Annotated in this window: 39 protein-coding genes; 15 read left to right on the plus strand and 24 right to left on the minus strand. The window is 69.3% G+C overall.

Translation table 11 applies throughout. From position 1 onward, the window contains the following. The 3 genes from K206_RS0106370 to K206_RS0106380 all read left to right on the plus strand — a co-directional run. Window positions 1–486, plus strand: a 486-nt coding sequence (locus K206_RS0106370) for a hypothetical protein (protein WP_020201577.1), incomplete at its 5' end; no start/stop codon positions are given. A gap of 34 nt (window positions 487–520) precedes the next feature. Next, on the plus strand, window positions 521–811 hold the full coding sequence (locus K206_RS0106375) for a DUF4936 family protein (protein ID WP_020201578.1): 291 nt from the start codon (window positions 521–523) through the stop codon (window positions 809–811). Between the two features lie 90 nt (window positions 812–901). Then, window positions 902–1,735: an NRDE family protein gene (locus tag K206_RS0106380; RefSeq protein ID WP_020201579.1), complete on the plus strand. Its 834-nt coding sequence runs from the start codon at window positions 902–904 to the stop codon at window positions 1,733–1,735. Between the two features lie 60 nt (window positions 1,736–1,795). Here K206_RS0106380 and K206_RS0106385 read toward each other — a convergent pair whose 3' ends face one another. After that, on the minus strand, window positions 1,796–2,278 hold the full coding sequence (locus K206_RS0106385) for a hypothetical protein (protein ID WP_020201580.1): 483 nt from the start codon (window positions 2,276–2,278) through the stop codon (window positions 1,796–1,798). Window positions 2,279–2,496: 218 nt separating this feature from the next. Then, the gene (locus K206_RS0106390) at window positions 2,497–2,922 is read right to left on the minus strand and encodes a GNAT family N-acetyltransferase (RefSeq protein ID WP_020201581.1); all 426 of its coding nucleotides are present in this window, start codon (window positions 2,920–2,922) and stop codon (window positions 2,497–2,499) included. 262 nt (window positions 2,923–3,184) lie between these two features. Between K206_RS0106390 and K206_RS0106395 the strand changes: the two genes are divergently transcribed. The 6 genes from K206_RS0106395 to denD all read left to right on the plus strand — a co-directional run bounded on the left by K206_RS0106395 (window position 3,185) and on the right by denD (window position 8,789). Next, on the plus strand, window positions 3,185–3,922 hold the full coding sequence (locus tag K206_RS0106395) for a FadR/GntR family transcriptional regulator (RefSeq protein ID WP_029043299.1): 738 nt from the start codon (window positions 3,185–3,187) through the stop codon (window positions 3,920–3,922). 26 nt (window positions 3,923–3,948) lie between these two features. Beyond that, window positions 3,949–4,845: an L-threonate dehydrogenase gene (gene ltnD, locus K206_RS0106400; protein WP_020201583.1), complete on the plus strand. Its 897-nt coding sequence runs from the start codon at window positions 3,949–3,951 to the stop codon at window positions 4,843–4,845. Window positions 4,846–4,855: 10 nt separating this feature from the next. Further along, the gene (gene otnK / locus K206_RS0106405) at window positions 4,856–6,157 is read left to right on the plus strand and encodes a 3-oxo-tetronate kinase (protein WP_020201584.1); all 1,302 of its coding nucleotides are present in this window, start codon (window positions 4,856–4,858) and stop codon (window positions 6,155–6,157) included. Next, complete coding sequence (locus K206_RS0106410) at window positions 6,154–6,792, plus strand: aldolase (protein WP_020201585.1); 639 nt, start codon at window positions 6,154–6,156, stop codon at window positions 6,790–6,792. The genes otnK and K206_RS0106410 overlap by 4 nt, the downstream gene beginning before the upstream one ends. 141 nt (window positions 6,793–6,933) lie before the next feature. Beyond that, complete coding sequence (otnI, locus tag K206_RS0106415; RefSeq protein ID WP_020201586.1) at window positions 6,934–7,716, plus strand: 2-oxo-tetronate isomerase; 783 nt, start codon at window positions 6,934–6,936, stop codon at window positions 7,714–7,716. Window positions 7,717–7,766: 50 nt separating this feature from the next. Then, window positions 7,767–8,789 (plus strand): D-erythronate dehydrogenase, encoded by a 1,023-nt coding sequence (gene denD, locus K206_RS0106420; RefSeq protein ID WP_020201587.1) that lies wholly within the window; start codon window positions 7,767–7,769, stop codon window positions 8,787–8,789. Here the strand turns inward: denD and K206_RS0106425 are convergent. The 3 genes from K206_RS0106425 to K206_RS0106435 form a co-directional block, all read right to left on the minus strand. After that, window positions 8,762–9,199 (minus strand): YbgC/FadM family acyl-CoA thioesterase, encoded by a 438-nt coding sequence (locus K206_RS0106425; RefSeq protein ID WP_020201588.1) that lies wholly within the window; start codon window positions 9,197–9,199, stop codon window positions 8,762–8,764. The genes denD and K206_RS0106425 overlap by 28 nt on opposite strands. Window positions 9,200–9,312: 113 nt before the next feature. Further along, window positions 9,313–10,299, minus strand: a complete 987-nt coding sequence (locus tag K206_RS0106430) for a tripartite tricarboxylate transporter substrate binding protein (RefSeq protein WP_020201589.1) — start codon at window positions 10,297–10,299, stop codon at window positions 9,313–9,315. 138 nt (window positions 10,300–10,437) lie between these two features. Further along, on the minus strand, window positions 10,438–11,493 hold the full coding sequence (locus K206_RS0106435) for an alpha/beta hydrolase (RefSeq protein WP_020201590.1): 1,056 nt from the start codon (window positions 11,491–11,493) through the stop codon (window positions 10,438–10,440). A 262-nt stretch (window positions 11,494–11,755) separates the two neighbouring features. Between K206_RS0106435 and K206_RS0106440 the strand changes: the two genes are divergently transcribed. Both K206_RS0106440 and K206_RS0106445 read left to right on the plus strand, forming a co-directional pair. Continuing rightward, a complete protein-coding gene (locus K206_RS0106440) occupies window positions 11,756–12,904 on the plus strand; it encodes an iron-containing alcohol dehydrogenase (RefSeq protein ID WP_020201591.1) in 1,149 nt (382 codons plus the stop codon). Between the two features lie 110 nt (window positions 12,905–13,014). Further along, on the plus strand, window positions 13,015–13,536 hold the full coding sequence (locus K206_RS0106445) for an O-acetyl-ADP-ribose deacetylase (protein WP_029043301.1): 522 nt from the start codon (window positions 13,015–13,017) through the stop codon (window positions 13,534–13,536). A 56-nt stretch (window positions 13,537–13,592) separates the two neighbouring features. Here K206_RS0106445 and K206_RS0106450 read toward each other — a convergent pair whose 3' ends face one another. The 12 genes from K206_RS0106450 to K206_RS0106515 form a co-directional block, all read right to left on the minus strand. Next, window positions 13,593–14,576 (minus strand): phytanoyl-CoA dioxygenase family protein, encoded by a 984-nt coding sequence (locus K206_RS0106450; protein WP_020201593.1) that lies wholly within the window; start codon window positions 14,574–14,576, stop codon window positions 13,593–13,595. A gap of 169 nt (window positions 14,577–14,745) precedes the next feature. Further along, window positions 14,746–15,474: an aspartate/glutamate racemase family protein gene (locus tag K206_RS0106455; RefSeq protein WP_020201594.1), complete on the minus strand. Its 729-nt coding sequence runs from the start codon at window positions 15,472–15,474 to the stop codon at window positions 14,746–14,748. 151 nt (window positions 15,475–15,625) lie between these two features. Next, a complete protein-coding gene (locus K206_RS0106465; protein ID WP_020201596.1) occupies window positions 15,626–16,546 on the minus strand; it encodes an alpha/beta fold hydrolase in 921 nt (306 codons plus the stop codon). Window positions 16,547–16,632: 86 nt separating this feature from the next. Next, window positions 16,633–17,535: an SDR family oxidoreductase gene (locus tag K206_RS0106470; RefSeq protein ID WP_020201597.1), complete on the minus strand. Its 903-nt coding sequence runs from the start codon at window positions 17,533–17,535 to the stop codon at window positions 16,633–16,635. A 110-nt stretch (window positions 17,536–17,645) separates the two neighbouring features. After that, on the minus strand, window positions 17,646–18,500 hold the full coding sequence (locus tag K206_RS0106475) for a class II aldolase/adducin family protein (protein ID WP_020201598.1): 855 nt from the start codon (window positions 18,498–18,500) through the stop codon (window positions 17,646–17,648). 47 nt (window positions 18,501–18,547) lie between these two features. Then, window positions 18,548–19,558 (minus strand): NADP-dependent oxidoreductase, encoded by a 1,011-nt coding sequence (locus tag K206_RS0106480; protein WP_020201599.1) that lies wholly within the window; start codon window positions 19,556–19,558, stop codon window positions 18,548–18,550. A gap of 285 nt (window positions 19,559–19,843) precedes the next feature. Then, window positions 19,844–20,287: a PaaI family thioesterase gene (locus tag K206_RS0106485; RefSeq protein WP_020201600.1), complete on the minus strand. Its 444-nt coding sequence runs from the start codon at window positions 20,285–20,287 to the stop codon at window positions 19,844–19,846. A gap of 92 nt (window positions 20,288–20,379) precedes the next feature. Further along, on the minus strand, window positions 20,380–21,162 hold the full coding sequence (locus tag K206_RS0106490) for an SDR family oxidoreductase (protein ID WP_020201601.1): 783 nt from the start codon (window positions 21,160–21,162) through the stop codon (window positions 20,380–20,382). Between the two features lie 86 nt (window positions 21,163–21,248). Then, window positions 21,249–23,096: an acyl-CoA dehydrogenase gene (locus K206_RS0106495; RefSeq protein WP_020201602.1), complete on the minus strand. Its 1,848-nt coding sequence runs from the start codon at window positions 23,094–23,096 to the stop codon at window positions 21,249–21,251. Window positions 23,097–23,338: 242 nt separating this feature from the next. Further along, complete coding sequence (locus K206_RS0106505) at window positions 23,339–24,517, minus strand: acetyl-CoA C-acyltransferase (RefSeq protein WP_020201604.1); 1,179 nt, start codon at window positions 24,515–24,517, stop codon at window positions 23,339–23,341. 73 nt (window positions 24,518–24,590) lie between these two features. Continuing rightward, on the minus strand, window positions 24,591–25,235 hold the full coding sequence (gene pncA, locus K206_RS0106510) for a bifunctional nicotinamidase/pyrazinamidase (protein WP_020201605.1): 645 nt from the start codon (window positions 25,233–25,235) through the stop codon (window positions 24,591–24,593). A gap of 54 nt (window positions 25,236–25,289) precedes the next feature. Next, window positions 25,290–27,371 (minus strand): 3-hydroxyacyl-CoA dehydrogenase NAD-binding domain-containing protein, encoded by a 2,082-nt coding sequence (locus K206_RS0106515; protein WP_020201606.1) that lies wholly within the window; start codon window positions 27,369–27,371, stop codon window positions 25,290–25,292. Between the two features lie 572 nt (window positions 27,372–27,943). On the opposite strand from K206_RS0106515, the gene K206_RS0106520 reads away from it, so the two are divergent. After that, window positions 27,944–29,317 (plus strand): esterase-like activity of phytase family protein, encoded by a 1,374-nt coding sequence (locus K206_RS0106520; protein ID WP_020201607.1) that lies wholly within the window; start codon window positions 27,944–27,946, stop codon window positions 29,315–29,317. Window positions 29,318–29,400: 83 nt separating this feature from the next. Here the strand turns inward: K206_RS0106520 and K206_RS0106525 are convergent, their stop codons facing one another. The 7 genes from K206_RS0106525 to K206_RS0106560 all read right to left on the minus strand — a co-directional run bounded on the left by K206_RS0106525 (window position 29,401) and on the right by K206_RS0106560 (window position 37,206). Next, entirely contained in the window at window positions 29,401–29,835 is a 435-nt protein-coding gene (locus K206_RS0106525; protein WP_020201608.1) for a T6SS amidase immunity protein Tai4 family protein, read from the minus strand. Between the two features lie 442 nt (window positions 29,836–30,277). Next, window positions 30,278–30,991: an ABC transporter ATP-binding protein gene (locus K206_RS0106535; protein ID WP_020201610.1), complete on the minus strand. Its 714-nt coding sequence runs from the start codon at window positions 30,989–30,991 to the stop codon at window positions 30,278–30,280. Beyond that, the gene (locus K206_RS0106540) at window positions 30,991–31,764 is read right to left on the minus strand and encodes an ABC transporter ATP-binding protein (protein ID WP_020201611.1); all 774 of its coding nucleotides are present in this window, start codon (window positions 31,762–31,764) and stop codon (window positions 30,991–30,993) included. Before K206_RS0106540 ends, K206_RS0106535 begins: the two co-directional genes overlap by 1 nt. Further along, on the minus strand, window positions 31,761–33,074 hold the full coding sequence (locus tag K206_RS0106545) for a branched-chain amino acid ABC transporter permease (protein WP_029043303.1): 1,314 nt from the start codon (window positions 33,072–33,074) through the stop codon (window positions 31,761–31,763). The genes K206_RS0106540 and K206_RS0106545 overlap by 4 nt, the downstream gene beginning before the upstream one ends. Before the next feature lie 4 nt (window positions 33,075–33,078). Then, window positions 33,079–34,026, minus strand: a complete 948-nt coding sequence (locus K206_RS0106550; protein ID WP_020201613.1) for a branched-chain amino acid ABC transporter permease — start codon at window positions 34,024–34,026, stop codon at window positions 33,079–33,081. 184 nt (window positions 34,027–34,210) lie between these two features. Continuing rightward, a complete protein-coding gene (locus K206_RS0106555) occupies window positions 34,211–35,455 on the minus strand; it encodes a branched-chain amino acid ABC transporter substrate-binding protein (RefSeq protein ID WP_020201614.1) in 1,245 nt (414 codons plus the stop codon). Window positions 35,456–35,577: 122 nt separating this feature from the next. Beyond that, the gene (locus K206_RS0106560; protein ID WP_029043304.1) at window positions 35,578–37,206 is read right to left on the minus strand and encodes a 3-(methylthio)propionyl-CoA ligase; all 1,629 of its coding nucleotides are present in this window, start codon (window positions 37,204–37,206) and stop codon (window positions 35,578–35,580) included. A 399-nt stretch (window positions 37,207–37,605) separates the two neighbouring features. Between K206_RS0106560 and K206_RS0106565 the strand changes: the two genes are divergently transcribed. From K206_RS0106565 to K206_RS0106575, 3 genes are all read left to right on the plus strand, one after another. Continuing rightward, entirely contained in the window at window positions 37,606–39,186 is a 1,581-nt protein-coding gene (locus tag K206_RS0106565; protein WP_020201616.1) for a YdiU family protein, read from the plus strand. A gap of 169 nt (window positions 39,187–39,355) precedes the next feature. Then, the gene (gene msrB, locus K206_RS0106570; protein ID WP_020201617.1) at window positions 39,356–39,817 is read left to right on the plus strand and encodes a peptide-methionine (R)-S-oxide reductase MsrB; all 462 of its coding nucleotides are present in this window, start codon (window positions 39,356–39,358) and stop codon (window positions 39,815–39,817) included. A gap of 70 nt (window positions 39,818–39,887) precedes the next feature. After that, a complete protein-coding gene (locus K206_RS0106575) occupies window positions 39,888–40,427 on the plus strand; it encodes a septation protein A (RefSeq protein ID WP_020201618.1) in 540 nt (179 codons plus the stop codon). Window positions 40,428–40,468: the final 41 nt, after the last annotated feature.

Consider the following 40,468-nt stretch of genomic DNA (forward strand, 5'->3'; position numbering starts at 1 on the left):
GAGCAGGCCGCGGACCGGCAGGCCGCGCTGGCGGCCACGCTGGCGCCGGCCGACAGCGCCGTGTGGGACTGGCTGGAAGTGCGCTCCGGCGTGCCGCGCATCGCCGCGGCCACGCAGGAACAGTTCGTGCCGCAGATGATCAACCTGGAGCTGGTCGGCGGCGTGAGCTTCCGCAAGGGCTGCTACCCGGGCCAGGAAATCGTCGCGCGCAGCCAGTACCGCGGCACGCTCAAGCGCCGCATGTGGCTGATCCACGGCGAGGGCGAAGCGCCGGCCGCCGCCACCGAGATCTTCCGCCCCGAGGACCCCGCGCAGCCGTGCGGCATGGTGGTCAACGCCGCCGCCGCGCCGCAGGGCGGCTGGGACGGCCTGGCCGAACTGAAGATCGACGCCGCCGTCGGCGCGCTGCACCTGGGCAGCGCCACCGGCAGCCCGGTGCGCCCGGGCGAGCTGCCCTACGCGGTGCCGGTCGGCGAGGCCGCCTGAGCGCCGGCGCGCCGCAAGACACAGGCAGGACCATATGAGCGATCACCTCTACGTCTATTTCCGCGTGCCGGAAACCCTGGCCGAAGAGGCGTTGCCGCACTGGCACCGCTGGATGGAGACCGTTGCCGAAGCGGGCGGAATTGGTGGTACGCTCTTACGCAGGCCGGAGACGCGCAACGGCATGCAGACCTGGATGGAAGCCTACGCCGACGTGCCGCCCGCCTTCGACATCCTGCTCGACGGGCTGTGGCGGCAAAGCGGCCTGCAGCGTTTCCTCGGCGGCGAGCGCCAGAGCGAGCGCTTCGTCGACCTGGACCAGCTTTGAGCCCCCCTCTGAACCGGCCTCGCGGCACCAGGCCGCGAACGGACAGGCAGTGAACGAAGTGAATGCAGCAAATGCAGTAAAGGAAGCACTATGTGCCTGATTCTGGTCGCCTGGCAGTCTCACCCTGACTACGCCCTGGTGGTGGCCGGCAACCGCGACGAGTTCTACGCCCGCCCCGCGGCGCCGGTGCACTGGTGGGAAGACGCCCCGCAGGTGCTGGCCGGCCGCGACATGGCGGAAGTGATCGGCGAGCCGGGCACCTGGATGGGCCTGGCCGGCGACGGCCGCTTCGCCGCCCTGACCAATTACCGCGCGCCGTCCGAGAAGCGCACCGATGCCCGCTCGCGCGGCGAACTGGTGGCCGGCTTCCTGCGCGGCGACAGCGACCCGCACGCCTACCTGGCCGGGCTGGCGCCGCGCGCCGGCGTCTACAACGGCTTCAACCTGCTGACCTGCGACCTGCGCGAGCTGTGGTGGTACAGCAACCGCGGCAGCCGCGGCGCGGCGGCGCAGCCGCAGCGGCTCAAGGCCGGCCTGTACGGCTTGTCCAACGCCCTGCTCGACACGCCCTGGCCCAAGGTGGTCAGCCGCGTCGGCGCGCTGGCCGAGACGCTGGCGGCCGACACCGGCCAGACCGGCGCCAGCGCCGAACCCTACTTCGACCTGCTGGCCGACACGCGCCAGGCGCTGGACTTCGAGCTGCCCCGCACCGGCGTCACGCCCGAATGGGAACGGCTGCTCTCGTCCGCCTTCATCCGCTCGCCCAGCTACGGCACGCGCGCCAGCACCGTGCTGCGGGTACGCCACGACGGCCGCTTCGAGCTGAGCGAGCGCAGCTTCGATGCCAACGGCCGCACCGGCGAAGTCTCCTACCGCGGCCGCCTGCGCGTGTCGCGCGACGCCGGGCAGGTGCCCGCGCCCTGAGACCCTGAGACCCTGAGACCCTGAGCCCGGGGCGCCGCGCCGGCGCCCGCTTCCTTCCGTTCAGTATTGCCGCGCCTGCAGCCCCCAGGGCTGCAGCGCCGCGCCGAGCGCGCGGATCGCGGCCGGGTCGTTGCGCACGGCCAGCAGCCAGGCGGGATCGCCGCGCCCGAGTTCCAGCAACTGCATGCCGTGCGGCGCCAGTTCGCGGTTGAGGTGCGCCAGGTAGAGCGCCGCGGGCTCCATGTCGAAATCATCGTCGTCGCCGCCGAGCGGGATGCCGTCCTCGTCGTAGAGGCCGTCCACCTCGAGGCTGGACACGCGCGCCGCGCGCAGCACGGCCAGCCCCGCCACGGCGCCGGCGCCGTGCGTGCTGAATTCGCGCCAGTCCACCGCCACCAGGCAATTCCCGGCCAGCCAGGGCACGAGCCAGGCCGGCAGCAGCGCGGCCCCGGCCGGCGGATCACCGGCCGGCGCGGCGGCGGGGTCGATGGCGGGGATGGCGTCGGCAAGCGCCCGGAGCAGGCGGGAACGGTTCTCTGGCATGGTGTGAAGCGCGGTCAGGGGCCGCCGCAAGGTCGGGAATGACGCGGCGGAAAAAAGAAGACGGCGATGATACCGCTTCCTCGGGCCGCTTCCGCCAACCGCGGCGGCAGCGCGCGCGAAGCTGCCCGGTTCCATGCCGACGACCGAGCGGCACGGCTGCTGGCCAGGCCGCTGTTCGCGCGCGCGTAGCGCCGCCGCTCAGTGTTGCTCAGTGCCGCTCAGCGCAGCGACTTGCGCATCTCCACGTGCGGAATGCCGACTTCCTCGAACGGCTCGCCGACCGGCGCGAAGCCCACGCGCGCATAAAACGGCGCCGCATGGCTCTGCGCGCTCAGCACCAGCTCGGCATAACCAAGCTCGGCCGCCTTGTCCATCAGCGCCGCCAGCACCCTGGCGCCCACGCCGGTGCCGCGCGCCCGCTTGAGCACCGCCATGCGCCCGATATGGCCGTCGGGCAGCAGGCGGCCGGTGGCCAGCGCGGTGCCGTCCTCGGCCAGCGCCAGCGCGTGCCAGCTCGGCTCGTCCCATTCGTCCCACTCCATCTCCACCGGCACGCCCTGCTCCTCGACGAAGACGGCGTAACGGATGGCGCGCGCGGTTTCGCGCGCTTCGGACCAGGGGACGAGGCGGATGGAGATGGTCATGATGTGTCGTGAGCAGTGCAGGAAAAAGGCGCCCCGGAGAAAGCCCGGCGGGGCGGTCGCCATGATACCGCCGGGAGGGGGCGGCGGCATGGCGGGCGGCCCTGACCGGGACGGAAGAGACGGCGGGTCGGTCGGGCGCGCCGGGAAATTTCCCCAGCCATCCGCTGGCCGTCAATCTCTGGCGGCTCCGGGTAATCCCCGATCACCATCCTCGCCACAAAATTTGTATGATGACCATATCACCAAACCACTTGGCCCCTCCGTGTTCCAGAAAGTCCCCGCCCGCGCGCTGACCGATACCGTCGCAGAACAATTGCTGGAGAAGATCAACGACGGCGCCTTCGCCCGCGGCGACAAGCTGCCGACCGAGGCGGTGCTGTCGGAGGAATTCGGCGTGAGCCGCACCGTGATCCGCGAGGCCATCGCGCGGCTGCGGCATGAGGGGGTGGTGGAATCGCGCCAGGGCAGCGGCGTGTTCGTCACCGAGCAGGCCGGCATCCGGCCGCTGCGTATCGACTACACCGATACGGCCACGCTGGAATCGGTGCTGCAGATCGTCGAGCTGCGCCGCGCGATCGAGGCCGAGGTGGCGGCGCAGGCCGCGCGTTGCCGCACCGACGCGAGCATGGCGGCGATCGACGCGGCGCTGGCGCGCATCGACGCGGAGGAAGCCGCGGGCGGCGACGGCGTGGCGGCCGACGTGGCCTTTCACCGGGCCATTGCCGGGGCCACCGGCAACCCGTATTTCCTCAAGACGCTGGCGTTCCTGAGCCAGTACCTGGAAACCGCCACGCGCGTGACGCGGACCAACGAGGCGCGCCGCGCGGATTTCTCGCGGCAGGTACGCGAGGAGCACCAGTCCATCGTCGCGGCGATCCGCGCCGGCGACGCGCTGGCCGCGCGCAACGCGGCGCAGACGCATATGTACAACGCGGCGCGGCGCCTGTCGCAGGGCAGCCAGCCCGGTCCCGACGAGACCGCGCGCGGGCCGTCCAACTGATCCCGCCTTTTTTCGCAGGAGTTTCCATGAGTCAATCGATCGGCGTCATCGGCCTTGGCGCGATGGGCAACGGCGTCGCGCGCAGCCTGCTGCGCGCCGGCTTCAAGGTGCATGCCTGCGACCTGCGTGCCGAGGTACTGCAACGCTTTGCCGACGCGGGCGGCACGCCCTGCGCCAGCCCGGCCGAGCTGGGCCGGCTGTGCGACGTGGTGGTGACGCTGGTGGTCAACGCCGCGCAGACCGAGGCCGTGCTGTTCGGCGCGGATGGCGCGGCCGCCGCGATGCGGCCCGGCACGCTGGTGATCGCCAGCGCCACGGTGCCGCCCAGCTTTGCCGAGGCGCTGGGCCAGCGCCTCGCCGGGCACGGCATCCTGCTGCTGGACGCGCCGGTATCCGGCGGCGCGGCGCGCGCGGCCAGCGGCGAGATGACCATGATGACTTCCGGCCCGGCCGAGGCCTACGCGCTGGCCGAGGACGTGCTGGCGGCGATGGCGGGCAAGGTCTACCGGCTGGGCGACGCGCATGGCGCGGGCTCCAAGGTCAAGATCATCAACCAGTTGCTGGCCGGCGTGCATATCGCCGCGGCGGCCGAGGCGATGGCGCTGGGCCTGCGCGAAGGCGTGGACGCCGCAGCGCTGTACGAGGTCATCACCCACAGCGCGGGCAACTCGTGGATGTTCGAGAACCGCGTGCCGCATATCCTGGCCGGCGACTACACGCCGCTGTCCGCGGTGGACATCTTCGTCAAGGATCTCGGGCTGGTGCTCGATACCGCGCGTGCCAGCAAGTTCCCGCTGCCGCTGTCGGCCGCGGCGCACCAGATGTTCATGATGGCGTCGAGCGCCGGGCATGGCGGGGAGGACGACTCCGCCGTGATCAAGATATTCCCCGGCATCGGCCTGCCGCAACGCAAGTCGGAGTAAAAACAGCAAGATGACCGTATCCGTCCAATCCCCGCGCGCCCTGCTCGGCTGCATCGCAGACGATTCCACCGGCGCCACCGATCTCGCCAACACGCTGGTGCGCAACGGCATGCGCACCGTGCAGACCATCGGCGTGCCCGCCGGCGCCGCGCTGCCCGGCGTGGAACAGGCCGACGCGCTGGTGGTGGCGCTGAAGTCGCGCACCATTCCCGCCGCCGACGCCATCGCGCAATCGCTCGACGCGCTGCGCTGGCTGCAGGCGCAGGGCTGCCGCCAGTTCTTCTTCAAGTACTGCTCCACCTTCGACTCCACCGACGCGGGCAATATCGGCCCGGTGGCGGAGGCGCTGCTGGCGGCGCTCGGCAGCGATTTCACCATCGCCTGCCCGGCCTTCCCCGAGAACGGCCGCACCATCTTCCGCGGCCACCTGTTCGTGGGCGACGCGCTGCTCAGCGAGTCGGGCATGGAGAACCACCCGCTCACGCCGATGCACGATGCCAACCTGGTGCGCGTATTGCAGCGCCAGAGCAAGGGCAAAGTGGGCCTGCTGCGCCACGACACGGTGGCGCGCGGCAGCGTCGCCGTGCAGCACGCCATCGGCGCCCTGCGCGGCGACGGCGTGCGCATGGCCATCGCCGATGCGGTCAGCGATGCCGACCTGCACACGCTGGGCGAGGCCTGTGCCGCGCTGCCGCTGCTGACCGGCGGCTCCGGCCTGGCGCTGGGCCTGCCGGCCAACTTCCGCCGCGCCGGCCTGCTGCCCGAGCGCGCCGACGCGGACAACGTGGCGCCCGTGACCGGCCCGGCGCTGGTGCTGGCCGGCAGCGCGTCGAAGGCGACCAACGCCCAGGTCGCGCAGTGGCTGGCGAACCAGCGCCCCGCCCTGCGCCTCGATCCGCTGGCGCTGGCCGAAGGCGCGCCGCTGGTCGAGCAGGCGCTGACGCTGATCGCCGCGCACGCCGAGCCGGTGCTGGTCTACGCCACCACCTCGCCCGAGCAGGTCAAGGCCGCGCAGGCGGCGCTGGGCGTGGAGCGGGCCGGCCATCTGGTCGAGCAGGCGCTGGCCGACATCGCCGCGGCGGCGAAGGCGCGCGGCACGCGCCGCTTCGTGGTGGCCGGCGGCGAGACCTCCGGCGCGGTGGTGCAGGCGCTCGGCGTGCAGGCGCTGCGCATCGGCGCGCAGATCGCGCCGGGCGTGCCGGCCACCGTCACGCTGGAGGCGCAGCCGCTGGCGCTGGCGCTCAAGTCCGGCAACTTCGGCGGCCCGGATTTCTTCGACGAGGCGCTGCGCCGCCTGGGAGGCGAGGCATGAGCCGCGAAGCGACCCTGCGCGAGGAGATCTGCCGCATCGGCGCCAGCCTCTACCAGCGCGGCTATACCGTGGGCAGCGCCGGCAACATCAGCGCGCGGCTCGACGACGGCTGGCTGATCACGCCGACCGACGCCTGCCTCGGCATGCTGGACCCGGCGGCCATCGCCAAGGTGGACGGCGCCGGCGCGTGGGTGGCGGGCGACAAGCCGTCCAAGACGCTGACCCTGCACCGCGCCATCTACGACAACAACCCGCAGGCGCACGGCGTGATCCACACGCATTCCACCCACCTGGTGGCGCTGAGCCTGGCGGGCGCGTGGCGCCCCGACGACGTGCTGCCGCCGATCACGCCCTACTACGTGATGAAGGTCGGGCACATCCCGCTGATTCCCTACCACCGCCCCGGCGATCCCGCCGTGGCCGCGCGCGTGGCCGGGCTGGCCGCCGAGGTGCGCGGCGTGCTGCTGGCGCGCCTGGGGCCGGTGGTGTGGGAGTCCACCGTCTCGCGCGCCGCGTTCGCGCTGGAGGAACTGGAAGAGACCGCCCGGCTCTGGCTGATGCCCGGGAACAAGCCCGAGCCGCTCGACGAACACGCGCTGGCGGAACTGCGCGACACCTTCAAGGCGCGCTGGTAGCCCGCGCCGGCCGCCTCGCGTTCCGGCGGGCAGGCCGGCGCGCTTTGTGGCACCGTATGCGCTGCGCCGCCCGGCGCCCCCCGCGCGCGCGCGGCCGGGCACGGCGGCCCGGCCACAACCGCATCTTTCCTGGAGCACCGCATGCCGCGCTTTGCCGCCAATCTCTCGATGATGTACACCGAGCACGCCTTCCTGGACCGCTTCGCCGCCGCCGCGGCCGACGGCTTCAAGGCGGTGGAATTCCTGTTCCCCTACGAGCATCCCGCCGCCGAGATCCGCGCGCGCCTCGACGCCAGCGGCCTCGCGCAGGCGCTGTTCAACGCGCCGCCCGGCGACTGGCGCGCCGGCGAGCGCGGCATGGCCGCGCTGCCCGGGCGCGAGGCCGAGTTCCGCGACACGATCGCGCGCGCGCTGGAATACGCCGCGGTGATCGGCAACGACCGCATCCACGTGATGGCCGGCATGGTGCCGGCCGGCGCCGACCGCGCGCGCCACCGCGCCTGCTACCTGGAAAACCTGGCCCATGCCGCGCGCGCGGCCGCCGCGCAGGGCGTGACCGTGCTGATCGAGCCGATCAACGGCCGCGACATGCCGGGCTATTTCCTCAACCGCCAGGACGACGGCCAGGCCATCTGCAAGGAGGTCGGCGCGGCCAACCTCAAGGTGCAGTTCGACTGCTACCACTGCCAGATCGTGGAGGGCGACCTCGCCGTCAAGCTCAAGCGCGACATGGCCGGCATCGGCCACATCCAGATCGCCGGCGTGCCCGAGCGGCACGAGCCTGACCTGGGCGAACTCAACTATCCCTACCTGTTCGACGTGATCGACGGCCTCGGCTACGACGGCTGGATCGGCTGCGAATACCGCCCGCGCGCCGGCACCACGGCCGGGCTGGGCTGGGTCAGGCCGTATCTCGAGGGCTGATTCCCGGCACAACGCATGCCGCCGCCGGGCGGCGCTGACGGAGGACAACGATGCACGTACTGATTACCGGCGGCGCCGGCTTTCTCGGCCTGCGGCTCGCCCGCCTGCTGCTCGCGCGCGGCACCCTCGACATCGGCGGCCAGCCGGTCGCCATCGAAGGCCTGACGCTGCTCGACGTGGCGGCCCCGCCGCCGCTCGGCGACGCGCGCGTGCGCGTGGTCACCGGCGACCTGTCCGATCCCGCCGTGCTGGCGCGGGCCATCGACGCGCGCACCGGCGCCGTGTTCCATCTCGCGGCCGTGGTGAGCGGCCAGGCCGAGGCGGACTTCGCGCTCGGCATGCGCGTCAACCTCGACGCGGCGCGCGCGCTGCTGGAAACCTGCCGCGCGCTCGGCCACCGGCCGCGCGTGGTGTTCACCAGTTCGGTGGCGGTGTACGGCGGCACCCTGCCCGCGCTGGTGCAGGACGACACCGCGCTCAACCCGCAGTCGTCCTACGGCGCGCAGAAGGCCATCGGCGAGCTGCTGCTGTCCGACTACAGCCGGCGCGGCTTCGTCGACGGGCGCGTGCTGCGCCTGCCCACCATCAGCGTGCGCCCGGGCAAGCCCAACGCGGCGGCCTCGTCGTTCGCCAGCGGCATCATCCGCGAGCCGCTCGCCGGCGAGGCGGCCAACTGCCCGGTGGCGCCGGACACGCCGCTGTGGCTGCTGTCGCCGCGCGGCGCCATCGCGGCGCTGGTGCGCGGCATGGAGCTCGACGGCGAGGCCTTCGGCGAGCGCCGCGCGGTCAACCTGCCGGGGCTGTCGGTCACGCCGCGGCAGATGGTGGCGGCGCTGCGCGAGGTGGCCGGCGATTTCGTCGCCGACCGCGTCACCTGGGAGCGCGACGCGCGCATCGAGAACATCGTCGGCACGTGGCCGGCGGCGTGGAACACGCAGCGCGCGCTGGCGCTGGGCTTCGCCGGCGACGACGGCTTCGAGGCCGTGATCCGCGGCTATATCGAGGACGCCGGGATCGCGCCGTGGAAAAGGCGTGGCACGCCGGATCAGCCCTCCGGCGTCACCACCTCGTAGGCCAGGATCTTCTCGCGCACCGCGCCCGGCACGGGCGTCGACTTGCGGCTCTCGGGACCGGCGCACACGTAGACGATCTCGCCGGTGATCAGGTGCTCGTCGCCGCGGTACATCTCCACGCGGAACAGCATGCTGGAGCGCCCCATGCGGGCGATCCGGCCGCGGATGTCCAGCACGTCGTCGAAGCGCGCCGAGGCGTGATACTCCAGCGTGGACTTGACCACGAAGATGTCCACGCCATGCGCGTGCAGCACGTCCTCGGGATAGCGGATGCCCACCGCGCGCCAGTATTCGGTCACGCAGATGTCGCAATAGGTCAGGTAGTGCGCGTTGAAGACGATCGACTGCGGATCGACCTCGGCCCAGCGCACGCGCAGCGGCATGCTGTGGCGGAATTGTTCCTTGGCCATGAAAAAAAAGCTCCTGCTGAATGGAAAAACGGCGCCGGCCCTGGCGGGACCGGCGCCGCGCGCATGTCCGCGGCGAGTGCGGCGGATGCGGCGGGCCGAAGCCCGCCCGCGCCTCACTGCGGCTTGTTCAGGCCCAGCTTGTCGATGATGGCCTTTTCCTTCTTCACCGTGTCGGCGGCGAAGTGGGCGTATTGCTCGCTGCTCATGTAGTACGGCTCCATGTCGAACTTGGCGAGCGACTCGCGGTAGTTCGGCATTTCCATCGCTTTCTTGAAGGCATCATGCAGCTTCTTGACGATCTTCGGGTCGGTGCCCTTGGGCGCCACGATGCCAAACGGCGAAGTCTGCACGATGCCGTAGCCGAGTTCCTTGAGCGTGGGCACGTTGGGGAAGCGCGCCGAGCGCTTCTCGCCCCAGGTCGACAGCAGGCGCAGCTTGCCGGACTCCACGTAGGGCGCCCACGCCGGCGTGTCGGCCACCGACATCACGTGGCCGCCCAGCAGCGCCTGCATCGATTCCGAGTTGCCCTTGTACGGGATATGCGAGAACTGCACGTTCTGCTTCATGGCCAGCTCTTCCATCGTCAGGTGCAGCGTGGTCATCGAACCCGGCGAGCCGTAGGTCAGCTTGCCCGGGTTGGCGCGCGCGTAGGCCATGTAGTCCTGCATGGTCTTGATCGGCGAATCCACCGGCACCACCAGGCCGAACGAATAGCCGGCCAGGTTGATCACGTAGCTCAGGTCCTTGACCGGGTCCCAGTTGATCTTGGTGGTGTACGGCAGGCGGTAGACCGGCATGGCCACCTGCGCCAGCGTGTAGCCATCGGGCTGGGTCGACTGCATCAGCTGGGCCGGCAGCACGCCGCCCGCGCCGGGCTTGTTCTCGATGATGACGGGCTGGCCGAGGATCTTGGAGGCGTTTTCCGCCAGCACGCGGAACGGCAGGTCGGTCGAGCCGCCCGCGGTATAGCCGATGATGAGGCGCACCGGCCGCTGCGGGAAATTGTCCGCCTGCGCCTGGACCGGCGCGCTGGCCAGGCCGAGGGTTGCCACGGTAGCGGCGAACACGCCCGCTTGGGCGAGGAATTGGCGGCGTTGCATGAGTCTGTGTCTCCTGTTTCTACTGTTGCTACGACTACCGCCGCGGGCGGAACGCCCGCGGCGCATTGGGATAAAGCCATGAATCGGTGGTTCTGCGACCGCTTCGATCCGGCTGCCGGTGTCGGCCGGCGGCCGCGCTCAACCGCTGCCGAAGGCGGCGCGCAAGGCGGCGACGGCGTCCGCGTGGGCGGCCGCCACGGCCGGGACGAAACGCCCCAGCTTGAAGAAATCGTGGATCATGCCGGGGTAGTCGGCCAGCGCGGCGGGCACGCCGGCGGCGCGCAGCTTGGCCGCGTAGGCCACGCCCTCGTCGTGCAGCGGGTCGTAGCCGGCCACGGCGATCCAGGCCGGGCAGCAGCCGCGCACGTCGGCGCCGTGGCCACCGCCGTCGAGCGGGGCGAAGCGCCAGTCGTCGCGGCTGGCCTCGCTGTCGAGGTACTGCGAGAAAAACCACTGGATCATCGGCGCGGTCAGCAGGTAGCCCTCGGCCAGCGCGCGGTGCGAAGGCGTGTCCTGGCGCGCGCAGGTGCCGGGGTAGATCAGCATCTGCAGCACCGGCGCCAGCCCCGCGTCGCGCGCGTGCACGGCGCAGGCGGCGGCGAGCGTGCCGCCCGCGCTGTCGCCGCCGAGCGCGATGCGGGCCGGGTCCGCGCCGAGGTGGGCGGCCTCGTGGAAGATCCACTGCATGACGTCGAACGCATCGTTGGCGGCGTAGGGAAACTGCCATACCGGCCCGAGCCGGTAGTCCACCGACAGCACCATGCAGTCGCCCCGCGCGCACAGCAGGCGGCACAGCGGGTCGTGCGAATTGACGCTGCCCACGGTGAAGCCGCCGCCGTGGAAGTACAGCAGCAGCGGCAGCGGCTCGACCCAGCTTGCCGCGCGCGGCGCGTACAGGCGCAGCGGGATCTCGTAGCCGTCGCGCGCCGCCACCGTCAGGTTTTCCACGCTGTGCACCGGCGTCGGCGCGATGTCCATGATGGGCGCGCTCTTCTCGTAGGCGGTCTTGGCGTCGATCGGGTCGAGCTCGTGGATGCCGGGCCGCTTGACGCGCCGGATCAGGTCCAGCAGCGCCGCCACCTGCGGATCGAGCGCGGCCGCGGGCATGCCGGGCGTGCCGCGCGTGTGGGGGATGCCGGACGCGGCGGGAGCGGACTGGGCGAACCCCTGGGGCGAGGCGGGAACGGCGGTCATGGGCGGTCGATGCGGGCTGGGTGAATCTCCGGCGGGGCCGGATTTCCGGCGGCACGGAAACGGTGGCGCGGAAGCGGTGGCGCGGAAGCGGCGCGCAGCCGGAATTCAAATTGTGAACGGTCGTTCGATTTTAGTATGATTCCGGATGTTTCGGCAGCAACACAATGGAAATTTACCGCGGGACTGGCCAGGGTGGCCGCTTTTGCGCGATCATCGGTCATCGCCGGATAAATAAAACACCGCACGGACGGAGACAACCCAGATGGCCTTCATCTACTACCTGACGCATATCCATCTCGACTTCGGCGCCATCGGCCAGCTGCCGGCGGAGTGCGCGCGCATCGGCATCCGCCGCCCGCTGCTGGTGACCGACAAGGGCGTGGTCGCCGCCGGCGTGGCGCGGCAGGCCATCGACGCGCTCGCCGGCCTGCCGCACGCGGTCTTCGACGAGACCCCGTCCAACCCCACCGAGGCGATGGTCAAGAAGGCCGCCGCGCTGTACCGCGAGAGCGGCTGCGACGGGCTGGTGGCGGTCGGCGGCGGCTCCTCCATCGACCTCGCCAAGGGCATCGCCATCCTCGCCACGCACCCGGGCGAGCTGACCACCTACGCCACCATCGAAGGCGGCAGCGCGAAGATCACCGAGCGCGCCGCGCCGCTGATCGCCGTGCCCACCACCGCCGGCACCGGCAGCGAGGTGGCGCGCGGCGCCATCATCATCCTCGAGGACGGCCGCAAGCTCGGCTTCCATTCGTGGCACCTGCTGCCCCGCTCCGCCATCTGCGACCCCGGCCTCACGCTCGGCCTGCCCGCGGGGCTGACCGCCGCCACCGGCATGGACGCCATCGCGCATTGCGTGGAGACGTTCCTGGCGCCGGCCTTCAACCCGCCCGCCGACGGCATCGCGCTGGACGGCCTGGAGCGCGGCTGGAAGCATATCGAGCGCGCCACCCGCGACGGCCAGGACCGCGACGCGCGCCTGAACATGATGAGCGCCTCCATGCAGGGCGCGATGGCGTTCCAGAAGGGCCTGGGCTGCGTGCATTCGCTGTCGCATCCGCTCGGCGGCCTGAAGATCGACGGCAAGACCGGCCTGCACCACGGCACGCTCAACGCGGTGGTGATGCCCGCGGTGCTGCGCTTCAACGCCGACGCGCCAAGCGTGGTGCGCGAGGACCGCTACGCGCGCCTGCGCCGCGCGATGGGCCTGCCCGAAGGCGCCGACGTGGCGCAGGCGGTGCACGACATGACCGCGCGCCTGGGCCTGCCCACCGGCCTGCGGCAGATGGGCGTGACCGAGGACATGTTCGACAAGGTGATCGCCGGCGCGCTGGTGGACCACTGCCACAAGACCAACCCGAAGGAGGCCAGCGCGGCGGACTACCGGCGTATGCTGGAGCAATCCATGTAAGTACGGCGGCGGGCCGGCGAGAGCAAGGCAATGCGTGGCGCGGGACCGCCGAGAAGATCCGGTTTCATCCAGGCTCATCCAGCTTCATCCCACCAGCACGGAGAGACGTCATGACAGGGGAACACCTGCAGGTCTTGCACGGAGATATCACCCGCATGGAAGTTGACGCCATCGTCAACGCGGCCAACAGCGGCCTGCTCGGCGGCGGCGGCGTCGACGGCGCCATCCACGGCGCCGGCGGGCCCGCCATCATGGCCGCCTGCCGCGGCATCCGCGAGACCCGCGGCGGCTGCCCGACCGGACAGGCGGTCATCACCACCGGCGGCCTGCTGCCCGCGCCCTACGTGATCCACGCGGTCGGCCCGGTCTGGGAAGGCGGCAGCCACAACGAAGACGCGCTGCTCGCCAGCGCCTACCAGGCCAGCGTGGCGCTGGCCGCGCAGCACAAGCTGCGCACCATCGCCTTTCCCAACATCAGCACCGGCATCTACGGCTTTCCGCGCGAGCGCGCCGTCGACATCGCCATCGACGCGGTGCGCCAGGCCCTGGCCGCGGCGCCCAGCATCGAGCAGGTCAGCTTCGTCTGCTTCGACGAGGAGAACTACCAGCTGTACCGGCAGCGCCTGAGCTGAACGCGGGCGGCCACGGCGCCTTCGCGGCAGCCGGCCGCGACAGCGCCGCGCCTGCGCTATCTCACCAGCGCCTTGATCGCCAGCTTCTTGGTCATCTGGAACATGACCGGGAAGCGCGTCTCCACGCCCAGCACGACGCGGCTGCCGAGGCTGTCCATGTCCTTGGGGCAATGGAACTGCATGCCGTCGAACTGCTTGAGGTTCAGCGGCTTGATGCGCGACTGGAACTGCAGGAAGCGGTGCGACTGCGGGATGTAGTGCGCGGTCAGCGAGTTGCGCGAGAACTGCGGGCGCGTGGTGCGCAGGCTGCCGTGGATGGTCATCGAGTGCCAGAACAGCACGTCGCCCTTGCGCAGCGCGGGCGCCTCGAAGCGCAGCCCGTTCTCGGCGATCACCTTGCGGATCAGCCCCTTGTACTTGTCGTGGTTGAAGGCCACGTCGAAGTCCTTGCCGTTGCGCACCATGTCGAGCCGGTGGCTGCCCGGCACCACGAAGAAGCGCCCGGCGCCCGCGTCGATGTCCTCCAGCGCGTACCAGCTGCCGGCCATGCTGCCGATGCGCTCGCTGTCGAGGTAGTAGCTGTCCTGGTGCGGCCAGGTCTCCGAGTTGCCCTCGAAGTACATGCTCTGCACCAGCTTGACCTCCTCGTCGAGCAGCGCCCGCCCGATCTTGCGGATCGGGTCGCTGGCGAAGACCCTGACCGCCAGCGACTTCAGCGGCGCGAAATCGAGCTGGCCGAGCGACTGGAGGTTGAGGATCGGGTTCATCACGAAGCCGAACTCGTTGATCCGGTTCTTCTCGGGATTGGCCGTGGCCTGCCGGTAGATGTAGCCCGGATACGGCTTCACGGTCCGGGCGAACGCATTGCGTATGGCGTCGCAGGTGGCCGGCTCGACCACGCCGCGGATCACCGTGTAGCCGTTCTCGTCGTAGTAGCGCCGGGCCTGGGCCAGCTGGGCCAGCGTGAAATAGCTGGCGCCCTCTTCGGCACTTTCTGGAATCGTGATCTCCGTCCCGACGGGACTGATGATGGTATGCATACCTTCCCCCGGCCTGTGTGCTTTCCGTGCCGTTCAGCATGGCGCGAGGCCGGCGCCATGCCAAGCCGGATTCGCCGCGAAGGCCGACGGCGGCTATAAGCCGTCCGGAGGAGATGGCATCGGCCAGAGGAATGAACCACGGGTGGCGCCGCGCGCCGGGGGATCCGCGCTATGGCGTGGCGGCCGCGGCACTCGCCGCGAGCGCCCCTTCCAGCGCCCGGCTTACCGCGGCCTGCGCGTGCAGCGCGGTGGTGTCGAAGACCGGCAGCGGCACGTCGTCCTGCCCGATCAGCAGCGCGATTTCGGTGCAGCCCAGGATCACGCCGCCCGCGCCCTGTGCCCGCAGGTCGTCGACCACGCGCCGGTATGCGTCGCGCGAGTCGTCGCGCACGATGCCGTGGCACAGCTCGTCGTAGATCACGCGATGCACCAGCGCGCGCGCCTCGGGCCCGGGCACCAGCGCTTCGATGCCGTGCCGGTCCAGCATGCGGCCGCGGTAGAAATCCTGCTCCATCGTGAAGGCGGTGCCGAGCAGGCCCACGCGCGCGATGCCGGCCGCGCGCAGCGCCTGCGCGGTGGGATCGACGATGTGGAGGAACGGGATGTCGAGCGCCGCCTCGATGGCGGGCGCCACGCGGTGCATGGTGTTGGTGCACAGCACGACGAAATCCGCACCGGCGGCCTGCACCTGCAGCGCGGCCTCGCGCATGCTTTCGGCAAGCTCGTCCCAGCGCCCGGCATGCTGGAGTGCCTTGACCTGCTCGAAGCTGACCGTGACCATCACGCTGCGCGCGTTGTGGTGGCCGCCGAGCCGCCGCTTCATGTCCTGGTTGATGAGCCGGTAGTACTCGGCCGAGGATTCCCAGCTCATGCCGCCGATCAGTCCGATGGTCTTCATTCCGTGCCTTCCCCGCGCGCGCCGGCGCTGTGCGAACCGGCGCCACTGTAGCAGGCGCCGCCGCCGCGGCCCATGCACAGTCGCGCGCGCGCCGACCGGGCCAGCGCCGCCGCGCCGGCCGGCATGCGGCCGGTGCGCGCCACCGCGGCGGTCAGGGCAAGGCGCTGCGGATCAACAGGTTGATGCGCTCGGGCTGCTCGTGCACCACCCAGTGCGTGCCGTCGGGAATGCGCTCGAGGCGCATCTCGGGCACGAACCGGTCGAGCCCGTCCAGCAGGCTCCTGGGCAGCGCGGTGTCGCGCTCGCCCCAGATCACCAGCGTGGGCACGCGCACCGTGAAGGCGGCCGGGTCCAGCCTGGAGATGTCGGGCGGCGTCTCGCCGGGGCCGGGCGGGTGCATGGGCGAGGCGCGGTAGTAGTTCACGCCGCCGGTCAGCGGATGCGAGCCGCGGGCCCCGGGCTGCGACCACGCCGCGTGGTATTTCTCGCGCGTCTCCCCGCCGAACCACGGCGCCGGCTGCCCGTCCGGCCCGTGGAGGAAGCGCTCCAGCCTGGCGAAGCCGTCCGCCGCCAGCGCCTCCTCGGCGCCGGGCTGGCGCAGCCAGTTCATGTAGGCCGAGGCCTTCTGCTGCTCGGGGCTGCCGAGCAGCGCCTTGGCGAACACATAGGGATGCGGCGAATTGATGATGACCAGGCGCTCGACCAGTTGCGGGAACTGGATCGCGAGGTTCCAGCAGATCGCCCCGCCCCAGTCGTGCGCCACCACCACGCAGCGCGAATACCCGAGCGCGTTGACCAGCTGCACCAGGTCCTCGACGATATGGCGCGGCCGGTAGGCCTCGACTTCGGCCGGCTTGCTCGACAGGTTGAAGCCGCGCAGGTCCGGCGCCACCGCGAAGTGCGTCTTGCCGAATTCGGCGAGCTGCGCTTCCCACTCGTACCAGAACTCCGGAAAGCCGTGCACGAACAGCACCAGCGGCCTGCCCCGCTCGCCCGCGCTGGCGTAGTGCAGGCGCGTGCCGTTGGGCAAGGTGGCGTACTGCAGGTGACGGATGACTGCAGCCTTGGACATGGTTTCTCCTCCCTTGCCGCGATGAGTTTGTCTGCGTCGGGCACGCGGCAGCGTGGGGTAACGCACGAACCGTGCCCGCGCGCCGCCTATCCGCGCAGCGCCGCCACCAGCCCGGCGCGCACCTCGGGCTTGTCCGCGAACGGGTCGCCGGGGTTGCGCTGGCCGATGATGTCCCCGAAACGCTGCCGCACCGGATCGAGCTGCTGCGGATGCGAATAGATGTAGAAGCCGTTGTCGCGGATCGCGTCGAAGGTGATCTGCGCGACCTCGGCGGCCGTGACCTTGCCCGAGCTGACCGCCTTGTCCGACATCGCCTGCGACACCAGTTGCGAGCGCGTGAGCGGCCCCTCGTTGGCGAGCTCCGCGGGCCGGTTGCGGCCCGACCTGGTGATGCCGGTCGGCACGAAATACGGGCACAGCACCGAGCAGCGCACCTGCTCGCTGACCAGGCTCAGGTCCTGGTACAGCGACTCGGACAGCGCCACCACCGCGTGCTTGGACACGTTGTACACGCCCATCGCCGGCGGGCTCAGCAGGCCGGCCATCGAAGCCGTGTTGACGATGTGGCCTTCGAACGACGGGTCCTTCCGCGCCGCGGCCAGCATCAGCGGCGTGAAGATGCGCACGCCGTGGATGACGCCGTGGAGATTGACGCCGAGCACCCATTCCCAGTCGCGCTCGGTGTTCTCCCACAGCAGGCCGCCGGCGCCCACGCCGGCGTTGTTGAACAGCAGGTTGACCTGGCCGAAGGTGGCGATGGCGGCATCGGCCAGCGCCTGCACCTGCTCGGCCCGGGACACGTCCACGCGCACGCCGATCGCCGGCACGCCCTGCGCCTTGAACTCGGCCACGGTGGCGTCCAGCGCGTCTTCCTGCACGTCGGCCAGCACCAGCTTCATGCCGAGGCCGGCGCCGATCCTGGCGAACTCCTTGCCGAAGCCGGACGCGCCGCCCGTGATCACCGCCACCTTGCCCTGGAATTGCTTCATGTCGTCTGCCTCTCGTCCTGTGTCGTCGCGATGTCGCCGCAATGTCGTCGTTATGTCGTCGTTATGTCGTAGCCATGTCGTTCCGGCGGCCCTGCCGTGGCCGGATGCCGTCAGTCCAGCAGGTCGGGCTGTTCCTTGACGATGCGCGCGTACAGCGGCTGGAACTGGAACCAGCCCGCCTGCGCGGTGCCGACGATCGAGTACGCCTGGCGCGCCGCGGCATCCGAGATCATCTTCAGCGGCGCGTTGGTGCGCGCCGCGGCGGCCTCGGCCAGCAGCTGCACCTGGCACGAGCGCTCCATCGTGATGAACCACCACGCGGCCTCGTCCACCGTCTTGCCCACGGTCAGCAGGCCGTGGTTCTGCAGAATGGCCGCCTTGTTGCCGCCGAGCGCGTTGGCGATGCGCTGGCCTTCGTCGAGCTCCACCACCACGCCACCGAAGTCGTCGTAGACCGCGTGGTCGTTGTAGAACGCGCACACGTCCTGCGTGAGCGGGTCGAGCGGGCGGCCCAGCGTGGACCACGCGCGCCCGTGCGTGCTGTGCGAGTGCGCGGCGGCCACGGCGTCCGTGCGGGTCTGGTGCACGCGCGAGTGGATGGCGAAGGCCGCGGCGTTGACCGGGTGGGCGCCCTCCACCACGTCGCCGTGGTGGTCGCAGCGGATCAGGTTGGAGACCTTGACCTGGCTGAAATGCACGCCGAACGGATTGACCCAGAACGTATCGGGAAACTCGGGATCGCGCGCGGTGATGTGGCCCGCCACGCCCTCGTCGAAGCCGAACTTCGAGAACAGGCGAAACGCCGCCGCGAGGCGCTGCTTGCGGTGCAGGCGCTCCGCGGCCGGCGTGTCGAACTGCGGCGGGCGCGGCAACATGCGGTACCGCGCCTTGACCTCCTCGGAGAGGCCGGCGGCGATGTCGTCGGGGTTGTCCTGCGGCTTGGTGTGGTCTGCCGGTGCGTTCATGGGGAGTCTCCTTTCTTATGTGGTTGGCTGGCCGCGCCCTGGCGCGCCTACACCAGCTTGACGAGCTGCTTGCCGAAATTCCTGCCCTTGAGCAGGCCCATGAAGGCTTCGGGCGCGCTGGCCAGGCCCTGCGCGATGCTCTCGCGGAACTTGAGCTTGCCCTGCGCCACCGCCGCGCCCAGTTCCTGCAGCGCCTGCGGCCACAGTTCCATGTGCTCGGACACGATGAAGCCTTCCACGGTCAGGCGCGACACCAGGATCAGTTGCGGGTTCTTCAGCGGCATCGGCTGGCCGTCGTAGCCGGCGATCATGCCGCACACGGCGATGCGGCCGAAGGCGTTCATGCGCGCCAGCACGGTGTCGAGGATCTCGCCGCCGACGTTCTCGAAATAGCCGTCCACGCCGTCGGGCGTGGCTTCCTTGAGCATGGCATAGAGTTCCTTGCCGTCGCGCGCGGCCTTGTAGTCGATGCAGGCGTCGAAGCCCAGCTCGCCGGTCACGTAGTCGCACTTGTCCTTGCCGCCGGCAAAGCCCACCACGCGGCAGCCCTTGAGCTTGGCGAGCTGGCCCACCACGCTGCCGACCGCGCCCGACGCCGCGCTGACCGCCACGGTCTGGCCGGCCTTGGGCGCGATGATCTTGTTCAGGCCGTACCAGGCCGTCACGCCGGGCATGCCGACCGAGCCGAGATAGGCCGACAGCGGGATGCGCGTGGTGTCGACCTTCTGGATGCCGGCGCCGTCGCTCACGCCGAGCTCCTGCCAGCCGAACATGCCCACCACCTTGTCGCCCACGGCGTATTTCGCGTTCTTCGAGGCGATCACCTCGCCCACCGTGCCGCCGATCATCACCTGGTCCAGCGGCTGCGGCGCGGCGTAGGACTTGCTGTCGTTCATGCGCCCGCGCATGTACGGGTCGAGCGACAGGTAGTGGTTGCGGACCAGCACCTGGCCGTCCGCCAGCTCCGGCACCGGCACTTCCTCGAGGCGGAAATTGCCGGGCGTGACCGCGCCGGCGGGACGCGAGGCCAGCACGATGCGCTTGAAGGTATTCGACATGATGGTTTCCTTGCAGTGAAACGGGCGATGGCGGATGCGCGCCGCCCTTCGTTGTCGGTGGAACGCGCCGGCGGCGCGGCTTGTTTCAACAGGGCGGGCGCGCGGTGCGGCCGGCGCGCGCGGCGAGTGCAGCAGGCGCGGTCGGTCTCAGGCGCCGCGCGGCGGCGGCGGTCCGTTCAGGCTGCATCTTGTCTCCGTTCTCTGTTGTCTTTATCGGTGCTGCATGCCGGCGTTTGCCGCCGGTCTGGGTATCGTTTGCCTGCTCCCCCTTCTGGCGCGCCGGCCTCAGCCGTCGGCGCCGGTGTCGGCGGCGGCGCTGCTGGCGCGCTGCGGCGGCACGCGCCTGACGTACTTGAACGTGCCCGAGCCGCGCGACACGGTCTTGCCGTCGCCGTCGACGATCTCCGCCTCGCAGAACGCCATCGTGCTGGTGCGGTGCACGCACTGGCCGCGCGCGATCAGCCTGCCGCGGCCCGGCGCCATGAAGGCGGTCTTCATCTCGATCGTCACCACGCCGCGGCCGTCGCCGTCGGCCGCGCGCCCGGCAATCGCCATCGCCACGTCGAGCAGCGTCATCAGCACGCCGCCGTGGGCCATGTCCCAACTGTTCTGGTGGCGCTCCTCGAGCGCCAGTTCGATCTCGCTGCCTTCGCGGTCCATGCGGTTGCATTGCACGCCGAGCGCGGCGAGGAAGGGAATCCTGAGGGGAAAGCCGTTGGTCTGGTTCATGGATGGTGAATAGGGCTGAAAACGGGGTCGGCGCGCCGGCGGAAACCTGCAAGCGGCATGCCCGCCGCGCACCGGTTGCATTAAAGCATGGCTCAGACCGCGCTGACGCCCCCGTCCACCGCCAGCACCTGGCCCGTGATGTGCTTGCCGGCCGCGCTGGCGAACAGCAGCGCGGCGCCCTTCAGGTCTTCGTCGTCGCCGAGGCGGTGCAGCGGCACGCCGGCGCACATGGCGTCCACGCCCAGGCGGTCGAGCGAGCCCTGCGTCATCTTCGAGGGGAAGAAGCCCGGCGCCAGCGCGTTGACGGTGATGTTGTGCTCGCCCCACTCGGCCGCCAGCGTGCGCGTGAAATTGACTACGGCGCCCTTGGAGGTGTTGTAGGCGATGGTCTCCATCGTCCCCGGCGGGTTGCCCGCCAGCCCGGCGATGGAAGCCACGTTGATGATGCGGCCGTAGCGGCGCGGGATCATCGACAGCTTGCCGATGCGCTGCGACAGCAGGAACAGGCCGCGCACGTTGAGGTTCATGACCTTGTCCCAGGCCTCCACCGGATGGTCCTCGGCGGGCGCGCCCCAGGTGGCGCCGGCGTTGTTGACGAGGATGTCGACGTGGCCGAGTCTCGCCAGCGCCTCGTCGGCCAGGCGCGCGATGTCCGCGTCGCGCGCACCATCGGCGGCGATCCATTCGGCGTCGATGCCGCGCGCCTTGAGATGCGCCTGGGCCGACTGCAGCTCGTCGGCCTTGCGCGCCGACAGCACCAGGCGCGCGCCCTGCTCGCCGAGCGCCTCGGCAATCTGCAGGCCGAGCCCGCGCGAGCCGCCGGTGATCAGCGCGGTGTTGCCCGTGAGGTCGAACAGTTGCTGGATGGTGTGCATGTTGTCTCCCGATCTGTCGTGGCGCGCGCCGCAGCCGGCGCGCGCGGGTCTTGTCCGTCTTGCCTGCCCGGTATGGCGCCGGAGCGTCAGAACCAGGCGTCCTGCATGTCCAGCGTGGTGCGGTCCAGCGACGCCAGCAGGTCCAGCTGCGGGCCGGCCTTGGGCAGCTCCCAGCGGAAGAAGTACGCCGCCGCGGCCAGCTTGCCGCGGTAGAACGCCACGTCGTCGCCGCCGGCGGTGGCCAGCGCGGCCTGCGCCAGCAGCGCCTGCTCCAGCCAGATCCACGCCACCACCACGTGGCCGAAGGCCTCGAGGTAGACCGATGCGTTGGCCAGCGTCACGCTGGCGTCGCCCGCCGCCCACAGCGCCTGCGTGACCTCGGCCACGCGCCTGACGGCGGCGCCCAGCGCGCGCGCGTGGCCGGCCAGTCCGGCGTCGCCGCCGGCCAGCGCGCGGCCGATGGTGGCCTGGATTTCCGCGCCCAGCGCCTTGAACGCCGCGCCGTCCTTCATCACCACCTTGCGGCCCAGCAGGTCCAGGCCCTGGATGCCGTGCGTGCCTTCGTGGATCGGGTTGAGGCGGTTGTCGCGGTAGAACTGCTCGACGTTGTACTCGCGCGTGTAGCCGTAGCCGCCGTGCACCTGGATGGCCAGGCTGTTGGCCTCCAGGCACCATTGCGACGGCCAGCTCTTGGCGATCGGCGTGAGGATGTCGAGCAGCAGCGCCAGCCGTTCGTGCTCGGCGCCCGCGGCGGCGCGCTCCTGGTCGACCAGTTGCGCGCAATACAGGTTGAGCGCCAGCCCGCCTTCCACGTAGCTCTTCTGCGCCAGCAGCATGCGGCGGATGTCGGCATGCTCGACCAGCCGCACCTGCGGGCTGGCCGGGTCCTTGCCGCCGGGGCCGACCGGGCGGCCCTGCGGGCGGTTGCGCGCGTAGTCCAGCGCGTGCAGGTAGCCGGTGTAGCCCAGCATCACCGCGCCCAGGCCCACGCCGATGCGCGCCTCGTTCATCATGTGGAACATGCAGGCCAGGCCCTTGTGCGGCTCGCCCACCAGGTAGCCGATCGCGCCGGCCTTGCCGCCGGGCCGGTACTTCATGCCCTCGCCGAAGTTCAGCAGGCAGTTGGTGGTGCCGCGATAGCCCATCTTGTGGTTCAGCCCGGCCAGCACCACGTCGTTGTGCTCGCCGAGGCTGCCGTCGGCGTTGACCAGGTACTTCGGCACGATGAACAGCGAGATGCCCTTCACGCCGGGAATCAGCTTGCCGTCCGGGCCGGGGATCTTGGCCAGCACGAGGTGCACGATATTGTCGGAGAGCTCGTGCTCGCCGGCCGAGATCCACATCTTGTTGCCGCGCAGGCGGTATTGCGCGCCCAGCGGCGATTCGCCCTCGTGGTCGGCGCGCGTGGTGATGTCCGACAGCGACGAGCCGGCCTGCGGCTCGGACAGGCACATGGTGCCGAAGAAGCGCCCTTCCATCTCCGGCTTGACGAAGGTCTCCACCTGCGCCGGCGTGCCGTGCGCGAGCAGCAGGTTGGCGTTGCCGATGGTCAGGAACGGATAGGAGCTGGTGCCGACGTTGGCACCCTTGAAGTAGGCGAAGCCGGCCTTCTCGACCACCACCGGCAACTGCATGCCGCCGATCCCGTAGTCCTGCCCGGCGGCCATCAGCCCGGCCTCGCAGAAGGCCTTCAGCGCGGCCTTGACCTCGGGGATGATGGTGACGGTCTCGCCGTCGAAATGCGGCTCGTGCTGGTCGTTCTTCTTGTTGTGCGGCGCGAACAGGTCGGCGGCGATCTTCTCGCAGGTATCGAGCGCGGCGTCGAAGGTCTCGCGCGAGTGATCGGCATAGCGCGGGATGCGCGCCAGTTCCTCGACCTTGAGCCACTCGTACAGCATGAAGTTCAGGTCACGGCGGGAAAGGATCAGCGACATGGCAGGAACGGGCTCCTGGTCTGGAAGCGAAAATCGATGATGCGCGCCGCGGGCATGCCGGCCCGCGGCGTCGCTGTCTCCACGGCGGCGCGCTGCGTGGCGCGCCGCTTTTCTTGTTCTTGCGGCAGCGCGGCCAAGGACGCGCGTCAGACCGCGCGAAAACGACCGCACTCCGCGTGTTGGCTCCCCTCTCCCATGCAATGGAAGAGGGGAGCCAACCGCCGGCAATGCCAAGCGGTTTCTTACAGGACCTCGAACAGCCCCGCCGCGCCCTGGCCGCCGCCGATGCACATGGTCACCACCACGTACTTCACGCCGCGGCGCTTGCCTTCGATCAGCGCGTGGCCGACCAGGCGCGCGCCCGACACGCCGTAGGGATGGCCCACCGCGATGGCGCCGCCGTTGACGTTGAGGCGGTCCATCGGGATGCCCAGCTTGTCGGCGCAGTACAGCACCTGCACGGCAAACGCTTCGTTCAGTTCCCACAGGCCGATGTCGTCGACCTTCAGGCCCGCGCGCTTGAGCAGCTTGGGCACCGCGAACACCGGGCCGATGCCCATTTCGTCGGGCTCGCACCCGGCCACGGCAAAGCCGCGGAACACGCCCAGCGGCTGCAGGCCCTTGGCCGCCGCCACCTTGCCGTTCATCACCACGGCCGCCGAGGCGCCGTCGGAGAACTGCGAGGCGTTGCCGGCCGAGATCACGCCGCCGGGCACGGCGGTGCGGATCCTGGCCACGCCTTCGAGCGTGGTGTCGCCGCGGATGCCTTCGTCGGTGGAGACCGTGACCTCCTTGGTCATCAGCTGGCCGGTGGCCTTGTCGGCCACGCCCGCGAGCACCGTGATCGGCACGATCTCGTCGTTGAACTTGCCGGCTTCCAGCGCGGCGAACGCGCGCTGCTGGCTGCGCACGCCGTATTCGTCCTGGCGCTCCTTCGAGATGTTGTAGCGCTTGGCCACGTTCTCGGCGGTCTGCAGCATGTTCCAGTAGATTTCCGGCTTGTTCTTGGTCAGCCAGCTTTCCTGGATCATGTGGCGGTTCATTTCCTGCTGCACGCAGGAGATCGACTCCACGCCGCCGGCCACGAAGATGTCGCCTTCGTCGGCGATCACGCGCTGCGCGGCCATCGCGATGGTCTGCAGGCCAGACGAGCAGAAACGGTTGACGGTGGCGCCGGGCACGGTGACGGGGCAGCCCGCGCGCAGCGCGATCTGGCGCGCGATGTTGGCGCCGGTGGCGCCTTCCGGGTTGGCACAACCCATCAGCACGTCTTCCACCTCGCCGGCGTCGATCCGGGCGCGCGCGATGGCGTGCTGGACCGCGTGGCCGCCCAGGGTAGCGCCGTGGGTCATGTTGAACGAACCCTTCCAGCTCTTGGCCAGGCCGGTCCGTGCGGTGGATACGATGACTGCCTCGTTCATTTGTTGCTCCTCGGATTCTTGGTATCTGCGCAGGCCGCGCCTGCGCGTTGTTCGGTTTGTCCAGCCGGTTTGTCTAGCGCGCGGGCGCGGCGGCGAGCACGTCGGCCGACTGCACGCGCTGCACGCCGGCGGCGGCAAGCTCCTGCCACGCGCGGGCCAGCGAGCCGTCCAGGTCGATGGCGCGGCAGGCGTCCTCGATCACGGCCGCCTCGAAGCCGGCGGCGCGCGCGTCGAGCGCGCTCCAGGCCACGCAGTAGTCGGTCGCCAGGCCCGCGCAGAACACGCGGCGCACGCCGTGCTCGCGCAGGTAGCCGGCCAGCCCGGTGCGCGTGGCGCGGTCCGCCTCCATGAAGGCGGAATAGCTGTCCACGTCGCGGTGGTGGCCCTTGCGGATCACCAGCCGGGCATGCGGCGCGCGCAGGCCCGCGTGCAGCGCGGCGCCCGGCGTGTCCTGCACGCAGTGCACGGGCCACAGCACCTGCTCGCCGTACGGCAGCGCGATGGTCTGGAACGGCTGCGCGCCGGCGTGGCTGGCGGCGAACGACGCATGGCCGGCCGGATGCCAGTCCTGCGTCACCACCACGTGCGCGAACGCCTGCGCCAGCCGGTTGATGACCGGCACGACCTCGTCGCCGCGCGGCACGGCCAGCGCCCCGCCCGGCATGAAGTCGTTCTGCACGTCGATCACCAGCAGGCAATCCTGCGCCCCGTAGCTCATGGTTGCTTCCGCCCCTGCGTTGCCCTTGCCATTGCCCTTGCCCTCGCGTCCGGCTCAGTCGTTGAAGCCCTTGCCTTCGGCCGCCAGCTTCTCCAGCAGCGGCGCGGCCTTCCAGGCTTCGCCGTGGTAGCCCTTGGCGTAGCGCTTCATCGCCTGCGCCACGTTGTACAGGCCGACCTGGTCCGCGTACAACATCGGGCCGCCGCGGAACAGCGGGAAGCCGTAGCCGGTCAGGTAGACCATGTCGATGTCCGAGGCCTTCGAAGCGATGCCCTCTTCCAGGATCTTGGCGCCTTCGTTGACCAGCGCGAACACCAGGCGCTCGACGATCTCCTCGTCGGAGATCTTGCGGCGCGCGATGCCGAGGTCCTTCGAATGCTGCACGATCATCTCGTTGACCTGCTGGTTCGGGTACGGCTTGCGGTCGCCCGCCTTGTAGTCGTACCAGCCCGCGCCGGTCTTCTGGCCGAAGCGGCCCAGCTCGCACAGCAGGTCGGCGGTCTTGGAATACTGGATGTCCGGCTTGTCCACCGCGCGGCGCTTGCGGATGGCCCAGCCGATGTCGTTGCCGGCCAGGTCGCCCATGCGGAACGGGCCCATCGCGAAGCCGAACTTCTCGATGGCCTTGTCGACCTGCTCGGGCAGCGCGCCTTCGTCCAGCAGGTAGCCGGCCTGGCGGCTGTACTGCTCGATCATGCGGTTGCCGATGAAGCCATCGCACACGCCCGACACCACCGCGGTCTTCTTGATCTTCTTGGCGACCTGCATCACCGTGGCCAGCACGTCCTTGCCGGTCTTCTCGCCGCGCACCACTTCGAGCAGCTTCATCACGTTGGCCGGGCTGAAGAAGTGCATGCCGACCACGTCCTGCGGGCGTTTGGTGAACGAGGCGATCTTGTTGACGTCGAGCGTGGAGGTGTTGGACGCCAGGATCGCGCCCGGCCTGACGACTTCGTCCAGCTTCTTGAAGACGATTTCCTTGACGCCCATCTCCTCGAACACGGCTTCGATCACCAGGTCCGCGTCCTTGATGTCGTCATAGGACAGCGTGGTGGCCAGCAGGCCCATGCGCTGCTCGACCTTCTCCTGCGTGAGCTTGCCCTTCTTGGCGCTGTTCTCGTAGTTCTTGCGGATCGTGGCCACGCCGCGGTCCAGCGCTTCCTGCTTGGTCTCCAGCATCGTGACCGGAATGCCCGCGTTGAGGAAGTTCATGGTGATGCCGCCGCCCATCGTGCCGGCGCCGATCACGGCGACCTTCTCGATCTTGCGCACCGGGGTGTCGCCGGGCACGTCGGGGATCTTGCTGGCGGCGCGCTCGCCGAAGAAGGCATGGCGCAGCGCGCGCGATTCCGGCGTCGTCACCAGTGCCATGAAGCCTTCGCGCTCGGCCTTCAGGCCGGCCTCGAACGGCTTGAGCGATGCCGCCACGGCGTCCACGCACTTGAGCGGCGCCGGGAAGTTCTTGGCCACGGCGGCCACCGTGTTGCGGGCGACGGCGAGGAAGCCCTCGGCGTTCTCGTGCTTGACCTTCAGGTCGCGCACCTTGGGGTACGGGCCGGGCGCGGCCGCCACGTTCCGGGCGAAGGCCACGGCGGCGGGCAGCACGTCGCCGTCGACGATCTCGTCGAACAGCCTGGTGCCGGCGAACTTCTCGCTCGGGACGGGGTTGCCCGACACGATCATGTTCAGCGCGGCCTCCAGGCCGATCAGGCGCGGCAGGCGCTGCGTGCCGCCGGCGCCGGGCAGCAGGCCCAGCTTGACTTCCGGCAGCGCGATCTGCGCGCCCTTCGCCGCCACGCGGTAGTTGCAGCCCAGCGCCAGCTCCAGGCCGCCGCCCATCGCCACCGAATGGATGGCGGCGACGACCGGCTTGGACGAGGCCTCGATCGCGCGGATCACCGAGTGCAGCGTGGGTTCCTGGGTAGCCTTGGGGGTGTTGAATTCACGGATGTCGGCGCCGCCCGAGAAAGCCTTGCCGGCGCCGGTGATGACGACGGCCTTGACGCCCGCATCGTCCAGCGCACGGGTCAAGCCTTCGACGATGCCGAGCCGGGTGCTGTAGCCCAGGCCATTCACGGGGGGATTGTCGAGCGTGATGACGGCGACGCCGTCCTGAACCTGATACTGCGCTGTCATGCTGGTTCCTTTGTACTGGAAGTTGTCTCGGGATTCGAATTCTCGAATTATGTTTTTCTGCGTCGCGCCCGCACCGCCCGGACCCGCGCGGCGGCCCCATTGTCCGCCCCGGCGCCGGCCCCGGCTACCGGGAAAACCGCCCCCCGCCGGCACAAGCGGGTCAAGCATACACAGAAAAGCACGGTCGTTCAATTTTAATTTGGCGGCCTCGCCGGGCCGCCATGCGCCGCCTTCATGACGGGTCTCACCGCCATGCATGCCCTGCCCGCGAAGCCGCCCGCGGACGGGGTTGCGCGGCATGCGCCATGCTCCGCGCTGCACTTTCCGGCGGCGCCGACGAAGCCTTTCGGGCACGGCGGGCGCGTTTGCCCGTTCCCCTCGGATTTACCCTTAGCAGGTGCGGGAACATGCCGTCCGGCCACCCCGGCAAGACCCGCGCGCAGAGACCGCCGGCGGTGCAAGGAGACCCGAGGAGACGCAAGGCCGCGCCAGGCGACAGAACTGTGACTGTCATGCGCCCGTCACGCGAGCCATGCATCGTAGCGGTCTTTCGACCAGATCACGCCGCCCGTATGCGCATGCTTCCGTCCGCGAACGTCACCGCAGTCATCGCCATCACTGCCGCCGCCTGGGCGCTGCCCGCGGCAGCGCAGACCAGCGCGGCGCCCGCCTATCCGGCCACGCTCGCCGGCCACGCCATCCTGCCCGCGCAGAGCTACATCGCCGCGCCCAAGGACGCGCCGCAGGACCTGCAGGCCAGCGGCAAGTTCACCACCGGCGAGCGCGTGGAAAAGCTCGGCAGCGTGGAAGGCAAGTCGAACGGCCGCCCCACCGGCGTGTCCGTGCCGTTCAGGGGCCAGCCGCTGCAAGGCCACTCCGGCATCAAGCACATGGCCGACGGCAGCTTCTGGGTGTTGACCGACAACGGCGCCGGCAGCAAGGCCAACTCGCCCGACTTCATGCTCTACCTGAACCACTACAAGGTGGATTTCAAGGGCGGCAAGCTGCAGCGCCTGGGCACCGTCTTCCTGCACGACCCCGACAAGAAAGTGCCGTTCCGCATCGTCCACGAAGGCACGAAGCAGCGCTACCTGACCGGCTCCGACTTCGACACCGAGAGCTTCCAGTTCGCCGGCGGCGCGCTGTGGATCGGCGACGAATTCGGTCCCTTCCTGATCAAGGCCGACCTGCAAGGCAAGGTGCTCGCCGTGTTCGAGACCCTGGTCGACGGCAAGCCGGCGCGCTCGCCCGACCACCCCGCCGTGACCACGCCCGGCGTGCCGGGCGGCGCGGTCGACTTCCAGGTCAAGCGCTCCAAGGGCTTCGAAGGCATGGCCTCGTCGCCGGACGGCAGCAAGCTCTACGCCCTGCTCGAAGGCCCGGTGTGGAACGCCCAGGCCAAGGACTACGAGCGCGTCGACGGCAAGGAAGCGCTGCGCGTGCTCGAGTTCGACACGCAAGCCGGCAAGTGGACCGGCCGCTCGTGGAAATACCCGCTCGAAGCCAACGGCAACGCCATCGGCGACTTCAACATGATCGACGCCACCACCGGCCTCATCATCGAGCGCGACAACGGCGAAGGCACCGCGGACAAGGCCTGCCCCGAAGGCCAGAAGCGCGACGACTGCTTCTCCGACATCGCCAGGTTCAAGCGCATCTACAAGGTCGAGCTGACCGACGCCAACGCCGGCGGCCCGCTGCGCAAGATCGGCTACATCGACCTGCTCAACATCGCCGACCCCGACAAGCTCGCGCGCAAGCCGCTCAACGACGGCGTGCTCAAGTTCCCGTTCTTCACCATCGAGAACGTCGACGTGGTGGACCCCACCCACATCGTGGTCGGCAACGACAACAACCTGCCCTTCTCCAGCAGCCGCGAGCCCAACAAGGCGGACGACAATGAAATGGTGCTGCTGGAAGTGAGCGAGTTCCTGAAGGCGAAATAAGGCGGGCTTGCCGGAAATGACGAGGCGCTTCTCTGTGTTGAAGAGAAGCGCCCGAGGGTCTTTGCCGATTCATCGTCAACTGGTCACGGTCTTGGCGGCGCAGTGCTGCCCTGCCTGTCGACGCGCCCGGGATCGATCACCAGTCGCCTGGCCTGGGCATCCAGTTCCGGGCCGTGGTACATGTCCAGGCATTTCAGGAAATCGAACCGGATGCCCTTGATTTCCGCCTCGGCCAGCGGATTCGTGTAGTCGCGCGACAGGTAGCCATCCACCAGAGACCGGACCGCATCGGGACTCTGCTCCATATCGTAGACAGTCCAGTCCCGCAAGGCGCTCGCGCTGCTTCCCGCATCGACCGGCGCGCCCTTGTCGTCCTTGTAGGCATGCGCCACGCATGCCGCGAGAACCATGTCCTTGTAGTTTTGCGCATGCGTGCGCGTTGCTGCCTGCGGGGAGACGGGCGGCTCGCCCTTTGCCGGGCATGCGGATGACAGCAGCGCAAGCATCGGCAGCAGCATGCGAAGCCGCGCCCTCATGACGGCAGCCCCCGGAAATACGGGCGGCCGGCACGGTATCTCGCCCCGCTCTCGTTGAAGTCGATTTGCGTGAGGGCGTCCTGCACGAGAGGCATGGATAGCCGGGACATTCGTCACTCCTTTCTATTTCCGGAATGACGGACATTATTTTATTGATTCGCCCGCGTCAATTACCTGCTCATTATTCCTGGATCACGCGCCAAACTCATATTCGAATTAGTATTTATCCGGTTTCGCGTCACAGATAAGCGAAACACATTCCCGCTCCAGAACGATATTCCGCCGGACGCTGCTGACCTGGGCCAATTTCGCCCCTGACATCTCCCAAGCGCCCCAAGAAGCAAATCCCCCCAGCGAGCTGGGGGGATCCCGGTATGACATGCGCGCCGCGCACACAGGCCGCAAGCAAGACGCCCCAACCGCCCTACACCTCCAGCCACTCCTTGCGCACCGTCGCATTCGCCTTCAGGTCCTGCGGCGTGCCTTCGAACACGATGTGACCGTGCCCCATCACGTAGACGCGCTGCGAGATGTCCAGCGCGATGGCCAGTTTTTGCTCGATCAGCAGCACCGACACGCCGCGCTCCTTGAGCCGCTTCAGGTAGTCGCCGACCAGCGTGACGATCATCGGCGCCAGCCCTTCGGTGGGCTCGTCGATCAGCACGAGGTCGGGGTCGCCCATCAGCGTGCGGCACAGCGTGAGCATCTGCTGTTCGCCGCCGGAGAGCACGCCGGCGGCGGTGTGCTCGCGTTCCTTGAGGCGGGGGAACATGTCGTACATGTCCTGCACGGTCCAGCGCGGCCTGGGCTGGCGCGGGTTGCGCTTTTCGCCCAGCAGCAGGTTCTGGCGCACCGTGAGCGTGGGGAAGATGTCGCGGTTCTCGGGCACGTAGCCCACGCCGAGGTGGGCGATCTCGAAGGTGCGGCGGCCGAGGATTTCCTCGTCGCGAAAGCGCACCGAGCCTTCGGCCCTGACCATGCCGAGGATGGCCTTGGCCATCGTGGAGCGCCCCACGCCGTTGCGGCCGAGCAGCGCGACGATCTCGCCTTCGTCGATGTGGGCGTCCACGCCGTGGAGGATGTGGCTCTTGCCGTAGTAGGCGTGCAGCCCCTGCACGTCCAGCATGCGCTTGCCCATCAGTGCGCTCCTTCGGTGGCAGGTTCGTCGAGGGTGGTGCCGAGGTAGGCTTCCTTGACCTTGCGGTTGGCGCGGATGGCTTCGGGCGTATCGGTGGCGATCACCTCGCCGTAGACCAGCACGGAGATGCGGTCGGCGAGGCCGAACACCACGCTCATGTCGTGCTCGACCATCACCAGGGTCTTGCCCACGGTGACGCGGCGGATCAGTTCGACGGCGTGGTCGGACTCGGAGCGGCTCATGCCAGCGGTGGGTTCGTCGAGCAGGATGACCTCGGCGCCGCCGGCGATGGTGATGCCGATCTCCAGCGCGCGCTGCTCGGCGTAGGTGAGCAGGCTGGCCTGGTTGTTGCGGCGATGGTGCAGGCCGATCAGTTCCAGCACTTCCTCGGCGCGCTCGCGCGCGTCGCGCAGCTCGGACAGGCGGTGCCAGAACGAGTATTTGTAGCCGAGCGACCAGAGCACGGCGCAGCGCAGGTTCTCGAACACCGACAGGCGGTGGAAGATGTTGGTGATCTGGAAACTGCGCGACAGCCCCATGCGGTTGATGACGAACGGCTGCAGCCCGCCGATGTCCTGCCCGTTGAGCCTGACCGTGCCCGAGCTGGGCGCGAAGCGGCCGGAGATCAGGTTGAAGGTGGTCGACTTGCCGGCGCCGTTGGGACCGATCAGCGCGTGGCGCTCGCCCTTGGGGATGGTCAGGTTGACGCCCCGGATGATCTCGGTCTGGCCGAATTTCTTGCGCACGTCGTTCAGTTCCAGTGCCGCGCTCATACCGCACCTCCGGCCATTTCGGCTTGTATCTTGTCCCAGGTGGCGCGCACGCGCGCACGCGCGGCGCGGCAGGCCAGCAGCCCGCCCGCCCACAATGCCGCGGCCACCAGCCACGGCGCCACGGCGGCGGCGTCGAAGCCGATGCCGAACAGCGACATGGCGGTGCCGTTGGCGCTGTCGACCTGCACCTTGTAGACCAGCTCCACGGTGAGGATCACCGCGGCCAGCAGCACCAGCCCGGCGGCCGCGGCGCGGCCATAGTCGGGCAGCATGCGGCGCAGCTTGCCGCGCGCGAGCAGCGGCACCTGCATCATCAGCAGGCTGGCGATGCCGCCCGGCACGAACATGACCATCAGCACGAAGAACAGGCCCAGGTAGAGCAGCCACGCCTTGGTCAGGTCCGACAGCGCCACCGCGAACAGGATGAACACCACGGCGCCGATCACCGGCCCGAAGAACACGCCCGCGCCGCCGATGAAGGCCGCCAGCAGCACGCCGCCGGAGCGCACCGCGCTGACGTTCTCGGCCGACACGATCTCGAAGTTGATGGCCGACAGCGCGCCGGAGATGCCGGCGAAGAACGCCGACAGGATCAGCACCAGGTAGCGCACGCGCTGGGTGTTGTAGCCGATGAATTCCACGCGCTCGGGGTTGTCGCGCACGGCGTTGGCGATGCGGCCCAGCGGCGTCTGCGTCCACGCGTACATGGCCGCCATCGACAGCAGGCACCAGGCGGCGATCAGGTAGTACACCTGCCGGCCCGGGCCGAAGGTGATGCCGAGCACCGGCTCGCCCACCACGCGGTTGGTGGAGATGCCGCCCTCGCCGCCGAAGAAGTCGGGGAACATCAGCGAGCTGGCGAACACCATCTCGCCGATGCCCATCGTGATCATGGCAAAGGTGGTGCCGGACTTCTTGGTAGTGACGTAGCCGAACAGCACGCCGAAGAAGGCGCCGGCCAGCCCGCCCACCACGGGCAACAGCGACACCGGCAGCCACACCTTGCCCGCGCCCGCCATGTTGAGCACGTGGATGGCGATGAAGGCGCCCAGCCCCGCGTAGACCGCGTGCCCGAACGACAGCATGCCGGTCTGGCCGAGCAGCATGTTGTAGGACAGCGCGAAAATGATCATGATGCCCATCTGCGACATCAGCGTGATGGCGAAGCCGCCCGAGAACACCAGCGGCAGCACCAGCATCAGCAGCGCGGTGCCGCCCCAGATCAGCCAGCGCGCGAGGTTGAGCGGGCGGTAGCGCAGGGTGCGGCCGGTCGCGGCCTGCTCGCGGCGTTGTTGCATTGTCGTCTCCATGCCGTCAGCCCTCCCGGGTACCCATCAGACCACGCGGGCGGAAGATCAGCATCACCACCAGCAACAGATACGGCAGCACAGGCGCGACCTGGGCCACCGTGAGATTCCACAGCGACGACAGCGGCGTGCTGTCGGTGACGTGCATGCCGGCCATGCCGAGCAGCCCGGCCAGCGACGCGTCGAGCGTGACGGCGAAGGTCTGCAGCACGCCGATCAGCAGCGAGGCGATGAACGCACCCACCAGCGACCCCATGCCGCCCACCACCGCCACCACGAACACGATCGACCCGACCGCCGCGGCCATCGACGGCTCGGTGACGAAGGCGTTGCCGCCGATCACGCCGGCCAGCCCGGCCAGCGCGGCGCCGCCGCCGAACACCATCATGAACACGCGCGGCACGTTGTGGCCGAGCGCCTCGACCATCTCGGGGTGCGTGAGCGCGGCCTGGATCACCAGCCCGATGCGGGTGCGCGTGAGCACCAGGTAGATCGCCACCAGCATGGCCAGCGACACCAGCATCATGAACGCGCGGTACTTGGGGAAGGACGAGGTGAACACCGTGAACAGCGGCCCGTCCAGCTCGGCCGGGATGCGGTACGGCACGGCGGCCAGGCCCCACACCAGCTTGACGGCTTCCTCGATCAGGTAGGCCAGGCCGAAGGTAAACAGCAGCTCGGCCACGTGCCCGTACTTGTGCACGGTGCGCAGCCCGAAGCGCTCGACCAGCGCGCCGGCGCCGGCCACCAGCAGCGGCGCGAAGATCAGCGCCGGCCAGAAGCCGATCTTGCTGGCGATGGTATAGGCGAAGTACGCGCCGAGCATGTAGAAACTGGCGTGCGCGAAGTTCAGCACGCCCATCATGCTGAAGATCAGCGTAAGCCCGGAAGAGAGCATGAAGAGCAGCAGCCCGTAGCTGATGCCGTTCAGGAGGGAGATGACGAAGAATTCCACAACATGTCCTTCATTCTGACGCCGGCCAGCCAGGCGGCCGTGACAAGGCACAACGGGCCGCGCCCGGGTGGGCGCCGCCCGCCCGGCACGGCGGGAGCCGCGCCGGACCGGCCGAAGTATGCAGGATCGGAAGGCGCGCCGGCATCCGCCGCGCCACCCGCCGCACCGTCCGCCGGACGCGGGCCTACGGGCGCTTCATCTGGCAGGAAGTGGGCTGCGCGGCCACGTACTGGTCGAGCAGCGCATTGGTCTTCCAGCCATAGCCCGTGTTCTCCTGGTCGTACTTCACTTCCTTGCCGTCGACCTTGGTCCAGGTGGCCACCACCAGCGACTGCTGGACCTGGTGGTCCGAGCCGCGCATCTCCGTCGTGCCGTTCATGCTCTCGACCTTGATGCCTTCGAGCGCTTTGGCCACCTTGACCGGATCGGTCGACTTGGTCTCCTTGAACGCCTTGCCCAGCATGGCGATGCCGGTGTACGCGGCCATCACGTAGAAGTCGTCGTTGTACTTCTTCTTGAAGCCTTCGATGACTTCCGAGCCCTTGAAGCCGTTGTTGTTGGCGTTGTAGTAGCCCACGTACTTGACGCGCTCGGCGCCGGACGCGCCCATCGCCGTGGGCACGCCGGTGGTGGCGCCGTAGTAGGTGTAGTAGTTGGCGTTCAGGCCGGCGTCCTTGCCCGCCTTGATCAGCAGCGCCAGGTCGCTGCCCCAGTTGCCGGTGATCACGGTGTCGGCGCCGGACGCCTTGATCTTGGCCGCGTAGGGCGCGAAGTCCTTGACCTGGGCCAGCGGGTGCAGGTCGTCGCCGACGATCTGCACGTCCGGGCGCTTGCGCTTGAGGTAGTCCTTGGCGGCGCGCGCCACCTGGTGGCCGAACGAGTAGTTCTGGTTGATCAGGTAGACCTTCTTGACGTTGGGGTCCTTGGCCAGGAAGGTGGTCAGCGCCTCCATCTTCATGTCAGAGTTGGCGTCGAGCCGGAAATGCCAGTAGTTGCACTTGCTGTTGGTCATGTCCGGGTCCACCGCGGCGTAGTTCAGGTAGACGATTTCCTTGCCCGGATTGCGCTCGTTGTGCTTGGCCACCGCATCCTCCAGCGCCAGGCCCACCGAGGAGCCGTTGCCCTGCACGATGTAGCGGATGCCCTGGTCCACCGCCTGCTTGAGGATGGTCAGGCTTTCCTGCGGCGAGAGCTTGTTGTCGAAGCCGATCACCTCGAACTTGTTGCCGCCGCCCCAGTCCTTCTGGTTGGCGAGGTCGGCGACGAACTGCCAGCTCTTGAGCTGGTTCTGGCCGACCGGCGCCATCAGCCCGGACAGCGGATCGATAAAGGCGATCTTCACCGTCTCGGCAGCCGCGACCCCGGAACCCATCGCCCCGAACATCGCCACGGCGGCCGTGGCGGCCACGAGCGGACGCAATCTGATCATGCTTGTCTCCTTCGGTTTTTTGTTGGCTTCGGTTAATGCCGGCCCGCGGCGGCGCCCTCTCCCCTGACCTCGGCGCGTTTCGGGCCTGTCCTGCGGATGGCGGCTCTGCGGCCGCCTCGGGGTCAGGCAGACGACGGCAGCCGGTAGTCCTTGAACTGCTCGCGCAGCCGGAGCTTCTGCATCTTGCCGGTGGCGGTGAGCGGGATCTCGGCGACGAAGGCGACGTCGTCGGGAATCCACCACTTGGCGACCTTGCCTTCGAAGAACTTCAGCAGGTCCTCGCGCGAGACCTCGGCGCCGGGGCGCCTGACCACCACCAGCAGCGGGCGCTCGTCCCACTTGGGGTGGTAGCAGGAGATGCAGGCCGCCATGTGGACCGCCGGATGGGCGGAAGCCACGTTCTCGATGTCGATGGAGGAAATCCATTCGCCGCCGGACTTGATCACGTCCTTGCTGCGGTCGGTGATCTGCATGTAGCCGTCGGCGTCGATGGTGGCCACGTCGCCGGTCGGGAACCAGCCGTCCACCAGCGGCGAGTTCTCGCTGCGGTAGTAGTGCTCGATCACCCAGGGCCCGCGCACGTGCAGGTCGCCGAAGGCCTTGCCGTCCCACGGCAGCTCGTTGCCGTCGCCGTCCACGATCTTCATGTCCACGCCGTAGATCACGCGGCCCTGCTTTTCCTGGATCTTCTGCTGTTCCTCTTCCGGCAGGTCGTTGTGGCGCGCCAGCAGCTTGCACGAGGTGCCCAGCGGCGACATCTCGGTCATGCCCCAGGCGTGGATGGTCTCCACGCCCAGCGCCTTGAGCGCGCGGATCATGGCCGGCGGCGCGGCCGAGCCGCCGATCACGGTGCGGCGGAACGTGGAGAACTTGAGGTGGTTGCCCTGCACGTACTGCAGCAGGCCCAGCCAGACCGTGGGCACGCCGGCGGAGAAGGTCACTTTCTCCTGCTCGAACAGCTCGTACAGCGAGGCGCCGTCCAGCTTGGCGCCCGGGAACACCAGCTTGGCGCCGACCAGCGGCACCGAGTACGGCAGGCCCCAGGCGTTGACGTGGAACATCGGCACCACCGGCAGGATCACGTCCTGCGCGGAGCAGCCCAGCGCGTCCGGCAGCGCCGACGCATACGAATGCAGCACCGTGGAGCGGTGCGAGTACAGCGCGCCCTTCGGGTTGCCGGTGGTGCCGGAGGTATAGCAGAGGCTGGACGCGGTGTTCTCGTCGAACTGCGGCCAGGCGTAGTCGCCGTCCTGCGCGTCGACCAGGTCCTCGTAGCACAGCAGCGCGACCTTGGCGTCGGCCGGCATGTGCGCGCGGTCGCTCATCATCACCCAGCCCTTCACGCCCGGGCAATGCGGCGCCACGCCCTCCACCAGCGGCAGGAAGGTGGCGTCGAAGAACACGTACTGGTCCTCGGCGTGGTTGATGATGTAGGCCACCTGCTCCGGGAACAGGCGCGGGTTGACGGTGTGGCACACCGCGCCCGAGCCGGACACGGCATAGTAGATCTCCAGGTGGCGATAGCCGTTCCAGGCCAGCGTGCCGACCCGCTCGCCCCGGCGCACGCCGAGCGCGGCGATGGCCTGGGCGAGCTTGCGGGCGCGCAGCTCGCAGTCGCGGTAGGTGTAGCGGTGCAGGTCGCCTTCGGTCCGTCGCGAGACGATTTCCGTGCTGCCGTAGTGACGGGCGGCGTGCTTGATGATGGAGGAAATGAGCAGGGGTTCGCTCATCATTTGACCCATCAATGCCATGAAATAGTCTCCTGTAGTTTTAGGAATTCGCCAAAAAAGCGAACAACCGTTCTATTTTTTGGCCGATTGTTCCCATCCTTCGGTGAAACGTCAATGGGAATCCGTTGTGCGCTGCCGTATCGGCCGGTGTTTCGGCTCGCGCGCGGCCCCGCTCCCCACGGACGGGAAAAACCCGGTCCGCGCCCTGCGCTGGTGCGTGCGCTACAGGGGCTGGAGAAGGACTTGCGGAAACCGTGCGGCGGCCACGGCGGTCACAGATGGAAATGGCGGCGTGGAAGTACAATAACGCCTGCCATGTTGCACCTCAACATGTCGTTTTCCCTAGCCTGCAAGCGCACTTGCGGGAAATCCGGCGAGCCGGCGCTGCGCCGCCCAGCCACTTCACAACGACGCCCCCCAGTGAATTCTCCCGAGCCGACCGCCGTTCCCTCCCCGCCAGACTCGCCACCCGCGAGCGGCGCCGCAGCCGCGCCGTTCGCCACGGCGCCCGGCTTCGCCGCGCTGGACCCGCGCTTCTTCACGCGGCTGGCGCCCACGCCGCTGCCTTCGCCCTACCTGGTCGGCGTGTCGGCGTCCGCCGCCGCCCTGCTCGGCTGGGACGCGCAGGCGGCAACGCAGCGCAGCTTCATCGAGACCTTCGCGGGCAACCAGGTGCCGGCGTGGGCCGATCCGCTCGCCAGCGTCTACTCGGGCCACCAGTTCGGGGTCTGGGCCGGCCAGCTCGGCGACGGCCGCGCGATCCGCCTGGCCGAGGCGCAGACCGCCGGCGGCCCGCTGGAGATCCAGCTCAAGGGCGCCGGCATGACGCCCTATTCGCGCATGGCCGACGGCCGCGCGGTGCTGCGCTCGTCCATCCGCGAATACCTGTGCTCCGAGGCGATGGCGGCGCTGGGCATCCCGACCACGCGCGCCATGAGCATCGTCGGCTCGGACGCCCCGATCCGGCGCGAGACCGTCGAGACCGCCGCCGTGGTCGCGCGCCTGGCGCCGACCTTCATCCGCTTCGGCCATTTCGAGCATTTCGCCGCGCGCGAGGACACCGGCGCGCTGCGGCAGCTGGCGGACTTCGTCATCGACCGCTTCATGCCGGCCTGCCGCGACGACGCCCAGCCCTACCAGGCGCTGCTGCGCGAGGTCTCGCTGCGCACCGCCGACCTGATGGCGCAATGGCAGGCGGTGGGCTTCTGCCACGGCGTGATGAACACCGACAACATGTCGATCCTCGGCCTGACCATCGACTACGGCCCGTTCGGCTTTCTCGATGCGTTCGACGCCAACCACATCTGCAACCACACCGACTCGCAGGGCCGCTACGCCTACAGCCAGCAGCCGCAGGTGGCGTTCTGGAACCTGCACTGCCTGGCCCAGGCGCTGATGCCGCTGTGGCGCGAAGGCGATGGCGACGGCGACGAGGGCAAGGAAGCGGGGAAGGAAGCCGCGGTGGAAGCCGCGCGCGCCGCGCTCGACCCGTTCCGCGCGCGCTACGCCGCCGCGTTCTTCCGGCGCTACCGCGACAAGCTCGGCCTGCGCCCGCCGGCCGGGCGCGACGAGGACGACGAGCCGCTGCTGACCAGCCTGTTCCAGCTGCTGCACGAACAACGCGTGGACTACACCTTGTTCTGGCGCAACCTCGCCCGCATATCGTCGGCAGACGGCAGCCGCGACGCGCCGGTGCGCGACCTGTTCCTGGACCGCGCGGCGTGGGATGCCTGGGCCGGCACCTACCGCGCCCGGCTGCGCGCCGAGCAGTCCGACGATGCCGCGCGCGCGGCCGCCATGCTGGCGGTGAACCCGAAATACGTGCTGCGCAACCACCTGGCGGAAACCGCCATCCGGCGCGCGCGCGACAAGGATTTCGGCGAGGTGGAGCGTCTGCTGGCGGTGCTGTCGCGTCCCTTCGACGAGCAGCCCGAAGCCGAGGCCTACGCCGCGCTGCCGCCGGACTGGGCCGCGGGCCTCGAAGTCAGCTGTTCGTCGTGAGCCGTCCGGCCAGCAAGGACGGCGGAAACCGCAGGGGCGGTGCCAAGGCGCCCGCCACGCAAGTACTGTAAGGTTCGACAGCCACGATACGACCAAGGGCATCGGGCGGCGCGAGGCAGGCAAGGCAGCCTGCCCCGCCGCCCGGCCCGCCAGAATGAGGAAGCCGAGCATGACCACGCAAAAAACCGACGCCGAGTGGCGCGCGCAACTCTCCGACATCGAATACCGCGTCGCCCGCGAAGCGGCCACCGAACGCCCCTTCACCGGCCGCTACTGGGACCACTGGGAACGCGGCACCTACCGCTGCGTCGGCTGCGGCACGCCGCTGTTCGAAGCCAGCACCAAGTTCGACGCCGGCTGCGGCTGGCCCAGCTACTTCCGCCCGATCAACGGCGAGGTGATCGACGAGCACACCGACCGCTCGCACGGCATGGTGCGCGTGGAAGTCCGCTGCAAGGAATGCGGCAGCCATCTGGGCCATGTGTTCGAGGATGGCCCCGCGCCCACCGGTTTGCGCTACTGCATCAACTCGGCTGCGCTAAAATTCGACCAGCGCGATCCCGCCGATGCCGATGTCGACGCGGGTGATGCCGCGCCGACATCGCCGACATCGCCGGATACGCCGCGCTAAGCCCGGACCGCCCGCGCGGCGGTCCGTCGCCAACCCAGCCCCGACCTTCGCGTCGATCTATCCTGTCCGCATGAAATTCCTGTTCGACCTGTTCCCGGTCATCCTGTTCTTCGTCGCCTTCAAGCTGTGGGGCATCTTTCCCGCCACCGCGGTGGCCATCGCCGCCACCGTGGTGCAGATCGGCTGGGTGTGGCTGCGCCACCGCAAGGTCGATCCGATGCAGTGGATCAGCCTGGCGATCATCTCGGTGTTCGGCGGCGCCACGCTGCTGCTGCACAACGAGACCTTCATCAAGTGGAAGCCGACCGTGCTGTACTGGCTGTTCGCCGTCACGCTGACGCTGTCCGCGCTGCTCTGGCGCAAGAACCTGATCCGCGCCATGCTCGGCAAGCAGGTGAGCATGCCGGACGGCGCCTGGGGCAAGCTCAATGCCGCCTGGGCCGCGTTCTTCGCCGTGATGGGCGTGGTCAACCTCTACGTCGCCTACCAGTTCTCCACCGACACCTGGGTCAATTTCAAGCTGTTCGGCAGCATGGGGCTGATGCTGGTGTTCATCCTGGCGCAAAGCGTCTGGCTGTCGCGCCACATGCAGGAAACGCCCACCGAATGACGGCGCGGCGGTGCGCCGCGCACCGCCTCCACCCGGCGCGG

It is taken from the genome of Cupriavidus sp. WS, assembly GCF_000395345.1.
GTDB lineage: Bacteria > Pseudomonadota > Gammaproteobacteria > Burkholderiales > Burkholderiaceae > Cupriavidus > Cupriavidus basilensis_B.

What these genes read in the sequence shown, in the direction of transcription:
- K206_RS0106575 (WP_020201618.1), top strand. Translation starts at nt 39,888, where the DNA reads ATGAAATTCCTGTTCGACCTGTTCCCGGTCATCCTGTTCTTCGTCGCC.
- K206_RS0106485 (WP_020201600.1), bottom strand. Translation starts at nt 20,287, where the DNA reads ATGAACCAGACCAACGGCTTTCCCCTCAGGATTCCCTTCCTCGCCGCG.
- K206_RS0106515 (WP_020201606.1), bottom strand. Translation starts at nt 27,371, where the DNA reads ATGACAGCGCAGTATCAGGTTCAGGACGGCGTCGCCGTCATCACGCTC.
- K206_RS0106430 (WP_020201589.1), bottom strand. Translation starts at nt 10,299, where the DNA reads ATGCAACGCCGCCAATTCCTCGCCCAAGCGGGCGTGTTCGCCGCTACC.
- K206_RS0106520 (WP_020201607.1), top strand. Translation starts at nt 27,944, where the DNA reads ATGCGCATGCTTCCGTCCGCGAACGTCACCGCAGTCATCGCCATCACT.
- K206_RS0106375 (WP_020201578.1), top strand. Translation starts at nt 521, where the DNA reads ATGAGCGATCACCTCTACGTCTATTTCCGCGTGCCGGAAACCCTGGCC.
- K206_RS0106410 (WP_020201585.1), top strand. Translation starts at nt 6,154, where the DNA reads ATGAGCCGCGAAGCGACCCTGCGCGAGGAGATCTGCCGCATCGGCGCC.
- ltnD (WP_020201583.1), top strand. Translation starts at nt 3,949, where the DNA reads ATGAGTCAATCGATCGGCGTCATCGGCCTTGGCGCGATGGGCAACGGC.
- K206_RS0106555 (WP_020201614.1), bottom strand. Translation starts at nt 35,455, where the DNA reads ATGATCAGATTGCGTCCGCTCGTGGCCGCCACGGCCGCCGTGGCGATG.
- K206_RS0106425 (WP_020201588.1), bottom strand. Translation starts at nt 9,199, where the DNA reads ATGGCCAAGGAACAATTCCGCCACAGCATGCCGCTGCGCGTGCGCTGG.
- K206_RS0106495 (WP_020201602.1), bottom strand. Translation starts at nt 23,096, where the DNA reads ATGTCGCTGATCCTTTCCCGCCGTGACCTGAACTTCATGCTGTACGAG.
- K206_RS0106380 (WP_020201579.1), top strand. Translation starts at nt 902, where the DNA reads ATGTGCCTGATTCTGGTCGCCTGGCAGTCTCACCCTGACTACGCCCTG.
- denD (WP_020201587.1), top strand. Translation starts at nt 7,767, where the DNA reads ATGCACGTACTGATTACCGGCGGCGCCGGCTTTCTCGGCCTGCGGCTC.
- msrB (WP_020201617.1), top strand. Translation starts at nt 39,356, where the DNA reads ATGACCACGCAAAAAACCGACGCCGAGTGGCGCGCGCAACTCTCCGAC.
- K206_RS0106455 (WP_020201594.1), bottom strand. Translation starts at nt 15,474, where the DNA reads ATGAAGACCATCGGACTGATCGGCGGCATGAGCTGGGAATCCTCGGCC.
- K206_RS0106475 (WP_020201598.1), bottom strand. Translation starts at nt 18,500, where the DNA reads ATGAACGCACCGGCAGACCACACCAAGCCGCAGGACAACCCCGACGAC.
- K206_RS0106545 (WP_029043303.1), bottom strand. Translation starts at nt 33,074, where the DNA reads ATGGAGACGACAATGCAACAACGCCGCGAGCAGGCCGCGACCGGCCGC.
- K206_RS0106385 (WP_020201580.1), bottom strand. Translation starts at nt 2,278, where the DNA reads ATGCCAGAGAACCGTTCCCGCCTGCTCCGGGCGCTTGCCGACGCCATC.
- K206_RS0106480 (WP_020201599.1), bottom strand. Translation starts at nt 19,558, where the DNA reads ATGTCGAATACCTTCAAGCGCATCGTGCTGGCCTCGCGTCCCGCCGGC.
- K206_RS0106450 (WP_020201593.1), bottom strand. Translation starts at nt 14,576, where the DNA reads ATGCATACCATCATCAGTCCCGTCGGGACGGAGATCACGATTCCAGAA.
- K206_RS0106390 (WP_020201581.1), bottom strand. Translation starts at nt 2,922, where the DNA reads ATGACCATCTCCATCCGCCTCGTCCCCTGGTCCGAAGCGCGCGAAACC.
- K206_RS0106535 (WP_020201610.1), bottom strand. Translation starts at nt 30,991, where the DNA reads ATGGGCAAGCGCATGCTGGACGTGCAGGGGCTGCACGCCTACTACGGC.
- pncA (WP_020201605.1), bottom strand. Translation starts at nt 25,235, where the DNA reads ATGAGCTACGGGGCGCAGGATTGCCTGCTGGTGATCGACGTGCAGAAC.
- K206_RS0106490 (WP_020201601.1), bottom strand. Translation starts at nt 21,162, where the DNA reads ATGCACACCATCCAGCAACTGTTCGACCTCACGGGCAACACCGCGCTG.
- otnK (WP_020201584.1), top strand. Translation starts at nt 4,856, where the DNA reads ATGACCGTATCCGTCCAATCCCCGCGCGCCCTGCTCGGCTGCATCGCA.
- K206_RS0106540 (WP_020201611.1), bottom strand. Translation starts at nt 31,764, where the DNA reads ATGAGCGCGGCACTGGAACTGAACGACGTGCGCAAGAAATTCGGCCAG.
- otnI (WP_020201586.1), top strand. Translation starts at nt 6,934, where the DNA reads ATGCCGCGCTTTGCCGCCAATCTCTCGATGATGTACACCGAGCACGCC.
- K206_RS0106435 (WP_020201590.1), bottom strand. Translation starts at nt 11,493, where the DNA reads ATGACCGCCGTTCCCGCCTCGCCCCAGGGGTTCGCCCAGTCCGCTCCC.
- K206_RS0106470 (WP_020201597.1), bottom strand. Translation starts at nt 17,535, where the DNA reads ATGAAGCAATTCCAGGGCAAGGTGGCGGTGATCACGGGCGGCGCGTCC.
- K206_RS0106440 (WP_020201591.1), top strand. Translation starts at nt 11,756, where the DNA reads ATGGCCTTCATCTACTACCTGACGCATATCCATCTCGACTTCGGCGCC.
- K206_RS0106505 (WP_020201604.1), bottom strand. Translation starts at nt 24,517, where the DNA reads ATGAACGAGGCAGTCATCGTATCCACCGCACGGACCGGCCTGGCCAAG.
- K206_RS0106525 (WP_020201608.1), bottom strand. Translation starts at nt 29,835, where the DNA reads ATGCTGCTGCCGATGCTTGCGCTGCTGTCATCCGCATGCCCGGCAAAG.
- K206_RS0106560 (WP_029043304.1), bottom strand. Translation starts at nt 37,206, where the DNA reads ATGGCATTGATGGGTCAAATGATGAGCGAACCCCTGCTCATTTCCTCC.
- K206_RS0106445 (WP_029043301.1), top strand. Translation starts at nt 13,015, where the DNA reads ATGACAGGGGAACACCTGCAGGTCTTGCACGGAGATATCACCCGCATG.
- K206_RS0106465 (WP_020201596.1), bottom strand. Translation starts at nt 16,546, where the DNA reads ATGTCCAAGGCTGCAGTCATCCGTCACCTGCAGTACGCCACCTTGCCC.